We start from the raw sequence: 57671 nt of genomic DNA, 5'->3' as shown, positions 1-57671 counted from the left end.
CTTTAAGATCACTTCAACATCATATTGTTCATTAGCCAGTACATATCCAAAAGCTGGTATGAAACCAACCTGCACCTGATTAGCCCCCATTGCTTCAACCAGTGCATTATAGCTTGTTAATACTCTGCCTTCCACCTCAACGCCAAGTTCTTCGCCAAGTCGGTCTGCTAATGGTTCAACTGTATCAGCAATTGTGTCAGAATCCTGGGAAGGAACAAAACCTATAACAAGCTTATCAGGATCTCCCCCATCGGGACTTTCAGAACCTGATGTCTCTTCGTCACCGCAAGCTGCTAGTGACATACCAAGAACTAGTACAAGCATAAAACTATAAAGCTTTTTCATTCGTGTTTTCCTCCTAAAATAAGTGTTATTAACTTGCAACACCAAATATACAGGAGGAATCGACATAATTCTATTAGTTTTTTAACGTGATTGTAATATTATTCAGATAATTTACAATCAACTCTTAATGCATCCCTTTTGTAAGCGATATCACTATTTAAGAGTTTACATACTCTTTACAACAATTTACATACTTTTCTAAAGCATTATCATTTTATAGGCATATATTCCCCTAGATTTAGCTTATATATGATAAAGTAGTGGATAGTTATTTATCCTTCGTTATTATATTAAGAAAGTTGGTCAGTTATGGATAATGTATTTGTAGGCAGTACTCTTTCGGCGATGTCAACTGGCTTAGGCGCATTGCTTGTATTATTTTTACAGGGCAGCCTCACCCACAAATGGAGAGATATGCTGCTTGCTTTCACAGCTGGAATCATGATGGCAGCTGCAATGCTCAGTTTGATACCGGAAGCCCTTAACAGCGGAGGTCTTTTTCCGGTTGCTGCCGGACTTTTTATTGGTGTCGTTACACTGACTTCAATGGAAAAAGCCATCCCTCATATGGACTTGGATCATAATCAAAGGAATATAGAAATAGATCCAAAAGCAATGCTGGTGGTTGCCGCCATCACTCTTCACAATATTCCTGAAGGTTTATCAGTCGGAGTGAGCTATGCTTTAGGTGAAACTGGTGACACCGGCAACTTAATTGCTTTTGCCATTGGTTTGCAAAATGCACCTGAAGGATTCTTAGTTGCTTTATTTTTAATGAATCAGAATATAAATAAATGGAAGGCCTTTATTATCGCTACGCTGACAGGTGCGATTGAAATCGTATCCGGTCTTCTTGGCTATTATCTGACCTCTTATGTAGAGTTTTTAGTTCCTTATGGATTGGCATTTGCTGCAGGAGCCATGTTATTTATCATTTATAAAGAGTTAATTCCGGAAAGCCATGGTGATGGATATGAAAGGCCGTCTACCTACTCATTTATTATAGGAATACTATTTATGGTTGCTTTAATCGAATTAGTTTAAAAAAAGGCTGACCAACAGGTAACATTACGTTCCTGCTGGCCAGCCTTTTGCTATTGATTGAATAATTTAAGTTTATCTATTCTTTTTGCAGCTTCCCTGATCCGGTCTTCTGTCGCAAGCATACCAACTCGCACATACCCTTCACCATACTCGCCAAAGCCAATTCCTGGTGCCATGACAACATCTGCCTCTTTTAAAAGATAATCTGAAAATGAGGAAGACGTAAATCCTTTCGGCACTTTGAACCAGGCAAAAAAAGAACCTTTTGGCGCCTGTACATCCCAGCCGATTGCTCGCAGCTCCTGTACGAGGACATTCCTTCTTCTTTCATATGTAAGGCTTAATTCAAGGGCAGCGTCATAAGAAGCAGTCAGTGCTTCTTCAGCAGCTTCCTGAACTGCGCCAAAAACGCTGACATGCAAGTGATCCTGAAGGAGATCTAAGCTTTCAATCACAGAAGCATTGCCGACAGCGAATCCAATCCGCCAGCCTGCCATATTAAATGTTTTGGAAAGTGTGTAAATCTCCAATCCATTTTCAATTGCTCCTTTGGTCTGTAAGAAACTGGGAGGTCTTACCCCATCAAAACCGATTGAACCATATGCAAAATCATGTACAATGCAAATGTTGTTGGCTTCTGCAAATTGTATAGCTTCTTCAAAAAACGCTTCATCAGCTACGCCGCCAGTCGGATTATTGGGATAGTTTAAAAACATCAGCTTTGCATTTTGAGCTGCGTTTGCAGGAATATCCGTAAAATCTGGTTTAAAGCCATTCTCTTCAAGAAGCGGCATCTTGTACATGACGGCTTCTGCAAGAGAAACTCCCGACCAATAATCCGGATAACCGGGGTCTGGAACTAAAACAGTATCTCCGGGATTTGTTAAGCACTGAGGAAGTTCCACAAGACCAGCTTTGCCGCCAAGCAAAATCGTTACTTCTGAATGTGGATCAATCTCCACACCATATTCCCTTTTATAAAAATCGGCAACAGCCTCTTTTAAATAGTCCATCCCTCTAAATGGTGAATACTTATGATTAATTGGATTTTCGGCTGCCTTTTGAAGTCGCTCGACAATATGTACAGGTGTTGGAAGATCGGGGTTGCCCTGACCAAGATTAATGACATCATACCCTTCTGAAACTCTTTTCGTTACTTTTTCTGCAAGCGAGGCAAAAAATTGATCGGGCAATTGATTTAAACGAACTGATTTTTCAAACTTTTTCATGCAATCACCATCACTTTCCTTTTAAATCATTGTAACAAATGGTATAACGAATAAAACTGTATGTAAAGAATCTTTCTAATCGATGGAGGTTATTCTATGAAAATTGGATTATTGCAAATGGATGTTGCTTTTGGGCAGCCCGAAAAAAACAGACAGCACGTGGAAAAACAGTTTAAACAGTTGAAAGATCAACAATATGATTTGATTATTCTTCCCGAACTTTGGACAACCGGATATGATTTAACACGCCTAGATGAAATAGGAGAGATAGAAGCAGAGGAATCTATTGAATTCCTCAAGCGTCTTGCAGTACTTTACCGTGTTCATATTATAGGGGGGTCAGTTGCCAACAAAAAGAAAGATTCCGTATTCAACACAATGATCGTTGTCAATGACCAGGGGGAACTCATACATCTTTACGATAAGCTGCATTTATTTAAATTAATGGATGAACATAAATTTCTATCAGCTGGTGAAGACAGCCCCTCTTTTGACTTGGCCAGTATTCAGTTTGCAGGATTTATCTGTTACGATATACGTTTTCCTGAATGGATTCGAAAACCCGTCTTAGAAGGTGCCGAGGTCATCGTAGTAGTTGCACAGTGGCCGCAACCAAGAACAGTTCATTGGATTACTCTGCTTCGAGCACGGGCAATTGAAAACCAGAGTTATGTTTTCGCCTGCAATCGTGTGGGAGAGGACCCCAAAAACGTGTTTGGAGGGAACTCATTAATAATTGATCCCTGGGGAGAAATTATTGTCCAAGGATCAACTGATGAAAAGCTGTTAACCGCTCATATCGACATGTCACTGGTTAAAAAAACAAGATCAAAAATACCGGTATTTGATGATCGCAGGGAACAATTTTATTAAAACAGGATATATCGTGATATTTTCTGAACGGGAAGTGAACAACATGAAGTAAAAATACATGTGGTTTACTTCCCTCAATCCCTAAAATTTTATTAATGAATTTTAAACACTGGAGAGTACGAGCTTAATTTAGCCACATCTCTCTGGGATTCACTTCATAAACCCCGTTATCACGGAACATAAACTGATGGTTAATAAATTCCCTTCTCAAAGTTGCATAGTCTTCATGATATTGCCTGATAAATGTATTAATTTCTTTTTCAGGATATTTTCTTCCTAATTCTAATTTTTCTACAAGATATTCTAATATAATCAGTTTTTTCTTCCTTTGAGCAGGTATTGTTTTTAATCTGCCTTCGTTGTCTAAAAAGTTTATAAGAATTTTTTCTTTTTCTTCCACTTCCGGCACATCTCCTTTTTGGTCCATAATCGTTAATATGCTATTTAAATGCTGGGTCATCATTTTTTTATTCAACTCAAAATAAATAGTGTTTTTGTCTCTTCTTGAAATAACCACTCCGCTTTCTTTTAATTTATTTAAGTGATGCGTGATAGTAGGTGGTGTAAGGCCAAGCTTCCCTGCAATAGCCTGTCCGTGAAGAGGCCTGACAGCTAGCAGATGGAGAATCTTTATTCGTGTTGGATCACCAATTGATTTTAAAAAGAGCACTTGCTTTTCAAGCTGCATAACAATCTCCTTTCATGCTTATCTAATTAGATTTATATCAAACTACTTTAATTTTGTCAATTTTTACATAGTTAGAACGAAGCGATTACATGACAAGTCCCCAAATGATTGTTTCATTTTCCCCATAGTGGAGAGCAACGGTTTGAAGATATTTACTAGAAACATTTAAAGAAATCCTACAACCTAAAAAAAAGAATACCGTCCCGAAATTAAGTGATTTTCGGGACGGTATTCTTGAAATCATCTGCCTATGGTTCAGCGTTCCAAATGATCCTCACTAAGCAATGGAACTCCCTTTTCCAATTGAAGCAGTATTTCTTTTTTATCTATTTCACTTCCTGCATAACCAGTCAAAGAACCATTCTTTCCTACAACACGATGGCAGGGAATGACAATTGGCAGTGGATTTCTTCGATTTGCCTGACCCACAGCTCTAACGGCTTTTACTCTGCCGATTTGTCTGGCGAGATCCTGATATGAACAAGTGGTGCCATATGTGATATTTTTCAAACCCGACCAGACATCCTTTTGAAATGAAGTTCCTTCAAATTGAAGCGGCAGATCGAACGTTTTCCGCTGTCCGTTAAAGTATTCAGAGAGCTGCTTTTCTGCTTCATCCAAAATAATGTGAGAAGCTTGTTCGTCATTTGAATCATCAAATGTCAAAAACTCGATCTTAGTTAACGCTTCTTCAGTCGCAGTTAATTTTAAATAATGGATTGGACTTTTAATGACGCGCTGATTCATTTCACTCATCCTTTTTAAACGGGAATATGACTGTAAAGGTGGATCCTTCCCCTTTGCAGCTGCTCACTTCAATTTTGCCTCCATGCTCTTCTACAATCTTAAAACTCACGACTAAGCCCAGCCCTGTCCCATTTTCTTTCGTCGTATAAAAGGGCTGATTTAACTTTTTCAAGTGGTCTGCCGGTATTCCACACCCCGAATCCTTAACGGTCACATACTGTGCACGCTCGTCACTATGATAATATAAAGATATATGTCCGCCGTCTGAGATGGCTTCAATGCTATTTTTCACTAGATTGATAAACACTTGCTTTAACCGATTTCGGTCACCAAATAGCTCCAGCTCTTTTCCAGATGACAGAACAGAGAGCTCGATATCATATAGAGTGGCTTGCGCTTGCATTAAGTCTGCGGTTTCTCTTATAATATTCGCCAGATTTACATTTTGCAAAGAACTGACTTTAGGCTTTGCCAGCATTAAAAACTCAGTCATAATGGTCTCGATTCTTTGCAATTCTGACATGATCACACCAAAATACATGCTGTGATCTTCTTTCACGCTTGACTCAAGCAACTGGATAAACCCTTTTAAAGCAGTCATTGGATTCCTGATTTCATGAGCAATTCCAGCAGCAAGCTGGCCGACAATCTTTAATGTGTCGTGTTTATTCATCTGTTCCATCATCTGCACCATTTGCGTCACATCTCTCAAGACGGTCAGCGTATAGTCTTCAGTGATGCCGGGTTCTATAATTACCTCCAAAAAACGATCATCAAATTGATTAATTGATGTTTGAACATTGTCGGAATAAAGATAAGGCGATAACTTTTTCTGAAATTCATTGTTTAAAGACAAAGTAATCTCGCTTTCTTTAAACAGATCAATTGTCAAGTCTGCGCATGAGTCGGGGTCCAGAGATAGTAGAGCAGCGGCCTGCTTATTAAGTGTTATAATTTTGCCATTCTCATCTGAAAGAAGAAGGCCATGCAATGCTTTTAAAAAGACTTGCTGATAAACTTTTTCACTTACCGGAGCTGCTTCAATTTCTTTAAAATCCCGGATAATTAGCAAAACAACTGAATCCCGCTCAATTAAAATCAGATCACATTTGCACTTGAGATCTGTACGGTCAGTCCTGAACACAAAATAATCCGTCATTCTTTTTTCTTTGATTAGTGATAGCAGAAGCCGGTAAAAGCCGGCATGGTCTTCTTGAGGCATTAAGTCGGTTATGCTTTCAATAAGACGGGAAGATGATTCAAGCTTCAGAAATTGACTTGCTGTAGAATTGTAAAGCAGGATTTTTCCTTTATCATTAAATAACAGAACACCTTCGCTCATGTTCATTAAAACTTGCAAAGCAACTTCTTCCATTACCACAGGTTGAAGAGTATCTTTAATGGACCAGTTTTCTTGTAACTTTCCAAATTTTTGCAAAGTCATCACCTCAACTCCCATGTGTATACATCTTGTAAAAACTACCCGTAAACGCAACCATTTCACTAGGTTCCACATATGACTAACCGGGTAAACTGTTAAAAGACCTTTTAGAAAAGTTGGTGCCTTTATGACAAAACGAGATTATTATTTTGATAATGCTAAGTTCCTTCTTATATTTCTTGTTGTTTTTGGCCATGCAATTCAGCCATTAATTGAGTCAGACCCTTTGCTGCTATCGCTATATAAAACTATCTATTTTTTTCACATGCCAGCCTTTATTCTTGCAGCGGGCTATTTTGCTAAAGGGTTTTATAAAAAAGGACATATTAGAAAACTTATGATAAAGCTGCTCGTACCGTATTTAATATTTCAGTTGATTTATACTTTGTATTATTATTTTCTCAGAAATGAGCAATCATTATCGATAGATCCGTTTTATCCACAATGGTCATTATGGTTTTTAGTGAGCATGTTTTTTTGGAGTCTGCTGTTAATACTGTTTGTTCAAGTATTTAAACTGACAATAAAAACGGCGCTCCCAATAAGTGTATTATTAGGATTGCTTGTGGGATTTGCAGGAGACTATTCTACTATTCTGAGCATTTCCAGGACTTTTGTATTTTTTCCATTTTTTCTTTTAGGTTACTATGCAGATCGAAGCTGGTTTTATGCATTAAAGAAAAAGCCATTGCGCCTTGCGTCCATATTCTCATTAACAAGTGCATTTCTTTTTATGATTCTTGTTCCCGAATGGAGCAACAGTTGGCTGCTGGGATCTCATTCCTACGAAAATTCAGGTGTGCAAACTGAAATCAGTCCGCTTATCAGACTGCTTGTTTATACTATAAACATATGGCTTGTTGCTTCATTCTTTTCTTTAACTCCTGAAGATAACTATTTTTATACGAAATGGGGAAAAAATACTCTATATGTCTATTTATTGCATGGCTTTATTATTCAATTCTACAGAGAAGCTGATTTTGGACTGATTATTAATCCGTATGTATCATTGCTTTTAATTATGATTAGTTCATGGCTGCTGACTATTATGTTATCCACAAACTGGGTGACAGCATTTACGCAGCCTTTAATCGAATTGAAAGCCAGCCGCTTAAAAAAACGCTGATTTTATTAGTAAAGTATGCTGGTCTCAATCATTAGTTATTACAGGCGGGAATCGAGGAATGTGTTCTTAATCGTCTAAGACTGCTGACCTTAGGCACTTCCTACTAAACGTTCGGAAAAGGATTGAGCAGAATGACATTACACCAGCGAACTGGTTTCATACAGAATTATCTAGCAAACAGTCCTAAACGGGCTGTTTTTCTTTTCCCAATTTTAGCATTTAATAAATAATAAAGAAACTGTTTTTGTGCTTTTATTGAGAACAACAACTTCGAAGTATAGCGGGGTCATTTATCCTAATAACGAGTTAGAGATAACTAAAAGCAGACACTAAAGCAACTCAATCCATGAGCTGTTATTGTGTCTGCTCACCACCTCATGTAAAATAAGTGAAGGTAAGATATGAAGAAGGAGTTTTAAAAATGAATATCGTTTTATCAACACTGAATGCAAAGTTTATCCATACAAATTTAGCTTTGCGATGCTTAAAGGCATATGCAGAACCTGATTTTTCAATTCAACTGAAAGAATTTACAATTAAAGACCCTGAAATGAATATAGTGGCTGAGCTTTATTCACAAAAGCCCGATGTACTTGGTTTCAGCTGCTATATATGGAATATCGAAGAAACAATAAATGTGATTAATTTATTTAAAAAGATTTCACCACAAACCAAGATTATTCTTGGCGGACCTGAAGTTTCTTACGATGTGCCTTATTGGCTTGATCGTCTTGAGAACATTGACTATATTGTGGTTGGAGAAGGTGAACAGACGTTTAAACAGCTTCTTCGAGCGTTAAACGGAGAAATCCGGGTGGAAGAGGTAAACGGAATTGCTTACCAGAAGAATTCAAAAGCTGTCATTCATCCGCAGACGAATAAGTTGGATTTAAAGACGCTTCCCTCCCCTTTTCGATTCGAGGAGGACAGAGAAGATCTTTCAAAGCGGATTGTGTATATTGAGACAAGCAGAGGCTGTCCATTCCGCTGCCAATTTTGTTTATCATCAATCGAAGTGGGCGTGCGCTACTTTGATCGCGAGTCAATAAAAGATGAAATCCGTTATCTAATGGCGAACGGGGCAAGAATTATAAAATTTGTTGACCGCACTTTTAATATCAGCAGAAGCTATGCGATGGACATGTTTGAATTTCTTATTCAAGAACACGTGCCAGGATCTGTGTTTCAGTTTGAGATTACGGGAGATATTATGCGCCCTGAAGTGATTCAATATCTAAACGACCATGCCCCTGCAGGCTTATTCCGCTTTGAGATAGGCGTGCAGTCTACTAACGATGAAACGAACGAGTTAGTTATGAGAAAGCAGAATTGGGAAAAATTAAAAAGAACCGTAACGATGGTTAAAGACGGAAATAAAATAGATCAGCATCTTGATTTAATTGCCGGCTTGCCGGAAGAAGATTATGACTCTTTTCGGAATACCTTTAATGATGTATTTGAGATGCGGCCAGAAGAGCTTCAGCTTGGCTTTTTAAAAATGCTGCGCGGTACAGGGCTCAGAATAAATGCTGACCGTCATCAATATATTTATATGGACCATGCTCCATATGAAATTTTAAGCAACAATGTTCTTACATTTGATGAAATTATCCGCATTAAGCAGGTTGAGGATGTACTTGAAAAATACTGGAATGATCATCGAATGGATTTAACAGTCAACTATACAACCGAGAATTGCTTTGAATCACCCTATGAATTTTTCCAAGCATTTGGTACCTATTGGGATGATCAGGGCTGGTCAAGGATTGGCCATCAACTGGAAGATCTTTTTAAACGGCTTTATCAATTTTTACAAGTACAGAATATCTCAGAGCTGAATGTAGTAGAATCGCTTATGAAAAAAGATTATTTGCTTAACCAGAAATTCAAACCGCGCAAGCCCTGGTGGGAACATGAAGATAATTCAGAAAAGAAAAAAGAAATTCTCCAAAAACTACTGCACGACCCTGCCCTTGCAGGTGAAGAATTCGCAGCACTAAACTTAAAACAAAAAGATCTTTATAAACACACTTTCATAGAACAAGGTGTAATGAAAAATAAAGATGGCACCTACACTGAGACGTTTATTATGGCGTATTACGATCCTAAAGACGGAAAGTCATCCCTTTTTGAATTTACCGCATAATATGCAGAGTTGTTTACAGTACTACTAAGAAAAAGCTAAAAAGATTGCCTCACGACTAAGCTAATATCGTGAAGCAATCTTTTTTATTTAGAAATTTATTAACTATCCAATATGAAATTTAGTGCTTCGTTGTGCTGCAGCGATGTGTTCTCTTTTCCAAGTGTTGAGAACTTCATCCACTTTGATGAACACTCTGTTTTAAAACACAGGGACCCGGTGCGCTTATTCCCCACTCCTAATAATTAGCCAATAATTACTCTTTCTTTTGGATAGTGGTATTTTGCTTTTTTGTTGTTCCCGCCGATCATAAACAAAAATGATATGAGTCCTACTCTACCAATAAACATTAGAACCATAATTATAAATTTACTTGGTGTGGATAAGTCAGGTGTAATACCCATAGACATACCTGATGTTCCGAATGCAGACGTTACTTCAAACACAACTGAAATAAAGTCATGAGCATCAAATACCATGATCAAAAGAACTGAAACGATCGCCATGAAAGAAGCAAGTATGATGACGGCATAAGAGCGGTATACATCAATTAAATGGACCTCGCGTCCAAATACTTGTATTTGATTATTTCCTCTTGAAAAATGAATCAAAAATAAAATCGCAATAGCAAGCGTCGTCGTTCTGATTCCTCCTCCTACGGAACTTGGAGAAGCACCAATAAACATTAATAAGCTTAAAAGAATTTGTGTAGGCTCTGTAAAGGTGCTGACATCAATTGTTACAAGCCCTCCTGACCTTGTGGATGCAGATTGAAAGAAAGAATAGAAAAAGGCTTTATGCCAGCTAATGCCTTCAAAACGCTGATTAAATTCTATTAAAAAAATAAATAATGTACCCAGCACCAATAAAATACCGTATGTAATCGTGGTTAATTTAGTAAACAGAGAAAAACGAAAATTGCCTGTTTTATTTGATAGAAATTGCTTCAACTCGATTAATACAGGGAACCCGATCGCGCCGAGTATAATTAATAAAATCGTTACCGTTTGAACAAAATAATCATCGGCATAAGGCAGCAGGGATTGTCCCGTAATGTCGAAGCCTCCATTAGTTGTAGCTGAAACTGATGCAAATACCCCCTGGAGCAAAGCTTCCTGGATGGAATCGTAAAATTGCGTGAAGTAGACAGCAAGCAGCAGTGCACCCGCAGCTTCGATCAGAAGAAGAATTTTTATGATTTCAATAATCAGTTTAACTACACCTGATAAGTTGTATTGATTATGGTCAATCATAATTAATTGTCTTTCTCTTAAACCAATACGCTTACCTACTAACAGCCAGACAAACGTTCCTAATGACATAATCCCAATTCCGCCCAACTGTAGAATTAAGATCATCATTAAAAAACCGAACGTCGTGTATGTTTCGGATATGTTAACTACCGTTAAGCCGGTTACACTTACTGCACTGACTGCTGTAAAAAGTGAATCAATTAAAGAAATATATTCGCCATTTTGATGGACGCCCGGAAGCCGCAGCAAAACAAAAGAAAGACTAATGGCAATAAAATAATACAAAACAATTAATTGAAACGGCTTTAATTTTCTAATTTTGATTTTTATTTTTGACCACATAGATTAAATCCTTTCACATACAATAGTCTATTGATAGCTTAGCTGATTTTTGACATAAAAGGAATGAATAAATGAAAAAGCTTAAGAAAACAACATCTTTTTATTATTATGCCCCTTTTTCAGCCAAATCCCCAGTCATGTCTGTTTAAAACCTAGCGGGGACTTCGGCTTGTGTGACTTCCCTTCTATTCCATACTGCTTCACCACTTGTTCAATTTTAAAATAATCTTTCCAGATATCAAATCGATAATAAAAGTCAAAATGAAAAAGAGCTCGGGACAAAATGTCTCTCAAGCTCTTTGACCGGTTCACTTCGCTTCAGGTGGACGCTTTCCCCAAAGGACGGCTGCTTTGTCCCTCCTCAGGCTACACCTTAGGGGTCTCAAGCAAGCGTCAAATCCTGCTGGGCCGCCACCTTCCGCTCTGATCACCTCATACGTATGATCTATACTTCCTCTTTATTATCCTTGTGTTCAGTTATGTCCCACCCTCAATGTCCATACATCATTTTATTCAGACAGAAAGGTCTTCTACATTCTCCTGACTGCCTTTTTTCTTTGCAAGAATATATCCGCCAACTGCAATGACTACTAATACGCTCCAGAAAATGATTTTCCACGGAGTCGAATGTGGGAAATGCGTATCGATAATGGCAAGTTCTGGATGCCCCAGCGTTAGAACGGCAAGCTTAACTCCAACCCATCCGACGATTAAAAATGCGGTTGTTTCAAGTAAAGGATACTTGCCAAGCAGACGAACAAACCAATGCGCAGCAAACCGCATAATAATTAAACCGATCAATCCGCCTAGAAAAATTACAATAAATTGTGCTCCATCTATTCCGCCTATTTCAAATGCTCCTACTGCAGGCAGGGTCAATGCCAGTGCAACTGCAGCAAGCATTGAATCGATGGCGAAGGCAATGTCTGCAATTTCAACCTTCAAAACAGTCATCCAGAAGCCTGAGCCTTTTGTTTCTTTTTTTGCTTTCTCAACATCCGTAAGTTCCACTTTAGAAGAACGCACCTGTTTCACAATATGGCTTATTGAAATATATAACAGATAAATCGCACCTAGTGCTTGAACCTGCCAAACATCAATTAAAATGGCAATTAAGAACAGAGACGCAAATCTAAAAATAAATGCCCCAAATAACCCATAAAACAATGCTTTCTTTCTTTGTTCAGGAGGTAAGTGCTTAACCATCACTGCCATAACAACTGCATTATCTGCAGCAAGTATTCCCTCTAAACCAACTAAAATCAGTAAAACCCATCCATACTCTAATAATAAAGCTGCATCCATTGTTTTTCCTCCTTTATTTCATTGTCACCAATTACATGGGGGGGATATGCAGAAACATACAAAAAAGACCTTTGCCTAATAAAAGGCAAAGGTCTCGCTAAGCATAAATATGCCATTAGGGCCGATGGTTTCTAACGCCATGTAATGACGGCCTGTAATTAGTCATTGTAAACAATGACCATAGCTACTCCCCCTTGACTGAATGTCAAAGAAATATTTGATTTAATTCATTATATCATCATATGGAAAATTGTATACATCTGTTTGAAACATTCTTTATTTTATAGGAGGATGCAATTCCTTATCCTGCTTATGTTGTTCATAATACTTTACCATCGCATCCAGTGTTTCAATGAAATCCGGGCATTCAATCAAAGAGCCGGCCAGATCCTGTTCCGTTTCATCCTGAACAAATCTTCCCATATATTGAAAATAGTCCAGCGCCTGTCTTTCTACCCCTAAGTATTTTCTTACGATAGAAAGGCTCAAAAGTTTATCTGTCAACGAAAATGGGATCGTATACGAAGGTTTTTGAGCTGTTTGAGCGAGCATCATAAACCTGAAGATTTCTCTTGCCGGATAAGCGTGAGGGTCCGTAAGATGGTAGGTCTTTCCTGCACCTGCAGTTGAACGACCAAGCCAGTCCGCAGCCTTTGCTACATAATCTACCGGCACAACATTCAGTTCTGCACTGCTTTTTCCAATATAGGGAATAGGTCCAAATTTCTTCAATCGGTCAATCATATTCATTAAATAATAAGGACCATCAAATTTAGTCGTTGCTCCCTCGCTGTCTCCTCTTACAATAGAAGGCCGTAAAGTTGTGATAGGGATCTCCTTTTTGTAGTTTTGAACTAATACTTCCGCTTCGTACTTTGTTTCTTCATAGTAGTTCCTGAATTGATAAGGACGCAGTAACTCATCAGACCTGATTGCTCCTTCTCTTTTCCCTGCAATATAAGCTGTGCTGAAATAGACATAGCGCTTCAAGCCAGTGATATTTCTAACCCATTCGGTCACATGATATGTACCCGTTACATTTACTTTATAAGCCAGTGCCTTGTCAACAGCCAGATCATAGACCGCTGCTAAATGCCAGACGTATTGTATCTGATCCTGAAGATGCAATTTCATTGGCAATGGCAATCCCAAATCGGTTTTTGTTATGTCTCCTTCAACAACATGAATAGTCGATTTGTTACTTGCTTCCCGAAGTAATTTTTCAATTTTTTCGTTTGCTTTCTTTAACATTGAAGGAAGCACCAGTACATAGATTCGTTTTTCCTCGCTATCTGATAGCCATAACTTTAATAGTTTTTCACTTATAAAACCAGGAAATCCAGTTACAAAATATCCATTTTTCATCGCATTAATCCCCCCTTCTTTTAATAGTAAAGATAATAAATGAGGGGTTCAACCATTTTGGTTGAACCCCTTTCATTTAATTCTCTTTCACTGGCGAATTTTTTCTTCTTTTTTTACGATTCATCTTTCTTGTTTCAGGATCTAAGAAGCTGTAGACAATTGGAACAATGTAGAGCGTAAGGAAGGTAGAGCTTATAAGCCCGCCGATCACAGTAATCGCCATCGGCTGGTTAATTTCCGTTCCTTCTCCAATTCCAAGTGCCAGCGGCAGAAGCCCTAGAATCGTTGTCAGTGCAGTCATTAAGATTGGCCGCACCCGGTCCCGAACAGACGTGACAATAGAATCGTAACTTGACATACCTTCAGCTTTCCTTTGATTAATATAATCCACTAATACTATCCCATTGTTCACCACAATCCCTGACAGAACTAACAAGCCAATGATTGCCGTTACACTTACCGGTGTTTGAGTCACGATAAGTGAGATTGCTACACCAATAACCATTAGGGGAACTGTAAACATGATAACAAACGGATATTTAAAGGACTCAAATTGTGCAGCCATTACAAAATAGACTAAAATGATCGCAAGCACTATGGCTAAAAGCATATCATTTAATGAATCATCTAATAGTTCTCTGTCTCCACCGAACACAACGTCTGTTTCATCTGCAAGTTCAATATCAGCTATAATTTCATCTACTTCGCTTGAGATTTCCCCCAGGTTCGTTCCGGATGAATAAGTAACTGTAAATCCTACAGCAGCCTGCTGATCAATACGCTGAATAGATACAGGGCCCTCTGCTATTTCAATGTCAGCAAGCTCCTGTAATTCAACAAACTGTCCGCTTGGTGCACGTAAAGAGAGTGTTCTTAACCCCTCAAGTGTATTTGCTACTTCTTCTTCATACTGCACGAAAACACTATAGACTTGAGAGTTTTCAGAGATAATTTGTGTTGCTAATGCACCTCTGGTTACATTGTTTACGGACTGAGCGATTTGAGCAGGGGCAAAACCATATTCCTGCGCGCTTTCCCGATCAATCGTTAACTGAACTTCCTCTACTGTATCTTCCAAATCAGTCTCAACTTCTGTGATGGACTCCGATTGGAGCAGTGCCGTTTCAATTTCATCAACTGCCTCTTCCAAACGTGGTTCACTTGTATCTCTTACTGAGAAGGATAGCGTCTGCGGTGAAGAACCTGTCGCTGTTTGCAGATCGGCTGATACCTCTGCTGTTTCATTGACTTCAAGCGCTGCATCTTCAATTCTTGGTGAAATGTCCTCGATAAACTCGAAAACTGATACGTCGCGATCATCAAGTGGAATCATTTTTACAGATATATCGGCAATACTGCCATCCGAACCTCCATCAAAGGATCCTTGCTGCAATGCACCTACCTGACTAACGTACACCTCAACTGCTTCTTCTTTTTTCAGTTCATCTTCGATCGCTTCTACGACTCGGTCTGTTTCATCTAGTGCTGTACCATTTTCAAGTGACACACGGATGCTAAAGAACCCTTCATCAGTAGCGGGTAAAAACTGTGTTCCAACGGTTGTGATACCCACTCCGCCTCCAACTAAGAGAAGCAAAGTCAGCAGAATTGGCGCCCAGCGTCTACGAAGTGCCCATTTAATTGTCTTTTCAAAGCCTCTCATAAATGAAGTCTGTTTACGTTCCGCTTCAAAGTTTTTAGGCGGCTTTTTAAGCATTCTGCTCGCAAGCATTGGAACGACCGTAAGAGCAACTACTAGTGAAGCGAATAAACTGAACGAAATCGTTAAAGCAAATTCAGTAAACAGGTCTCCAATTAATCCTTCAATGAAGATTACGGGTATAAACACCGCAACGGTGGTTAGAGTTGAGGCCGTGATGGCTCCAGCTACTTCCTTCGCTCCATCTTTTGCAGCCGTCTTAGGATCTTTTTTCATAGACAAATGCCTGAAAATATTTTCAAGAACTACTATGGCATTATCCACAAGCATACCAATTCCAAGCGCAAGTGCACCAAGAGTAAAAATGTTTAATGAGAAATCAGAGAAAAACATTAAAACAAATGTAACGATAACCGAATAAGGAATCGCTACTCCTATAATGATCGGACTTTTTACGTTTCTTAAAAACAGGAATAAGACAATCATGGCAAATAGTCCACCAATAATCAGTGAATTCCCTATGTTTCCGATTGCCAGCTGAATATAATCCCCCTGGTCAAATAAAACATCAGCGGTAATTGATTCATATCGATCTTCTTCCAGTAAGCGGTTAAGTTCGTCCTGGAATGCAGTGGATACATCTGCTGTGTTTGCGTCTGACTCTTGTAAAACACTTATCAGGACCGCTTGTTCATCATTTGCCCGCGTAATAACATCAGAATCTTCCTCGCCTAAGTTTACCTCTGCAAGATCACTGACTAGTATATTTTCTCCGTCCGCGGGATTCACGGTAACTACAAGATTTTCTATGTCTTCTACTGAAGTAAGCGTGCTTAAAATTCTGGTGGTTAGATCTTTCCCTTCTGTTTGGACCGTATCACCAGGAAACGAAATATTATTGGACTGAATCGCATTTAAAATGTCCGATTGCGTAAGTCCATACTCTTCAAGCTTTTCCTGGTCCAATAAAATACGGACTTCTTCTGACAATGAGTTGGATACATCCACGCTCGCGACACCGTCAGTACGAGTTAATTCCAACTCCAGTTCTTCAGCCAGTTCTCTTATGTCAGCCGAATCATCTGAAGATCTTAGACTAAGCTGAATAACAGGGAATTGAGATGGATCAAATTTCAATACACGTGGTTCATTCGCCCCTTCAGGCACTTCCACCTGCTGAACTGCCTGCTGAATATCACCTTCTACCTCATCTATATCTGTGGCAAATGTGAATTCAAGAAAAACCAGGTTTGATCCTTCTTCTGACGTTGACTGGACATTTTTTAATCCCGGCAGCAACGCTAACTGTGATTCAATCGGTTTGGTTACTTTTTCAAGAACTTCTGTGGGGCTTGCACCCGGATAAGAAGTAACGACAACTGCAACCGGAGGGTTTATATCCGGAATAAGTTTGATTGGGATTCTTGTTAAAGAAATAGTCCCAAGTAAAATTACTAGCAGCATGGTGACAATAGTAAAAACTGGTCTTCTTACCGAAAAATTACTGATATTCAACCGAAACGCTCCCTCCGCTGGACTGCATAAGATATGTCCAACTATCATACTATGTCTATTTACTATACTGACTACTGTGTCGTTATTCAATATTTAAAGCGGTCGTTCACAATATAAACAAAATTACAAACCCGGTTTTTAATAACAAAACCAGGATCATGGAACCGATCTTTAAGGACTTATTGAACGAACCCCACTTACTGCCTAAAAACGGGAAATTTAAAGTGAGGATGAATCACCACTTTAAGATAAAAAAATCCCCAAAGGACTCTTTGCCTTTGGGGTATTTCACTAAACTGTTAAGTAGACTCCACTTTATGTTAGGGAGCTTTTTTCTTTTGTCCGGTACGTAATGGTCCAACCTGTCAGACAAAAAATAATCGTTAGTATAGGGCAAAGCAGACAGAACAACGCAAAAGGCAAGTACTCAAGGGTTGGAACACCAAGAACGCTTGTAATAAAAACTCCGCACACTCCCCAAGGCACCAGCGGGTTAATGACTGTCCCCGCGTCTTCCAGTACTCTCGATAAATTCTTTCTTTCAAGACCTAAGTTATCGATGGGTCGTTTAAATGATTCTCCTGCTAAAAGGATAGATAAATATTGTTCTCCCACGGCTACATTTATGCCAAATGCTGTGCCTGCAGCGGATAGAAGCGTAGTAGAAGACTTTTTTAATGTATTTTCCATTAAAGAGAGTAATGTATTTATAATGCCCAGTTTAAATAGCAGTCCTCCAAGTCCCAGTGCGAGTAAAACTAGTGAGACGGTAAAGAGCATGGATTGCAGCCCTCCCCTTGTGAGCAGCGCGTCGATTTCGTCTATTCCTGTGCTGGCAATATATCCTTCCATTAAAATAGCTGCCAAGTTTTGATACGAAGTGTATGTGTGAATGTAAGACAAACATATACTGAAAAGAATGGTCAAAGCCAGTGACACCATTGCAGGCACTCTTTTTATCGCCATAACAAGCAGCCCTGCGATTGGCAGCAGGGAATACCAGTGAATAAGACCGGTATCTCTGAGTCCGTTTTTAAGCAGTGCCAATTTCTCTCCCGATATTAATTCCTCAGTTGCCGGAGAAAGAAATCCGAAAGCAATCAGGGAGAGGATAAATGCCGGGACTGTTGTCCAGGCCATGTTTTTTATATGGTCAAATAAATCCACTCCTACGACTGTTGAAGCCAAATTGGTTGTGTCAGACAGAGGAGACATCTTATCTCCAAAAAATGCGCCTGAAACGATAGCCCCTGCTGTAATAGGCAGAGAATAGTCTAATGAAGAAGACATCCCAATGAACGCTACGCCCAATGTAGCAGTGGTTGTTAAGGAGCTCCCGACTGAAACACCAATCAGAGCTGTCACAATAAAAACAATCGAGAAATAAAAAGGCCAGTCCGCCATCATCAGCCCGCTGTACATTAATGTAGGGATGGTTCCCGAGATGATAAATGCACTGATAAGCATTCCTATAAAGAAGAATAAGAATACCGCACTTAACCCTGATGCAGCACCGGATGTCATTCCTTGCTGCAGTTCTTTGAAGGAAATATTCTTCCATATTCCAAATCCAAACAAGAGAAGAATGCTGATGACGATTGGAATATGCGGCACAGTTTGAAAGTAAATCATACTTAAACTTATGCTTGTAATAATAGTGAGAATAATGGCAGCCGCTTCACTTTTTGAAGCTTTCATAATTGATTCCTGATTCATACTCCAACCCCCTAAATTAAGCGTTCTAATTCCTTAATCTACTAACAAATACGCTGCCCAAAGCGAGAGCATCATTCCTTTTAAAAATCAGTGTTCAGCATCCGGCACTGATCTTTAATATAACCAAAATAAAAAGAAGAACTTCTTTATCCCTGTTTAAGGAAGAAAGATGTTCTCCGTGGTATCACCCCGGCTGCAATTTATTTAAAACCAAAATCAATAATTGGCCTTAAATATGAAGCACCTAAGCTTTCACCATAAGCATTATTTACACTCGAAAACTCTCTGAAAAAAAAGCTTTTCACTAATTCACTTAAACGCTTTTAAGTGCTAAAGCACTCATTTTATAATAGCATACATACTAATGCAGTCAACCGTTGTTTGTTCATTTACATGGCATAATGTAATTTAAGAAACAAATGAACGCTCATTTATAAGGATCTGAGGCGTTTCAGATGGTTTACCGAAAAGGTAGCCTTGACACAGATCAAGTCCTAATTGCTGACAAACTGCTAATTCTTCTTGACGCTCAATTCCTTCTGCGAGCACCTTTATCCCCAAGTTATGAGATGTCTCGTTAACCTCTTTTAAGAATGCTTGTTTCTCTTCACTTGTATCACAAAAAGAAACAAATGAACGGTCAATTTTTACGTAGTCAGGTTCTAGAAGCTTTAACATCTCGATTGTTGAAAATCCGGCGCCTACATCATCGAGTGCCACTTTAATTCCTTCTCTTTTATAAGTGCTAAACACTGATTTAAGATGGTCTACATCATTGATTTTTTCCGTTTCCACCACTTCAAATACCAGATCTTGCGGATCTATATCGTATTTTTTCACAATATTAAACGTATGTCTTAAACAAAATTCCGGATTATAAATAGTTGAAGGTAGAAAATTAATAAAACTTTTTATGCCCTTTTGAATATATTGCTTCTTCGCTTTAATCGCTTCTTCTCTAGCCCGCTGATCCAATAGTGAATGAAAACCTGTGGAATTTGCTACTTTAAACAGTTCATAGGGAGAAATATTCTCTGAGGGATCTTTAGACCGCAGCAGAGATTCATAAGCATATACCTCTCCTGATTTAACCATTAATATAGGCTGCAGATGACTGACTAAGCTGCCGTTTTGAATAAATTCAATGGTTTCACGATTTTTAATTCGTTTTAAAAATAATGAAAGGTCCATAAATGCTGTTAAATCAGATTTTTGTGCTACACCGCACTGCGCTTCCATAAAACCCATTTTGAACAGTTTTTCTGCAGTCTCTTCCACATCTTTTAAATTTATGTAATCCATCGCAATATAAAAACCCGATTGATAAAATGAATTTGATAGAGACTGAACCTCATTCAGTGAAATGTTCTTCATAAAAAAGGTTCCTTTTTCTTCAAAGTCAACCGACATCCCACATTGAGTACAAAGATAATCCATCCTTTCGACCTACCTTCATATATAGTTAAATAGTATTAATTATTATTCTATACCTTTATAATCTTCTTGAACACCTTTTCGTTGAAAATTTTACAAAATTCAGCGCAAGAAGATTCTATGAAGGCAGGTTCAGGACGAGAACTGCCCACATTTACTCGATTAGGCTCCTTGAAGTGGGAGTTTTCTCCCAAGTTTTAGATAAAAGAAGCCGATTGTCGTTTTATAGACAATCGGCCTTTTATTCGTTGTTGTTGTGGTTTTAACCCAATCCCATGCTCGGTCAGCAGATACACAGCTCAAACTGAACTTAAAGCAGACTATAAAGCTTTATATCCGGATGTTTATCGGAAAACCAGCGCATAGCAAAGTCATTTTCAAATAAAAATACTAAACGGTCATGCCGGTCTTTAACGAGCATGCTTCTGCTTGATGACATAGAATCTTTTACTTCATTTTCATTTTCTATCCATCGGGCAATCTTTGAACCGATATTTTCCATTACAACGTCTACATTATACTCATTTTTCATTCGGTGTTCGAAAACTTCAAATTGAAGCTGACCAACTGCTCCTAAAATAATATCTTCTGTTCTCAGCGTTTTATAAAGCTGAATCGCACCTTCTTGAACGAGCTGATTAATCCCTTTATGGAAATGTTTTTGCTTCATTACATTTTTTGCGGTCACTCTCATAAATAATTCAGGCGTGAACTGGGGGAGTTTCTCAAACTGAAAGCTTTTCTTGCTTTCAGTAATGGTGTCTCCGATCTGATAATTCCCTGTGTCATAAATTCCAATTATGTCACCGCTAACTGCTACATCCACAGTATTTCGATCATCTGCTAGAAAGGATGTAGAAGAAGAAAGCTTAATTGTTTTTCCTGTTCTTGATAATTGAACTGACATCCCTCTTTCGAATTTACCAGAACAAATACGTAAAAAGGCGATTCGGTCTCTGTGAGCAGGGTTCATATTCGCTTGAATTTTAAAGACAAATCCTGAAAATTCTTCCCCTGCAGGTTCAATCGCACCGATATCAGATTTTCTTGGCTGTGGTGATGGGGCAAATTCAAGATACGTTTCTAAAAATGTCTGCACACCAAAATTTGTCAGAGCACTGCCGAAAAAGACTGGAGTAATATCCCCATTTGCCAAACGTTCTTCTGTAAATTCATTTCCTGCTTCCTCAAGCAGCATTACATCTTCAAGTGCCTGGTCGTATAATCCGGATCGCTTAATGGCATGATCACCCTCGAGCTCTCCTTCTTTATTCAACGGCAGAAATCTTTCATGATCCTCTACTCTGAACTGTTCGATTCTTTTGTGGTGCCTGTCATAAATTCCGAGAAATTCCTTCCCCATACCGATTGGCCAGTTCATAGCATAGGATTCGATACCAAGAACCTCTTCAAGCTCCTCCATGATCTCAAGGGGCTCTCTTCCCTGACGGTCAAGTTTATTTACAAATGTAAAAATTGGAATTCCTCTCATTTTACACACTTTAAACAGCTTTAACGTTTGAGCTTCAATTCCTTTAGCAGCATCAATGATCATAACTGCACTGTCTACTGCCATTAATGTACGGTAGGTATCTTCACTGAAGTCCTGGTGACCAGGTGTATCAAGTATATTTACACGCTTATTATCGTAATCAAATTGCATGACAGACGACGTGACGGATATTCCCCGCTGCTTTTCAATTTCCATCCAGTCGGATGTAGCATACTTTCCTGTTTTTTTCCCTTTTACAGTCCCGGCAGCACGAATGGCGCCTCCAAATAGCAGCAGCTGCTCAGTTAAGGTTGTTTTCCCGGCATCCGGGTGGGATATAATGGCAAAAGTTCGCCTTGATAATACTTCATTTTGTAATGTAGTCATTTTATTGTCCTCTCGATCTTTAAACTATACCTCTTAAATGATAGTTGTTCGTTCAGTGGAATGCAAATGTGTATTTTTCTCTGAAGAAGTTTTCATGTTTTTTAGCTGAATGGAGCGATTACTGCTGCGCTTTAATTAATTATATTCCGCAAAGACAGCCTCTGCTTTATTATACCTTACTAATTTCAGCAGACTTCTATAAGATGGTATAAATTATTGGATATTTAAAAAACTAAATTTTCAGCATATTATAAGTTGATGCAAGTGTGTACATGGGTTATAAATAGATTGTACACATCTTGTACAACTACATTAAACGAGGAGAGTGGATGGATTTGAAAAAGTTATTTACTTCACTGTTAGCGGCTGTCATGATGCTTGCGCTTATGGGAGGTGCTGCCCTTGCTGATGATCACAAAGGAGAAGGCTGGGTAAGAGTTTTACACGCTTCACCTGATGCACCTGCTGTTGATGTTTATGTCAATGGGGAAGCTGTTGTTGAAGGAGCAGATTTTAAAGCTTATACCGATTATTTAGCTTTACCTGCAGGAGAACACGAAGTTGAAATTTATCCTGCCGGAGATCAGGAAACTGCTGTCATTTCAGAAACATTAACCGTGGAAGCAGGAAGCTATTATACTGCTTCAGCCATCAACTTTTTAGATTCAATCGAGCTTAATGTCACACAAGATGATCTTATGATAGAAGAAGGAATGGTAAAGGTCCGGGCTGGACATTTTTCTCCAGACGCCCCAACAGTTGATGTTGGTCTTGTAGGAGGAGATGCGGTATTCAGTGGAGCCTCTTTCCCTGCAGTGACAGATTTTGCAGAACTTCCAGCTGATACTTATGACCTTGAGGTACGTACACCAGAAGGAGATCAAGTAATTGATCTTTCCGGAACAGCACTTGAAGAAGGAATGGCATACAGCGTTTATGCAGTTAACACACTTGACAGTATCGAAGCATTGGTACTGACAGCTCCTGCTTCTGAAGCAATGCCGAGTAAAATGCCTGAAGCAGGATTTGGCGGAGCAGCTGAACAAACTAATTCTGTTCTCCCTTACGCTATGACACTTGCTCTTCTTAGCGGTGTGATCGCATTTGCGGTACTTCGTAAGAGAGTATTAAACTAAATGTATAACAAAAACCTTCTTCTGATATTACAGAAGAAGGTTTTTTTTATGGCATTGTTTTTGTTTAAAACCAGATTGCATAGTTAATAAGCCCGTTGTACAAAATATAACGTAAAGCATCTATCTTACATCTCGTTTGTCCACTGAGATATTCGCTGGGCAATATCGCCTGCTTCTTGGGCGTCTGTTGTTTTTTGCAGTGTCTTTTCAAGTTTATTCGTTAACTCCTTACCCAAATCATCATATGTAAATTCAGCCGACCAGAATAAAGCTGGAATAGCTACTAAGATTGATTCTTCTTTTTTATTTTCATGAATAAAAACCTTTCTCTCGGTAGACCCTGATATACTTTTTCTTATTTTCATGGTAAGTTTTCCTCCAGTTGTCAGACATCTGACATTAGTTTGACACTTTTGTGACTATTATTGAAACGCTTGCAATTGCATTGTAAAATGAGTGAAGTGTTTTGACAAGCATGACTAATAGAATGGAGTTGTACAAAGTGATAAATATTCTTTGGGGATTAGCAGGCATTATCGTCGTTTTGGGGATTGCCTTTGCACTTTCATCAAACCGGCGCTCGATTAATTGGCGGCCTGTATTAGTAGGGTTGGCCCTTCAATTAACATTTGCGTTTCTCGTACTTAAAACAAGTCCCGGTAAGTGGGCGCTTGAAAAACTGACATTTGGCGTCAATAATATCATCACATATGCCAATGAAGGAATTGAATTCGTCTTGGGCGGATTCATGTACCAGGATGACAGGATTGTTTTTGCCATAAACGTATTATGCATAATTATCTTTTTCTCGGCACTCATATCCGTTTTATACCACCTGAAAATCATGCAGGTTATCATTAAATTTCTTGGCGGTGGTCTCTCACGGCTGCTTGGTACACGAAAAGCGGAATCCATGTCTGCTGCTGCAAATATTTTCGTTGGACAAACGGAAGCTCCTTTAGTTGTTAAGCCATATATCGCTAAAATGACGAATTCAGAGTTATTTGCTGTCATGACAGGAGGACTTGCCTCTGTTGCAGGTTCCGTTCTAATCGGGTATTCACAGCTTGGTGTACCGCTCGAATATTTATTAGCTGCTAGCTTTATGGCTGCACCGGCTGGATTAGTTATGGCTAAACTGTTTGTTCCAGAAACAGACGACAGACCCGATCCAAAAGATTTGGAAATGGAGGCAGATGCTGAAGCAGCAAACGTGGTGGATGCTGCTGCAAAAGGTGCGAGCACCGGGCTCCAGCTTGTATTAAATGTAGGAGCTATGCTCATTGCGTTTATCGCATTAATCGCATTGTTAAATGGGATTTTAGGCGGTATTGGAGGATTATTCGGCTACGAAAATCTAACCATTGAATTAGTACTGGGCTACGTATTTGCCCCTCTTGCCTTCGCCATTGGAATTCCTTGGAGTGAAGCAATACAAGCAGGAAACTTTATCGGACAAAAACTCGTGTTAAATGAATTTGTAGCTTATGCTAATTTCGCTCCAATGATTGATCAATTTTCAGAAAAAACTGTTGCGGTTATCACTTTTGCTCTTTGCGGTTTTGCAAATGTCTCCTCTCTTGCTATTCTACTTGGCGGCCTGGGAAATCTGGCGCCTGAACGCAGGCCCGACATTGCCCGTCTTGGAGTTCGTGCTGTTATAGCCGGAGCATTAGCGTCATTGCTTTCTGCTTCTATTGCAGGAATGTTTTTCTAAGAAGATCTTCTATTCCATCTAACAAAAAGGCTGTCCCAAGTTCACACATGGGACAGCCTTTTCTAATTTAAAACCGTTCTGATATCACTTCGAGAGCAATTTCTCTATCACTATGTGGGTATTTTGTGTTTTCGATAATCTGGTAATTTTCATGGCCTTTGCCTGCAAAAATGATAATATCATCCGGTTCCGCGATTTCCATTAGATGCCTCACAGCTTCCTCACGATCGCCAATCAAAGCATACTGATCATGCGTCATCCCTTGTCCGAGATCATTCACGATGCTGTCATAGCTTTCAAATCTGGGATCATCTGTCGTAAGAACCACATAATCTGCGAGGGATGCTTTTTCTGCCATCGCTGGACGTTTTGATTTGTCCCTGTTCCCTCCTGTTCCGACCAGAAAAAGAACACGATTCTTTTTAAATGGCATGACGGATTGGATCGCTTTTTCAATTGCATCCGGAGTGTGGGCATAGTCTACATAAATGGATAAAGGTGCCTCCGTATGAACTCTTTCCATTCTTCCTGAGATTGGAGGAACCTCTTTTAAAATCTCAACCAGTTTTTCCACCCGCTCTCCTTTTGCGTAAAGAGTAGCAAGAGCGGCTAATATATTGGACACATTAAAAGTTCCCAACAGCTGTGTTTCAACTGTATAATTACCCTCTGGAGATTCCAGTTCAAATCGAGTTAAATCGTCCATGTAATGAATATTTTTCGCCCAAAAATCCGCTCTTTCTTTCATGCTGTATGAAATAACTTCAAATGGCGTCATCTGCGAATACGTGTCATACCACTCATCATCCTGGTTAATGACTGCGTACTTTGGTTTTTGCAGGTTTTGACCGAGCTGAGAAAACAGCAGTCCTTTCGCATAACCATAATGTTCCATCGTTCCATGAAAGTCGAGATGATCGTGACTTAAGTTTGTAAACGTTACGACATCGAAGTCTACGCCTGATAATCTTCCTTCCACCAGGCCATGGGATGAAACTTCAAATATCATATTAGGTATGCCAAGATCCATTGCCTGAACCATCATGCGCTGAGTTGTAATAATATCACTCGTCGTGTTGGCACTTTCATGCAGAGTTCCATCGAGATCAAATCCGATCGTTCCGGACAATGCAGATCTTTCTCCCCCTCGTTTAATGAGCTGATGAATCAGGTTCGTAACGGATGTTTTGCCATTCGTTCCTGTTACACCCAGCACATTCATCTTGTAAGAGGGGTATGAATAAAAATGGTTTGCTATAAAAGCAAGCGCTCGTGAAGTGCTTTTAACGATTACCTGCGCCGCCTGGTCAGTCCCCAAATCAAGCTCCTTTTCGGTAACAACCACAGTCGCTCCATTTTCAACAGCCAATTGCGCGTAATCATGTCCGTCAGATGTGTGGCCTTTTATGCAGACAAAAACGGAATCAGGCTTGACCTCTCGAGAGTCTGCCTCAATATAAACTACTTCCTCAGGAAGTTTTCCAATGATTGTTTTAAGTTTTAATTTATCGAATAGGTCATTAGTCTTCATTATAATTCCTCGCATTTTTCTTAGAATCTATTTTTATGAATTTACCTAAAAAACACTGATAATGTTTTTTATTCATCAGGCATTGACGCGGTGATGTAACGGTAAATAAGTGCTTCTGTGTGATAAATTGATTTAACATGTGTTCTTTCATTCGCATGAGAAGCATCAATTCCTGCCCCTATCAGCGCGTGCTTGACATCATGGCCGGCTTTCATTGCGGCAGATGCGTCAGATCCATAATAAGGATAAATATCTACCTTATAAGCAATATCATGTTCTTTTGCCAGTTCAATCAGCTGTTTTCTCAAACCGTAATGGTAAGGTCCGGAGCTGTCTTTGGCACAAATTGAAACTGTGTATTCATCTGAAGCCTGCCCATCACCTAAAGCTCCCATATCCACCGCAATATATTCTGTTGTTTCCTTTGGAATATTTGAATTTCCGCCATAGCCGATTTCTTCATTATTGGCAATAATAAAGTGGGTGGTATAAGGAAGCTCTTCTCTGTCGGAGCTAATTCGATCCAGTACACTCATCAGCATGCCAACGCTTGCTTTGTCATCAAGATGTCTTGATTTTATAAAACCGCTCTCAGTGACCTCGACTCTGGGATCGAATGATACAAAATCCCCCACTTCAATGCCCAGCGCCTTTGTATCTTGCGCGTTATGTACAACCTCATCGAGCCGGACTTCAATATTTTGTTCATCTCTCGCAGCAGAACCTGCATCCTTATAGACATGAACTGATGCCTGATGCATCAAAATCGTACCAGCTATTTCTTTGCCTTCAGATGTTTCTACCTTGCAGTACTCTCCTTCGGCTGCATTCCATCTAAAACCGCCGATCATGGAAAGCTTTAATCTGCCATCACTTTTTATTTCTTTCACCATTGCCCCTAATGTATCTACATGAGCAGTCAAAACACGATGCTTAGACTTGTTTTTCCCCTCCATTGTTACAATCAAACTGCCTTTATTATTTATTGCGGAAGGAATATTTTTTTCTTTCAGCCATTTCTGTACAAATTGTATGACCCGGTCTGTATTGCCAGAGGGGCTCGGAATTTGAACAAGCTGTTCAATAATATCAATTGTTTTTTTCGTATCAAGTACTTCCATTGAATAAACGCTCCTTTGTAACACACTGTCGTTTTATTTATCTCATTATACAGTGTACTATAAAATTCTCGATTTGGATGGATTGGAAAAACAATTACATAATTTAATATCTTACCACATGAACCTGTTGAAAAATCCCAAACTTTAGACAAAGACTATTAAACGTTTTAAGATAGCATAAAGAAACCCATCCTCAATAATGAAAGGACGATCAATTTGACGCTTCATACATTTATTTTAAACGCAAAATGGCCAGGCGGCAGAAACAGTGTAGGAACGATTGAAACTAAAAATCTGCAGACAAACATATCTATTCCTGAAGACATGGACGGCCCCGGAGTCGGTACAAACCCCGATGAAATGCTTTTGGGCGCTGCTTCAACCTGTTACATAATTACTCTTGCAGCGATGCTCGAACGTGCAAATGTTGATGTTGAGGAATTGTCGCTGCAATCTGAAGGTCAGGTGGAAGTATTAAATGGGGTTTTCACTTATAAAACGATTACTCATCGTCCATACATTAAGATGAAAAATCCAGAAGACCTAAAGAAAGTTGAGAGACTTGCATTTAAAGCTGATGAAAGCTGTATGATTTCAAGAGCGGTTCAAGGAAACATATCACTAAAGGTCATACCAACAATTCTTTAATTCAGAAAACGTATTGCCTTTTATTCATCGGGGGCGAATGGGCTTGTTGATGTTTTACTTTTCTATGTTGTGGAAGACAAGAAGTATTCAGTACTTTAGAGGAGGATTAATCATGAATGAACATAAATTGTTTATAAATGGATCGTATACAGACTCTATGTCTAATGAATGGATTGATATTATCAACCCTGCAACAGAAGAGGTTATATCAAGAACACCGAAAGCCACTGAAGAAGATGTCAATAAAGCCGTTAATGCTGCTTTCGAAGCTCAAAAAGAATGGGAAAAGGTTCCTTCTAATGAGCGTGGAAAGATTGTTCGAAAGCTGGGTGACGGAATAAAGGAAAATCGAGAAACCTTTATCAAACTGCTTATTGAAGAACAAGGCAAGCCTCAGGATCAGGCAGCTGATGAGGTCGATACTGCAATTGAATACTTCTACTACATGTCCGAATGGGGCCGACGAATTACAGGTGAAGTTTTACCAAGTGATCGCCCTAATGAAAATATACTGATGTATAGAAAGCCAATTGGTGTTGTAGCGGGTATTGTACCCTGGAACTTCCCGGTGTTTATTTTAGCCAGAAAAGTCGCTACAGCGCTTATAGCCGGATGCTCCATTGTGCTGAAACCAAGTCAGCAAACGCCTAATACGGCAGTTGAATTTACAAAACTGATTGAGAAAACAGATGGTCTTCCTAAAGGAGTCTATAATTTAATTACAGGTACGGGCTCCACTATAGGAAATGCATTGGCTTCTCACCCTAAAGTATCAATTATCACGATGACTGGAAGCGTTGGTGCCGGTACAAAAGTGATGCAGGCAGCTGCAGAAAACATTACTAAAGTAAATCTTGAACTTGGCGGAAAAGCGCCGGCAATTGTTACTGAAAATGCAGATTTGGATCTTGCTGTGAAACATATCATGACGTCCCGTTTAACCAACTCAGGACAGGCCTGTACAAATGCAGAAAGAGTGTATGTTCAGGAAAAGGTAGCTGAATCCTTTATATCAAAATTAAAAGAAGCAATGCAGCAAGCTAAAGCGGGGAATCCCAATGAAGAAAACAAGCTTGACCTTGGGCCTTTGGTAAGTCAGGACCGCGTGGACGAAGTTCATTCAATGGTACAACAGGCCGAAAAAGAAGGTGCAACGATCTTGGTTGGCGGTAAGCCAATTGACCGGAAAGGTTATTTTTATGAACCGACTTTAATTACAGATGCTAAACACGATATGACGATTATTAAAGAAGAGATTTTTGGTCCCGTTCTGCCTATCGTAACTTATCAAACGCTCGATGAAGCAATCGAAATGAGCAATGATACAGAATACGGCCTTTCATCATCCGTTTACTCAGAAGATTATCATGAAGTCATGAGAGTCGTGAACGGCTTAAAATTCGGTGAAACGTTTGTAAACCGTGAAAACTTTGAGGCTCTGCAGGGCTATCATGCAGGAGTTAGAAAGTCCGGTCTCGGAGGAGCAGACGGCAAGCATGGTTTGGAAGACTTTTTAGTTACACATGCTGTATATATGCAATATAAGCAAGAATAATGACTAAAACCCCCGCTTAAATCCCTTAAGCGGGGGTTTTACTCTTATAAATGAAAAAAGCTTGGTGCAAAATGTTACGATGCACCAAGCTTCTCTTTATTTGTCTTTTAAATTTCCAATGCCGCGCTGAATATCGCCTTGTGTTTTATCTTTCTTGCCATCACGCTGCATGCTGCGATCGTTTTTCGCATTGCCTACCTGATCTTTCGCTTCTCCGGCAGCTTTGCTGACTGCACCTTTAACTTTGTCTGATAGTCCTTTTTTATCACTCATGTTAAATTCCTCCTCCTATATAATTACTCTTTTTCTGTTTACCCAATTCTATCTATATGAAACGGGCAAGGCAATTAAAAAATGAGAGAAATGGATAGTGAGAAAGCTCTTTACAAATTTAAAAAAGTATTTAAAATCCGTTTATTTTTATGTGAAAAAGGTAAAGAGTACTATATAACTAAGGAGGATGATTGACATGTTTGAAGAAAATATAAAGTATAATCGTACAGATATTTTAACAGGCCTTGCTGGGACAGGAATCTTAACTTCTATATTATTGCTTGTTACAAGCCTATGAACAATAAAATGAATAAGCTAAGAGGCCATACATAAAAAAGACAGTTCTCTTCCATTAATTGGATGGGCTGTCTTTTTTTTTGACTACATTTGCTTTAAGCAGGTTAAGTGTCTTCTAATAGACAAGTAATATAGAGTGTGGTAAATTTAAAACCGATTAAATCAATAGGAAATGAGGGACATCTATGACGCAGCATAGTTCAGAGGCACCTGATCTTTTGAGGAAAAATTCTACTACAATTGTTTCATCACTTCCTCCCCTTCAAAAGCCTTTGGCCGTTCTGGGGATAGCAGCAGCAATTACATTGTTTTTGATTATTACCTTAACAACGAATGGGATTCAAGGGATCTTATTTTTAATTGGAATGGCGTTAGGCCTGACTTTACTATACGCAAGATTTGGCTTCACCTCTGTTTTCAGACGATTGGCAGCAGTTGGCAACGTTCAGGGGCTGCAAGCACATATGGTGATGCTCGCCGTAGCTTCCACGTTATTTGCCATTATATTAAGCACAGGATTTAGTTTTACAGGGAATACACCTGCAGGATATGTTTCACCAGTTGGAATCAGTGTGATTTTTGGTGCCTTTCTATTCGGTATTGGTATGCAGCTGGGCAGCGGCTGTGCTTCAGGTACATTGTATACAGTTGGAGGCGGACAGTCCTCTATGATGTTAACCCTGATTGCCTTTATCGCCGGATCTGTTATTGGCGCTTACCATCTCCCTTTCTGGACTGAGGAAACGTGGGCCTTGCCTCCGATATCTCTGGCAGAATCAACTTCACTCGGTTTTTTTGGAGCCTGGGCAGTACAAATGATTTTATTCGCACTTATTTACTTTCTTTTATCACAGTTTGCTAAACGCAGAAATCCACCGCCAATGAAACCACTGCCAACGACAACAGGTTGGAAAAAAGTTTTTAGAGGATCATGGCCGCTTTTAACTGCAGCCATTGTTCTGGCGCTGCTTAATGCGTTAACGTTAACTGTGCGCGGAAATCCATGGGGAATTACTTCTGCTTTTGCGCTTTGGGGATCAAAAGCACTTGAACATGTCGGAGTTGATGTTTCTACTTGGGGATACTGGCAAGGTGCAAACGCAGTTCAATTATCCCAGTCAATTTTGGCAGACTCTACGAGCGTAATGAACTTTGGCATTATTTTAGGTGCATTTATCGCGGCTGCTGCGACAGGCACTTTCAATCCTAAAAAGATCAAACCAGGGATTGCAGCCGGGTCTATTATCGGTGGGCTTTTGATGGGTTATGGGGCCAGACTTGCTTTTGGCTGCAACATCGGAGCTTATTTTGGAGGGATTGCATCATTCAGTCTTCATGGCTGGGTATGGGCAGTGATGGCACTTCTTGGAACTGCGCTCGCCCTATTCATACGGCCGCTGTTTGGTTTAAAAAATCCCAAACCGAAAGATTCTATGTGCTAAGACAAAAAAACTGCAGTCCACAAAGGGCTGCAGTTTTTGAATTATTGTATTTTTCGAAGCTCTTCTTCAAAGTAAAAAGTAGCTGAATCTTCCTGGATTATATAAGAATACCTTTTCATGTTCGCCACGTAAGACCACTGCTTTATTGTAACCACTTTTTCATTCAGCAGGACTTGTTCTCCGTCCATGAATTTGTTTTTGTAAGTTTTCATCGTTCATCCTCCAATTTTTAATAAGATTTGCCGGGCAATTGAACGATTAGGCTGACCATTAATAATCGTGATGAGCCGTTCTGTCTAATTAGGCAGGATGAGATTCATTGAAATCTCTTACCCTCTTTTAATTAATTATAGCACATTTTCTCAACATTTTTTGTGTTCTTTTCTATTCGCCTTAAATAAAAGTCTATAGACCTATCCTTTTCACAAAAAAAATAGAGCTTTTCAGCTCCATCTCGTTTACTCTATCCAAGTGTACATATAGTTTGTATCTTCTAATTTTTTCGCTTGTTTCACGACCTTTAATGGCTTGAATGTATCAATCATTACAGCTAACTCCATCGTTTCTTTTTTTCCAATGCTTGCTTCCGTTTTGCCTGGATGAGGCCCATGAGGAATACCGCTGGGATGAAGAGTAACTGAGCCTTCTTCAATCCCTTTTCTGCTCATAAAATTTCCTTCAACATAATAGAGCAATTCATCGCTATTTACATTGCTATGATAATAAGGAGCAGGTATGGCCTCCGGATGGTAGTCATAAAGTCTGGGCACAAAAGAGCATACCACGAAGTTATGTCCTTCAAATGTCTGATGAACTGGGGGCGGCTGATGAACCCTTCCAGTAATAGGTTCGAAATCTTTTACATTAAACACCCATGGATACAAATAGCCATCCCACCCGACTACATCCAGTGGATGATGGTTTAATAGATGCTTATGCAAATACCCTCTTGACTTCGTCATGACTTCATAGTGCCCTTTTTTTTCAAATGTCAGCAGCTCTTCAGGCCCCCGTATGTCTCTTTCACAAAACGGACTATGCTCGAGTAATTGACCGTATTCATTTCGATATCTTTTAGGCGTTGTAAGCTGGCTGAATGATTCAATCAGCAAGAATTTCGACTCTTCCTTCTCAGTTGGCAGGATCCGATAAATCGTTCCAATAGGGATCATAATATAATCCCCTTTTCGATAGGAGATTGTTCCAAATATTGTCTCAACTTTTCCTGAACCATAATGGACAAACAGCATTTCATCTCCATCACCGTTTCTGTAATAAGACTCCATCGCTTGAGCTGTCTGTATGATGCCAATCAGCAGATCATCATTCCCCAATAGATAGTCTCTTGTAAGTGCATCTCCTTTTTGTTTAAGCTTAGAAGTCAAAAAATGACGATGTTTTAACTCCTCCGTTTCTTCAAATTCAGGGAGATAAGATCTCATCAATTCAGATTTCACGACTTCCGTAGGCATAAAATGATGATAAAGAATAGACTGTGTGCCGGAGAATCCTTTCGTTCCCATCACCTGCTCTCGAAAAAGCGAACCATCTTCTTTTTTGAATTGTGTATGACGTTTATGCGGGATTTTTCCTAATTGGCGATAAAACATATGATCCCCCTTATCCTGTTCCAATTTTATTAGTCAATGTTCCAAGTTTTTCAATGGAAAAAGATACTTCATCGCCGCAAGCAAGCCAGGGATGTACCTCTTCCCCGAGCTCGAGCAGACAGCCCGTACCAACCGTTCCTGATCCAATAATTTCTCCTGGATATAGCGTTACACCTGCAGATGCCCGTTCAATCATTTTTCCAAAGGAATAATACAAATCACCTGTATTACCGTATGATAGTCTTTTCCCATTTACAAAAGCCTCCATCTTCAATTTGAGTTGACCTATTTCTGCAGACTGGAGCTCATCTTTCGTGACGATATAAGGACCTATTGACGCAGCAAAGTCTTTACCTTTTGCAGGACCTAGCCCAACTTTCATTTCTTTTCGCTGAAGATCTCTGGCACTCCAGTCATTAAGGATACAGAAACCGAAAATATATTCTTCTGCTTGATCTGCTAAGATATTTGATCCCATTTTCCCCATCACACACGCAATTTCAAGCTCATAGTCTCTCTCCATGCTCTCAGCGGGAAAGACAATTACTTCATTCGGGCCTTTGATCGCTAAATGATTCGAGAAATAAAATACAGGAAACTCATACCACTCAGGAATCATGTCAAGTCCTCTTCTGGCACGGGAGTTTTTCACATGCTGTTCAAAAGAATAAAAATCTCTTACACTCAAAGGATTCGGCAGCGGTGCCAGGAGTATCACCTTTTCTAATGGATAAACGCCCGCGTCTTCAATCGAAACATCTCTCCACCTTTTCACCGCTTCCATATACTGTTCCTGATTTTGAAGAAACTCCAACATCGTCGACGGAAGAGTTCCTTGAGATCGTTCATTCATATCTACTGCGTAGTTTTCTTTATGAAGCCAACCTGCTTTTACAAGGCCATTCGGGAGGCGAAAACTTATAAATTTCACTTAATCACCTCTTTCGATCTTTTCGCGAATTAATTCAAACGTATCAGTCATTGGTTTTGTATAAAGCTGACCTGCTAATCTGCCAATTGGCTCGAGAAGCTGAGCATTTATCCTTCCCTCGTTCAGCAGTGAATCATCTATATGAATCGTTTTTACTTCCCCAATCACAAGACTCCCTGCCCCCGGATGGTCCCCGAAGTGAAGAATTTGGTTGACGGTGCATTCCATATGAATAAGACTTTCTTTTACTCGTGGAGGATGAACAGATTTACTTGACACTTTTGTCAGACCTGCTTTTTCAAATTCATCTTCATCCGGTAAGTAATTTATTGCGCATTGATTCATTTTTTTTGCAAAACCTTCGCTGACGATATTTATGACAAACTCTCCTGTTTCTTCAATGTTGATGAGTGTGTCCTTTTTTGTTCCGTCCTCCCCGCTTCGCATAGGAGAAAAACAGACCATCATGGGGTCGGCGGAAATTGCCGTAAAAAAACTAAATGGTGCAAGGTTTGCAATTCCTTTAGAGTCGATGGTAGAAACAAACGCGATCGGGCGTGGCAGGATGGAGCCAATCATTAATTTGTATGCATCCTTCCACTGCATTTCATCCGGCAGAAAATCCATCCGGTTTTCCTCCTTTCTTTTAAAGGGAAATAAAAAGACTGAGCCTGGGACATATATGTCTCAAGCTCTTTGACCGGTTCACTTCGTTTCAGGTAGACGCTACTCGCTGGGAACGGCGCTCTGAGCCCTCATCAGGCCTTGCTTTGCGGTGTCTAAAGCTTCGTTATATTCTGCTGGAGTCGCCGCCTTCCGCTCCGCTAAACTCATACTAGTGATAGATACTGCTTTTTTTTAAGATTCTTTTCAGTTATGTTTCATTCTGAATGCTTATTTACTTACAAATTTCCTCTTCTTTCTTGTTCACGTTCAATGGATTCAAATAAAGCTTTAAAGTTTCCTTCACCGAATCCTCTTGCCCCTTTTCGCTGAATAACTTCGATGAAGACAGTCGGCCGGTCGACAATTGGCTTAGTAAAAATCTGAAGAAGATAGCCTTCATCATCACCATCCACTAATATATTTAACTCCTTTAATTTTTCAATTTCTTCATCGATGTCTTTGACTCGTTCACTTAATGTTTCATAATACGATGAAGGTGTATTGAGAAATTCCACTCCATTTTGTTTCAGTATGGCAACAGTGGTGACAATATCTTCAGTTAAAATAGCCAGATGCTGCACCCCTGGTCCATTGAAAAATTCAAGGTATTCCTGAATTTGCGATTTTCGTTTTCCCTCTGCCGGTTCATTTATAGGAAATTTAATTCGTCCGCCGTTGTGCATCACCTTTGACATGAGTGATGAGTACTCTGTGCTTATGTCTGCATCTGTGAAGTGACGCATTTCTTTAAATCCCATTACTTTTTCATAATATGAAGTCCATTCCTGCATACGTTCTACGTTTCCGACAACATGGTCTACTGCTACAATCCCTGCGTCTTTAACTGGAACTGAAGATTCATAAGGTTCAAATCCAGGTAAGAAAATTCCTTTATAGCCGGTCCGTTCAACCATCGTATGAATCGTATCGCCGTATGTCCCGATAATTGCTTTTTTTACGATCCCATACTGGTCTTCAACTTCAAAAGGCTTTTTAATTTCAATGGCTCCTCTTGATACAGCTTCTTTGTATGCGCTTTCAACATTATCCATTGTTAACGCAATATCCCGTACGCCGTCTCCGTGTTTTTTTACAAAGGCCGCAACATCAGAAGAGTCGGTTAAGGAGCCGGTTATCACAAGACGCACCTTGTTTTGCTGCAAAACGTAGGATACTGTTTCACGGTTGCCAGTTTCTAAACCGGAATAGGCCACCATTTTAAATCCGAATGCCGTACAAAAAAAGTGCGCAGACTGCTTGGCATTTCCAGTATAGATCTCCAGATAGTCGACCTCTTTAACCGGGAAAAAATCATTAACCTGCTGATCCATTGAGATTGATTCTTTTTTCATTAAAATTCCCTCCATATGTTTAGTTTAAAAATAATAGATTAATTTTCTGCAACAGCTATTCGTTCACTTTCATTTTCGTGGTGCAAGATGGATTGCTTTGTCAGCCAATGCCTCAATTGCTTCCAATAACCCTTCATTGACGCTGGGATGAGAATAGAATCCAAACGTTAAATCTTCCGTCCGGCCTGCCATTTCAAGTGCAAGAACACTTGAAGTTGAGAGTTCCACTGCTCCTTCTCCGATCATATGGATCCCTAGCAGCAGATCTGATCCTTCTTCTTTAAGTACGGTTACGAAACCCTCTTTACGTCCTGTGACAGCAGAAATCCCGAGAGCTGACATTGGAAACGTTGCAGTTTTGATATTTTCATACGTTTTTTCTGCCTCCGCCTGCGTTAAACCCACACTTGATATTGGGGGATTGGTATGTACGATAACCGGCATAAACGTGTCATCATATTCACTACTCACACCTGCAATCCCCTCAGCCGCAACTTTACCTTGCTTCACCGCTTTTACAGCGAGCGGAGGTCCTTCTGTTATATCTCCCACTGCATAAATTCCATTAATGGACGTTTGACAGGCATGGTCAACGACGATATGACCGTTATATTCTGTTTTCATTCCTAATCGGTCTACACCAAGAGCAGAACTATTCGGTTTGCGAAGTGCTGCCTTTACCATGTGTGAGGCTGTTAAGGTGGATGTTTCTCCGCTTTCGTCTTCCATCACAATTTCAATTTTCTTGTTCGCATGAACCTCTTTTACTTTTTGATCAAAATAAATACTTATTTTTCTTTTTTTAAAAATTCGTTTTACCTCTTTATTAATTGAAACGTCAAAGGGAAAGTCACCCTTTAGCCATATTAGACTGACTTTTGATCCAAGCTGCTGAAAGGTAGAGGCCGTTTCTAATGCAAGATAATCATCTCCAATAACTGCAAGATGTTCCGGTATTTCCTGAATGGCAAAAATGGATTCATAATCGAGCAAACGCTGATCCGAATTTTCTCTTGAACTTACTTTTGTACAGCCAGCTGCAATAATAGCCGATGTGTACCGATAAATGGTAAAGTTGTGACCGTGTTCAACACCGATCCTGTCACTCGATAAAAAATAAGCAGATCCCTTAATCAGCTCGATCTTATTTTCTTTGATTAGTTTACCGATGCCTTTTTGAAGCTGCTCTATAATTTTCTGCTTCGTCTTTTGCAAAACAGTTAAATCAAACTTCGCTTCATTGACCTCGATTCCTAATCTTGAAAGGGACTGAAGTGAATCTCTTTTTTTTCCTGCTTCAGCAAATAATTTAGAAGGGATACAGCCTGTCGACAGGCATATGCCTCCAATGCTTTCTTTTTCAATCAGCGTTACTTTCTTCCCCAACTGTGCTGCCCTTATAGCTGCCTGGTATCCTCCGGGACCTCCCCCAATAACCACTACATCTCTTTCTTCTGCAATTTCACCTACAACCATTACAGCTCCACCATCATGGATAGAGGCTGCTCGATCAGCTCCGCAAAATGGTTTGTAAATGCAATAGCACTTCCTCCATCGATAATCCGATGATCGTATGTCATTGAGATATTCATCATGGAACGAATGACGATTTCATCATTTTCATTGACCATCGGCCTTTTCTTAATTTTGTGAAACGCCATCAGTGCCGATTCCGGAGCATTGAGAATGGGGGTTGCTCCTGTACTTCCTCCAAGCGGTCCTGCATTGCTGATTGTAAATGTACTTCCTTTTAATTCAGCCATTGAAAGTGTGCGGTTTTCAGCTTTTTGATGAAGGTCCTTCATTTCTGTTTGCAGCGTGCGGAATGATTTTTCTGGTACATTTTTTAAAACAGGAACAAGTAAACCATCTGATGTATTCACAGCTAGTCCCATATGAATCTGGTTATGAAGAAGGATCTGCCCGTTTTGTTCATCAAGTGAGGAATTAAAAACCGGGAATTCCTTCAAACAAATACTTAATGCCTTAATAAAAAAGATCGTTGCGGATATAGATTGTCCTTCCCTCTTTACCTGATCTTTTAGCTGCAGGATTTCGGTTACATCAATTTCTTCAAAATGAGTGCAATGGGGTACGGTGAAAAGGGTTTGAGCTACTTTTTTTCCGATTTGTTTTCGTATTCCGGTGTAAGGAAGTGTATTCTTAAGTTTTTGTGTATTCTCTTCAATCGGTTGCGAAGCCTGATTGATTTCACTTTTCTCATTTTCTATGACTGAATAAACGTCTGCATCCGTTATTCTTCCTGCAGGGCCCGAGCCCTTGATTGTTTGAATTAGGATCTGGTGATCACGCGCTATTTTCCTTGTATAGGGTGAAGCCAGAATACGCTTTTGATCCGTATTTTTTTTGTGTGTTTCAACTCTATTTTCTTCACTTGGATTTACAGAAGCCTGATCCATCGAACGAGTATTCAGCTGCTTTTGATTAGTAGAATGAGGTGAATCTAGAAGCATAATGGTTGTTCCCACCGGTATAGTCGATCCCGGTTCAATGATCAGTTCTTTTACAATCCCAGATGCAGGTGAAGGAATTTCTGCTGTCATTTTATCTGTTTGAACTTCCACTAAAGGGTCATCTGCATTGACTTTGTCACCTGGTTTTACAAAATAGTGATTTAGTTCAGCCTGCGTCATTCCTTCCCCGATATCATGAAGCTTGATTTCCACCAAGCTATCTCCCCCTTTGATTAAAAATCGACTGCTTTCATAACCGCCTGCATCACCCGTTCAGGTGTAGGAAGATAGAAATCCTCATACCCAAAGTAAGGAACAGGCGTATCAAACCCGGACACTTTTGCAACAGGGGCCTTTTGATAAAGAAAGGAGGTTTCGTTAATAATTGATAGCACATCGTTAGCGACGCTGCTTTGGGGATGCGCCTCCTGAACAATGACAGTCCTTCCCGTTTTTTGAACAGATGAAGCGATCAGGTCTTCATCAATTGGAGATAGAGTTCTCAAATCAATGACCTCACACGAGATGTTCTGTTTAGACAATGCTTCAGCAGCTTTCATAGAAACTGCTGTCATTGCACCCCACGTAATAATCGTTACATCCTGACCTTCAAGCAGCCTTTTTCCTTTACCAATCTCAACAGTGTATAGTCCTTCTGGCACTTCTTCTGAAATGGACCTGTAATTACGCATAGGTTCAAGAAATAAAACCGGATCAGGATCTTCTATCGCTGCTATCATAAGTCCTTTAGCATCGTAGGGATTGGACGGACAAACAACTTTCATGCCAGGCATATGGGTGAAAATCGATTCTGTACTATCACAATGAATTTCAGGAGCTCGCACACCCGCTCCATATGGTGCCCGAATGACAATTGGAACACTAAAATGGCCCATGGTTCTTGATCGCAATCTTACTGCATGCGTCATTAATTGCTCGTATGCAGGGTAAATAAAACCCAGAAACTGAATTTCCACTACCGGCTTTAACCCATTGGCTGCCATTCCAATTGCAGCTCCTACAAAACCCGCTTCACTTAAGGGAGTATCAATTACACGTTCTTCCCCATACGTCTCCATAAGTCCCTCAGTCACCCTGAACACACCGCCATTTTGACCGATATCCTCTCCGAGTAAAATGACTCTTTCGTCTTCTCTAAGCATATCTGAAAGGGCTTCATTTATTGCACCGGCTACCGTTAGCGGTTTTCTTTCGACAGAACTTGTCACGAGTTATCCGCCCCCAGTACATCCAGTAAATACTCTTTTTGTCTCACAAGAGATGGAACTGGATTTTTATAAACATGATCAAATAACACAGCAGGATTGGGAGGCGGAAAGCGTTCCATTTCTTCAACAGCCTGATCAATCTCTTCAACAGCTTTTTGTTTTATGCCGAACATCCAGTTTTCTTCATCCCATCCGTTAGCCTTAAGACAGTTTTCTATGCGCGTAATAGGGTCAAATCGATCCCTTCTTACCTGGCTTTCCTGCTGATTTCGATACTTTGACGGATCGTCAGCTGTTGTATGGGCACCGTAACGCCAAGTAACAGCTTCTATTAGTGTAGGTCCATTCCCTGAGCGAGCACGTTCTAAAGCCTCTGTGACATGGTGATAAACAGCGAATACATCGTTTCCATCTACTCTCACACTTGGAATATCATACGCAAGTCCTTTTTGAGCAATCGTCTTCGTCTTCATTTGCTTATTTTGAGGAACGGAAATGGCGTACTGATTATTTTGACAGAAAAAGATAACAGGCGACTGGAAAACCGAGGCGAAGTTTAGCCCTTCATGAAAATCTCCCTCGGACGTTGCACCATCTCCAAAAAAAGCAATGGCAGCGTTTTTTGTCCCTTTTTTCTTTTCTGCAAAAGCTGCGCCTGCAGCATGAGGTATCTGAGTTGCAATCGGGATTCCAGGTGGAAATATTTTTAATCCCTCAGGTGGAATATTTCCTTCGTTTCTTCCGTTCCAAAATAATAGGACATTACATAATGAATGGCCGAAAGTCATTGTTGCTCCATGGTCACGATAAGTAGGGAACAACCAGTCCTCTTTTGACAAGGACATCGCACTGCCAACCTGAGAAGCTTCCTGACCTTCAAATGGTGCGTACGTGCCAATTCTGCCCTGACGCTGAAGAGAAATCGCTTTGCGGTCGAATGTTCTGATTCTGACCATATTTTCAAAAAAGCTTTTCGTTCGCTCCTCCGTTAAAAGAGGTTTTAATTCTTCATTGGCCCATTTTCCTTCAGGATCAAGCAGCTGTTGAATCGGATATGCTTCTTCCATTGTTCTTCCCCTCTCAGCCCCAAGAATCATTGTCATATCCTGACCGCCCATTTCGGCCGCTTCATAGGAGAGAAAAAACTGTTTCTTCGAGCTCGTGATTTCATTCGCTGCTCACAAAAAAGATTCGAGGCTTCTATTGTTGTCATGCCATCTTCTGCAGCAGTTTTATAAATATTAATCAGTGATGTATAGATTCCTTTTGTTTGCCTAAGGACCCGCTCTTTATTCGGTTCATAAAGTTCATCGGCTACCTGAATTAATCCGCCTGCATTGACAATATAATCCGGTGCATAGAGGATTCCTTTTTCCTTTAAGGCATTAGCATGTTCTTCTTCAAGCAGCTGGTTATTTGCTGAACCCACAACAGCTTTGACATTTAGCTTAGCTATGGTTTGATCGTTTAAAATTCCGCCCATTGCACAAGGGATGAATATATCGCCTTGCGCTTCATAAATCGCCTCTCCATCTGCAACCTCGACTTCAACGTTCATCTTTTCACCGAGCGATTGAATTTGCAGCAATGATAGCGGATTTAAATCCGATACAATCAGCTTTTTTGCTCCGCCTGTAAGCAGCTGTTCTGCTACTTTTGCACCTACCTTGCCAAGTCCTTGAATAAGATACGTTTTGTCGCTCAGTCCATCCGTTCCATATAGTACTTGATTAGTAGCTTGTAAGCCGTAGATCACCCCATGTGCTGTTGGAATGGAAGAATCTCCGCTGCCCCCATACACCTCATCCACTCCAACAATACAGTTTGTTTCCTTTAAAGCGTGTACAAAGTCTTCTGGTGTTGTTCCCATGTCAGTCCCTGTATAAAAGCGCCCATTCAGCGATTCTACAAATTGGCCGAATGACCTGAAAAGTTCAGGACTTTTGTCTTTCTTTGGATCCCCGATAATAACGGCTTTTCCCCCGCCAAAATCAACATCCGCTGCAGCACATTTATACGTCATTCCTCTCGAAAGGCGCAGGACATCTTCAAGTGCATCGTCCACACTCGCGTAAGGCTGCATTCGGCAGCCTCCTAGTGCAGGGCCCAGGGAGGTATTATGAACGGCAATGATTGCCTTTAATCCCGTTTCTTCATCATTGCAAAATACAACTTGTTCATGTCCTTTAATTTTTTCAAACATATGCACGTAAAACTCCTCCTCGTCAAAGAAAACGCTTACATTTTAAATCAGACAAAAAACTTCCAGTTCTTTTTTGATCCTTCATTCCTGAAAAAAGCTTTTCTCTTACTAAGAGTGTCTATTTTAATTGGCTCTCACAGACCTTGCCTTAAAATTATATGACGTTATTTTAACGATATAATAACATTTTGTATTGCGAATAGTCAATATATTGAAAAAACAACTTTCCCAGCTTAAGAGATAAAGAGGGTGATTGCTGAATGGATTATTTTCTTACTAGATTTGACTCTTACCTGTTTATGTTTAAATAACTTAGTGCCGCTCTTAAGCTGACTTCAGCTTCTGTCATCATGGTTAGAATCAAATCTTCTACTAAAGGAATATCTTTAATAAGCCCCGCAATTTGTCCCCCATTTATAAAACCTTCTTCGAGCTGACCATCCACTGCGCCTTTCACGTGATGAGCTTCAGAAGTTGCAGCTAGATATTCACTTACCGTCATTCCTTTTTCTTCTGCTTTGAGTACATTTTCTATATAGGGTGTGGGCAGTACTCTTCTTCTTTTATTGACTGTTTTCCCTGCGATCAATGTGCTGTCATCTTTACTTGCAAGAATTGCAGACAGATAGTTAGCATGCATTCCAGACTCTTTGGTCGCGATAAACCGGGTTCCCATTTGCACGCCGCAAGCTCCGAGTGCAAAAGCAGCTGCGAGACCCTTGCCATCTCCAATTCCCCCTGCCGCTATAATAGGCAGCTTGATGGCCGTTTTAAGCTGTGGAATGAAAGCCATCGTTGTCGTTTCGGCTAAAGAGTTAATTCCTGCTGCCTCATACCCTTCCCCGATGACGATATGTGCTCCTGCTTTTTCTGCTTTTACTGCCTGTGCGACTGTGCCGGCAACCGTCATGACTATGCAGTGATGTTCCCTTAAATTAGAAATATAAGGAGCCGGATTGCCAGCAGATAACGAGACATTTTTAATCTGATGTTTAATCACAAGCCTCAATAACTCTTCAGCATGTTCACTGACTGAAAGAGCAATATTAACGCCAAATGGCTTTTTCGTTTTTCGTTTTGTTTCCAGAATAATATCTTCTACTTGATCAGGTGTCATGGTACCGGCACCGATCATTCCTAATGCGCCTGCGTTAGACACAGCTGCTGCAAGAGTCGCGTTTGAGACATTTCCCATACCGCCTTGAATGACAGGATAAGTAATCCCCAGAAGTTCAGTCAGTTTATTTATTTTTTTCACCCTCTTTCCTTAACCGTTGAAATATGGGGCGGATCAAACGGTTTGACCTATTTGAACAAGCATGACTATGAATGAGCAATCAAGTGCCCCGCTGTAAGCTTCTGGAACTTTTAAATTTGCATGGAAAAGTTACGTGATAATAAAGGGATGTTCCATCGCATTATAAGAGCTGTTTTTCAGCGTCAGTTCATTTCCTTCTTCAAAAACTGATTCAAAAAACGTAAGTGCAGGCTGCGCAAGTTCTTTATAATAGTTGCTGAATAAAGAGGCCGCCTCATCTCCAAGCCATTTTTCGGGCAGGAGCTCTTCCGGAAGACCCGGGTCTACGAATAAAAACTTCCGGTATTCATGTACAAGTTTCGTCCGCTCTACAAAGCACTCTGCATCTGATAAATTCCCCTGCTGGATTTTCTTTTTGTCATTTATGTATTTTTGATTATATACTTCAATAAATTCTTTATATTTTGAGTTAATTTCGTCTAAATTCCAGCTTTTATGAACAAGCCTCTGATTAGTATGAGGTCCATCGTATTCAGCAATGAAAAAATCAACGTAATCGGAGATTTCATACTTATCCATTAAATCTTTCACCTGAGATTCAAGATTATTAGGTGAGATCCAGCAGCTGTTCGACAATGACCCGAAGCCGCTCCAAACGAGTTCCTTTCGAAGTTCATCCCGAATCGATCGGATTTCTTCCGGGATCGTATACATAAGCATTCTCCACTTTCCGTCCCATTCTTCAGGCTTAAGCTTGAATATCCGATTGGCGGCTTCCTCCATTCGGTTGGATCCCCGTTGTGTAAGAGAATAAAAGCTTTTATTTCCCTTCTTTTCTCCTTGAACCCATCCTTGTTTGTTCATTCGTGAAATGGCTGCGCGCACTGCCTGATCGTTATGACCGAATTCATTCAACAGACGAATTAAGCTGCCCACCCAAATTTTATTGCCGTAATGCCTGATATAATCTCCATAAAGAGTAAAAATCATTGAACGTGTATTCATCCTTGTTTCATCCTTTTCTTAAATCGTTCTGTTTCATGTGCAAATATAGCTTTATCTTACCATGATTTCACTTTAAATTCTTTTTAAGTCAGGCTGTCCGGATGAATTATTCGCCTTCGATCCATCGTTCTATTATGGTTGTAATTCCCTGGCCAACTCCAACGCACATAGTGGCCGCACCAAATCGTTTATTTTGTTTATTCAGCTCGTGCACAAGCGTGGTAAGAATTCGAGCCCCGCTTGCACCTAGTGGATGTCCAAAAGCAATAGCTCCCCCATTTACATTCACCTTCTCTGCCTCAATATTCAATTCCTGCATACAAGCAAGCGTCTGTGCAGCAAATGCTTCATTGATTTCAAATAAATCGATATCCCCAATGGTAAGATTTGCTCTTTTTAATGCTTTTCTTGTAGAGTACACAGGACCAATACCCATCAAAGAAGGTTCGACACCCGCTGTTGCTGATGAAACATAGCGCGCTAGCGGTTTCAAATTAAGTGCTGATGCCTTTTGTTTTGACATTAAAAGAAGTGCAGCTGCCCCATCATTAATCCCTGAAGAATTTCCCGCAGTTACCGTTCCTTGATCAAATAAGGGTTTGAGCTTCTGCAGCTTTTCCATTGAACTATTTTTCCTTGGGTGTTCATCGCGCTCCACCACTGTTTCAATTCCATTCTCATTTTTAACCTTCAGAGGAATTATTTCATTTATAAATCGATTTTCTTCAATCGCTGTCTGTGCTTTTTGCTGACTTGAAAGAGCAAACAGATCTTGTGCCTGCCTCGATAGTTTATATTTCGCTGCTACATTTTCTGCCGTTTGAGGCATGCTTTCGGTACCATATCTAGATTCTATAATTGGGTTGCAAAAACGCCAGCCAATTGTTGTATCCACCAATTGCTTATTTCCTCTTGCGTACGGACCGTCTTCCTTTAGCATGACATATGGCGCCCTTGTCATGCTTTCGGTTCCACCTGCTATAAACACATCTCCTTCACCTGATGCGATCGCCCGGGCAGCATAATTCACAGCATCAAGACCTGAACCGCAAAGACGGTTGAGTGTAACGGCTGATGCATGAATGGGTAAATCAGCAAGAAGAGCCGACATTCTCGCTACATTTCGATTATCTTCCCCCGCTCCATTTGCATTGCCAAATACAACTTCCTCAACCATCGACGGGTCGAGTGAAGGATTTCGCTCAAGCAGACTTTTGATAACGACTGCTCCTAAGTCATCCGGCCTGATGTTTTTTAGCATTCCATTATACTTTCCAAATGGCGTCCGGACTGCATCAACAATGACTGTCTCAATCATCTTTGCTTCGCTCCCCCCAACTCCGCGGTATAATCAAATACACCCCGTCCTGACTTTCTTCCGAGTCTTCCCGCTTTGACATACTGTACAAGCAGAGGTGCAGGCCTGTACTTTTCTCCAAGTGTTGAATGAAGATAATTTAAATTATTTAATCTTGTGTCTAATCCTACTAAATCTCCAAGTTCAAAAGGACCCATTGGATAATTAAGGCCCAGCTTAATCGCTTTATCAATGTCCTCAGGTGATCCAAGCCCTTCTTGCAGCATATGAAATGCCTCATTCCCCACTAATGCAGATATCCGGCTTGTCACGAATCCCGGAAATTCCTTGATCACAACCGTTTCCTTTCCTAAAAGGCTTGCCAGATGAAGAGTTCTTTTAACTGTATCCTCACTGGTTTCAAGTCCCCGTACCACTTCAATTAAAGGCATTTTATGAACGGGGTTAAAAAAATGCATGGCCACAACTTTATGCGGTCTGCTTGTACATGAACCTAGTTCTGTCGGGCTCATTGTCGATGTGTTGGTTGCCAGGATCGTATCAGCAGGACAATAAAGATCCATCTGCTTAAAAACCTGTCTTTTAATGTCAATTTTTTCGGTTACCGCTTCAATGACAAAATCTGCCTGAGAAAAACCTGCAGGAAGGTCAGTAGAATAATCGATGTTTGAGCGTACTTTTTCCGCTGCTTCAGAAGTGATTTTGTTTCTTTCCAGCCCTTTCTTAATGATCATATCTACATTTAGTTGGGCTGTATTCAGCTGTTCTTCACTTACATCAACAAGCGTAACATTCAGTGTCTGCATGGCAGCAATGTAAGCAATTTCTCTTCCCATTACACCAGCACCTGCTACTGTAATTCTCTCCATTTGCACTCCTCCTTTCCTGCCGTTTAAATCATAGTGAAATTCACTCACAGGACAAAGCCTGTCCTATGAATGAATGGTTATTTATACACCAAGTGGATTTAGCGGCTTATTGCCGTAATAAGAAACGATACTTTTTGTTTCACAATAAAGGTCCAGCGTTTCAACACATAGCTCCCGTCCAAAGCCTGACTGCTTGTATCCTCCGAAAGGTGTACCTGGGAAGGCAGAAAATGGACAGTTAACCATAACTATTCCAGCTTGGATTTGCTTTGACACCCTGGTCGCCCGGGCATGATCTTTTGTCCAAATGGCTGATCCAAGGCCATATTCACTGTCATTGGCAAGACGTACGGCTTCTTTTTCGTCTTGAAACTTCATGACCGTAACAACTGGACCGAAAATTTCTTCTTTTACTGCTTCCATGTTTTGCGTCACATTTGTAAGAATAGTAGGCTCATACCAGTACCCTTTTTCAAAACCTTGTACATTGGCTGCCTTTCCGCCTGTTTCAACAACAGCTCCTTCTCTTGTAGCTGACTGAACGAAACCATCTATCACATTGAGCTGGTCCTGATTAATAATGGCCCCAATATGCGTTTCTTTTTGAAATGGATCGCCAAGCGTTAACTTTTTCGTTTTCTCTATAAATAACTTCATAAATTCATCATAAATCGTATCCTGAATATATAATCTAGATCTGGCTTCACATGATTGTCCTGAATTATAAAAAATTCCAAATAAAGAGCCATCTACAGCCGCTTCAATATCTGCATCCTCAAATATAAGACTTGGTGATTTGCCGCCAAGCTCTAATGTCACTCTCTTTAGTGTACTTGAGGCTTTCTCCATAATTTTTCTGCCAACCGGTGTAGAACCGGTAAAAGCGACTTTATCTACTTTTTTATGCTCCACTAAAAAGTTTCCGATCTCCTGACCAGAGCCTGGTACAATATTTACCACACCGGCCGGAACTCCTGCCTCCAGGCAAATCTCCCCTAATACAATAGCTGTCAGCGGAGTCAACGAAGCCGGCTTCACAACGATGGAACAGCCGACCGCGATTGCCGGCGCCACCTTCCACGCAGCCATCATCAGTGGATAATTCCAAGGGATAATCTGGGCGCATACCCCGATCGGCTCATGTTCTGTGTGATTTTGAAAAGCACCGGGCATCGAGTTTACACTTCCCCGATGACTGACGATCGCGCCTGCGTAAAATTCAAAATCCTCAATCGCCTGCATCACCTGGCCCTGAGCCGCAGCCAATGATTTACCAGTGTCCAGAATTTCAAGTTCAACAAGTTCGTTGTATCTTGACCTCATGATTGCAGCGATTTTGTTAAGGATCCTTGAACGCTTATTTACGGGGAAATGTCTCCATTTACCATGATCAAAAGCATTCCTTGCAGCTTCTACTGCCAGTTCTGCATCTTCTATGCTTCCTTTGGCTACTTGGGCAACTTCTTCACCTGAAGCAGGATTAATCGTTGTGAACGTTTCACCATTTAACGCCTCTCTGCGCTCCCCATTAATGATCAGGTGATAATGACTTCTCTTCATGTCGAGCTGCCCCATAGGCTGTTCTTTCATTGTAGACATAGTTATCATCCTTTCTTATTCACCTTTAAAAGAAGGTGTCCTCTTTTCTTTAAACGCTAAAAGGCCTTCCTGATGATCCGTTGACAGTCCTGCTATTCTCTGACTATAGCTTTCTTCAAGTAAAAACTGAGGCAGATCGTTTTCCCAGCTCTTTTGGAGAAGCTGTTTAATAAGACCTATCGCCTTTGTGGGCTTGTTAGAAAGTTTTGCAGCGAAATCTGCAACTTCCTGCTCCCAGTTCCCGTCTTCAATGACACGATTAACTAGACCAAACTCCTTAGCTTCTTGAGCGGTTATTTTTTCTCCTAAAACAGCAAGCTCCATCGCCCTTGCATGTCCAATCAACTTTGGAAGATAAAACAGGTTCGCAGAATCTGGTATTAAGCCTACATGAATAAATGCTTGTACAAATTTTGCTTTTTCGTGCATCAGCCGAAAATCACACGCCAGAGCCAGACTAAAACCGGACCCTGCTGCTGCACCGTTTATAGCTGCAATGACAGGTTTTTTAAAAGACGCCAGCTCGAGCATAATGGGCATATACCGACTTCTTATAACTTCGCCGTGATCCATTTCCTCTGTTACTCCATCCAGATCTTCTCCGGCAGAAAAAGCCTTCCCGCTTCCTGTGATAATGAGGCAGCGCACTGCTTGATCTTTTGCCGCTTCTTTTAACGCAATCATCAGCTCTTTGTGCATGGATTCAGTAAATGCATTTAGTTTATCTTTGCGATTCAATGTGATTTTTGCCACGCCTTCCCTAACTTCATAGAAGATCGTTTCAAACATATTGAATTCCTCCTGCTTATCTGCCTTTAAAATCAGCTTTTCGCCTTTCCTTGAACGCCCGCATTCCCTCTTTTTGATCCTCTGAAGAAAACAGCAAATAAAAATTTTTCCTTTCCTGCTGCATCCCCTCAAAAAGCGATAATTCATTTGCTTTATGTACGGATTCTTTAATGAGTCTGACGGAAAGTGCAGGCTTTTCTGCAATGGCTCTTGCCATCTTTTTCGTCTCCTCTTTAAGCAGCTCATCAGGAAAGACACTTGATACAATACCGCAGTTCATCGCTTCAGCTGCCGAGAATCGCGCTCCCGTCAAAAGCCACTTCATTGCTCTTTGGTGCCCAATTAATTTTGTCAGGCGCTGAGTTCCCCCGGCACCCGGCATAATGCCAAGCCCTACTTCCGGAAAACCAAACTCAGTATTTTGACCAGCGAGTAAAATATCACAGCTTAAAGCTAATTCAAATCCTCCCCCAAGTACAAATCCATGAAGTGCTCCAATAATCGGTTTTTTAATCTTTGCTATACGGTCCCAATCCGTAAACTGATTATGCAGTTCCAAATCGATTGACCCTTTATCCAGCATTTCATCAATATCAGCCCCTGCGGCAAAGGCCCTGCCTGCGCCTTGAATCACCATTACCTTAACCGTTTCATCCCGATCAAAGCGCTCCAATGCAAAAACAATTTCCGCCACCATTTTTATGTTTAATGCATTCAGTACTTCCGGACGGTTTAAAGTAATGATCCCCACGGCATTGTCACGAGCAGTCTTGATCATGGTCTCGTTATTAACCATGTACCTCTTCGCCGATCATTAACGTGACCAGATCTCCCGCAAAGGACATTAAGTCTTTTCCAGAGGCTCTGGCTTCGTCTGTTTTCATTGCCATTTTAAATGATTCATGGCTTTCGTAGACCATTTCACACATCAGATAATAAGCAGCCTCTCCTCCCATAGGGCTCCCCGTCATTTTTGTTACTGTCATTTTCTGCAGTCCCGGAATAGAAGCAGTAATGGGGCCATGTGTACCAAAGTAGTGGTCATCAAATTCTTTCAAATTTTCCGGCTGCTTGTATAGTGCGATCAGTTTTATCATATTGATCCATCTCCTTTTATCTATTCATAGAAAATTTCTTTTCTTATTACATCCAAGTGGAAACTGGCTTCATGGCCTCGAAAGGGTTTTTACAGCTTTTGCAGTATAGAATACTTCGGCAGGCTGTCGGTCCAAATAAATTATCAAGCGTCGTATAAAAAGAATCACAATAGGGGCAGGCTGCTTGCCATTCACCTGTTTGATCATTTTTTTGCATAGGCGGCGCTATACCAAACTCCTTTAATTTGCCTTTTCCCTTTTCACTAATCCTGTCAGAGGTCCAGGGAGGGTGATGAATAAAAAGTACGTTTGTCTCTTTGACTCCCTCAATATTTGTAAACGCTTTCAAAATAGTGGACTTTATAATATCAAGTGCTGGGCACCCCATAAAGGTAGGCAGCAGGAATAGAGTTAAATTCCCATTACATAACTCTGCCCGTTCCACCATTCCAAGTTCAAGAACACTGATTGAATCAATCTCAGGGTCTTTTACTGACTGAAGTGCTTTTTCAATTCTTTCTTTCTCCTCAAAACTTAAACCCGCATACCATGTCAAGGATCCCTGCCTCCTTTATCCTTCACCAAGCGGCTGCTGGATCCGTTCGGTACACTTCTGTCAATGTTGCAAGTGCCTGATGAAGTTCTTGTGTATGTTCGCCATATCTTCCTTTGCCAGAATGCTGTTGAAATTCTCCTTTATACGGAATAAATAAAGCGTCAAATACAGGTTTCATATTTTCATGGAAAGCTTGCATTAATGCATCATCACCATCTATTAATTTTAATGACGCCATTTCAGCAGATAAAGGACCTAAAGAGCAAACATCCAAAAAATCCTGTTCTACGCGACTGATTGCTTCAAGCATTTTTCGCTTTGCCTCACCTCCTGCATTCATTAATTGATTAAACCAAACCGTCCAATGCATAAGGTGGTAATACAATTCCATGCTTATTTTTACAGCTGCATGTGCAAGAGGTTCATAGGAAGAATGTTTTAGAGACTCCAGTTTTACTTTTTTGGCGTGAGAATAATAAAAATGTCTGACGACTGTAAATGCCCAATCATACCTTGGTTCTTTTAAATAATGTCCAGATCCATTGGGAAGTTCAAGAAGGACCGCATTTTTCCGCTCACTGATTCCTCTCGCGTGAGAAAGAGTATCCATGTCTCCCTCCCCCAGCTGTTCAAGCAGTCCGTAATACATCGCTGCATGTCCCATCGTATCTTGATTTATAGAAGAAAATGCAACGTCCTCCTCTATATGCGGGGCCAGACCCAGCCATTCTGAACCGCGGTAGGCCAAAATAAAATCATCATCAGCAAGCTGATACAGCAATTCAACAACCGCTTTTTTAAAAAGTGGTTCGGTCAGCTCTGTCATTTCTTACTTTCACCTCCCCACGAAAAAATTTCTTTTTCATCGAGCATTTCCTGTTCGTACTTTCGCCACTTCTTTTTCAGGTAGCCATAGCCTTTTGTATTTCTATAATCTTTATTATCAAGCCTTGGAAGCGACTGCCTTTCATCGGGTGTCATTTTTTTTATAGCAGACTGCTTCATCACCCAAATATCTGCAACCGGCTCACGTCTCATAAAGTTTTCCTGTGCCAGAATCAGCGCCATTTCCTCATTAGGAGCGAGCAGACTGAATTGATACTGCATTGGAGAGGCAGCCGTTCGTTTACTGAACACCTCATATTCTTGAAAAAATCCAGCTGTCTTTGAATTCATTCAGGACACACCTTTCTATCTAGCATCATTTGGTCGAGCCAGTGCCTCTCTTACCCATTCGTTATTTTCATACGACAGCTTTCTCAATCTTAAGCGTTCTTGAGATTTCGGCCCTTTATTTCTTACTATTTCTTTAAATTTTTCCCAGTCTGGCTGCTGATATATCCACTTTTCCTGTTCTTGGTCATAGTGCATAGAAGGGTCTGGAATTGTAAGACCGATCGAAAGAATCCTCGGAACATATTTTGTAAAGAAGTCCTGACGCAGTTCCTCATTTGACTTTGAACGAATCCGATACTTGGCGGTTATATCCTGTTTTGACGTACCTACAGCTTTTGCATCTCCAGGTCCAAAAAACATCAGCAGCGGTTCCCACCAGCGTTCGACTGCCTGCTGCACCATCCTTTTTTGTTCATCCGTTCCTTCTGCCAAAGCTAAAATAATCGCCTCACCGTGCTGTGCATGAAAGACCTCTTCTGCACAAATTCGCTTTAACGCACGGGCATAGGGTCCGTATGATGCATTCAGCATATTCGTTTGAGTAATAATCGCAGCACCGTCGATGAGCCATCCGATTAATCCGGCATCTCCCCAGGTTGGCGCCTCCATATGAAAAACGTTGTGAAATTTTAACTTGCCGTTAAATAGGTCTTCCATTATATCTTCCCTTGTTTTCCCGAGTGGTTTAATCAGATCCTCTGTGACTCTCAATAATAGCTGACCATGCCCCATTTCATCCTGTACCTTTGCCATGATACCCAGCTTTCTTTTAAGCGTAGGTGCTTTGGGAACCCACTCTTTTTCAGGCAGTGCACCCATAATTTCACTGATTCCATGCATAGAAATAAGCTTTATTAAAACATTGCGGTATTCATCAGGCATCCAATCATCAGCCTCAATTTTCTCACCGGCATAAATGCGTTCCATAAAGTTGATGTGTTTCTCCTCATCTGTTTCCAAACGAATCATGCTATCACCTTTTCATATAACGTTATTTTAACGTAATTATAATATATCGTTATACTTTGTCAATAGAATATTCAGAATTTAATCTTTTTCTATTTTCACAAAATGGCTAAAAGCATATAGATCCTTTTTAAATTACAAGCAATAAACATTTTCCACGTTTTTTGTTGTCGAAGCCTTTTAAAGCAAAGAACACCATTTACATGACATAAAAAAACACCCAAAACATCTTCTTTCCTGATGTTTTAGGTATACATTTAGCTAAAGTAAAATTATTCTACTTATAAATCTTTTAAAAAGATGAAGAAATTGAACATTTATGAATATCTATTAAAGTAGGTACTTTAGGAAAGAGGGATGAAGATGAGGAATAGTAAATTACCTTTTATTCTGGTGCTGCTTCTTTTTATTGCGGGAATTATCACTTTTATCGTCCTGTTGTTTCCGTCTGAAAAAGAACAAGTGATAGATGCTGCAGAGGAATTTTATAAACTGGAACAGCAGGGTGAAGCTTCCTCCTCCTGGGATTTCCTTCACCCTGATCTGCAAAAAAGATTTTCTAAAGATCAATACATTATTGGGCGTTCCGCTTTATTTAAAGACCATCTCCAATCTGAGTCATTTACCTATACATTAGGCGCACCTAATAAGATTGACAGCTGGCAAATGACACATGACACAACTCCGATTCCTGTTTATGAAGTAGAAGCGCGTATTGGTCTAGATAGTGCTTACGGCAAGATGGAACTCGTGCAATATTTATATGTGACTGAGCTTGATGATGAGTGGAAAATACTTTGGGACTACAATTTTTAAACAACTGCTACTTGGTTTGTTTGTGCAGATGCGGCAGCACCGATTGTTCTTTAAGTTTAGCTTCGAACATAATATCTGCATCCATGTCACCTAACAATTCTAAAAACACATCCAGGTCTTTTTCCAGGATTAAATCATGATGACTTCGATCAGTAGAATGAGATTTCCCGCTGCTTATATGACATTTTGGTTTTTTGTCTCCCCAGCTTTTCCATACCTCGGGAAGCATGGATGTTAAATCTGCTTCACCTGGGTTGCAATTGTGGTGATGGATATCAAAGCAGATAGGCGCATGGGTTTTTCGACTTACTTTCACTACATCTTCCAATGTAAAGGATTTGTCATCATTTTCAATTCTTAAAAGAGATTTGATCCCGGCAGGCAGCAATTCATAGTTTTGCGCAAATCGTTCAATAGCCTCCTCCTTATCTCCATATACTCCGCCAATATGCAAAATCATATCTTGTCCGTTTACTGCGTTCATCATTCTTTCATGGTAAGTTAAATCTTTGATTGTATTCGTCACCACAGCTGAAGTTTTCGAGTTTAAAACATTGTATTGACCGGGATGACAGCTAAATCGCATGGAGTATTTTAACTGCAGTGCTTTAATTTCATTTGTTATCTCCAAAACATCTTGATCATCCCACCATTCCCAATCATTGATCGGATGGGTGGCAAACGGGACCAGATCACTGCTGAAGCGATAAAAGTATATATCATTTTGAAGATTCCATTTCACCGCTTCTAACGTTTGATTAAAGTTACTAAGCGTGAGCTCCTTTATGTACTCAAGTCCTTTTTCCTCTGCCGTTTTAAGGCGGCAGGTTCTGAACTTAGTCGGGATTGATAAATTAATACATGCATAACCAAATCTCATTATTCCACCTCTTTTTAATGTCTCGCTGCTTATTGCATTCAAGCCGGATTGTGTTGTTTTACTTCTGTTTATCACGTTACAATAAGGGATAAACGGGGATGTGACAAATTTTGATGTGTAATAAAGGGGGATCATATGACTAAAGGAGAAAGCTGCGATCAGGATTTAACAGAAAAAATTGAAAAAGACATTCGTACTGACTTTAAAAACTCCATGACCTACGGGGAATATTTAAATCTAGATGAGTTACTTGGCGCACAGAATCGCTTATCTGCCCATCACGATGAAATGTTATTTATCGTTATTCATCAAGTGAGTGAATTATGGATGAAGTTGATTTTACATGAATTAATAGCTGCAATAAAAGCGGTAGAGGCCGATGAGCTGGATACTTCTTTTAAGCTGCTGGCCCGTGTTTCTAAAATTCAGGCGCAAATCATACAAGCATGGGATGTGCTCTCTACTCTTACACCATCCGAATATAGTGAGTTTAGAGACTCGCTGGGTAATGCCAGCGGATTTCAGTCATTTCAACACAGGATGATTGAGTTTGCTCTAGGGTACAAAACAACACATATTCTTAAAATTTACGAGAAAAATGACAAGCTGCACCAGACATTAACCCACGCGCTGCATGCACCCGGTCTTTACGATGCCGCTATTCATGCTCTCAGCCGGGGAGGACTGCCAATTGATCAAGAGGTGTTAAGCCGTGACTTGACGAAACCCTATAATCGGCATGACTCTGTAATGCAGGCCTGGCTTGATGTTTACATGAATAAGGATCAGCATTGGAAGTTGTATCAGCTGGCAGAAAAGCTGGTGGACATTGAAGATGCCATGCAGCAATGGCGATTCCGACATATGAAGACAGTAGAAAGGATTATAGGTTTTAAAAAAGGTACTGGGGGTTCATCTGGAGTTCACTATTTAAAAAAAGTCCTGGATCATCAATTTTTTCCTGAATTATGGGAGCTTAGGACAAGAATTTAAATGCAGAGAATACTTTTCTAGCATAGAAAAAAAGCCGACCCCTAAAAGGAATCGGCTTTTTTACTTTAAGCGGCCGCCTTTGCCGTATGGATTAAGAAAGTTTTAAACCACCACTCCTCAAAGTGGGTGTTCGCAAAAACATTCATGTATGTCCTCCTTGTCTTATAGACGGAGGCTTGCCAATTCCGTTTTTATTTAAAACTCCCTATTACAGCTTAAAGGTTAAAACTTACTTAGTTAGTACGAACAACGCAGCCTGTTGATAAATCATACAATATCCATTTTAGGATTGCAATAAAAAAGATCATCGAAATAACGACAGGTTATTTGTAAAATACTTTTTCAACATTGTATTTTGACTGAAATTCGTTGATGATGTAGGTTTCGTATATATCTCTATCCATAGGATGGTCGACGATACTAACATCAATCCGGTATACTTCATCACGATGGTTTTTAACAGGTGAAACAGAATCTTCAAAGTGTTTTTTTACACGCTGACGAAGCTTTCTTGCTTTTCCTACAAATAAAAGTTCATCGTTCACATTATAAAACATAAAAATACCGCCTTTATCACGGGGGATCTCATGGAAATCAATAAATCCGTAGATGGATTTAATGGCGGCTTCTCCTTCAGAAAATGATTGCTTTCTTTCAGTAATGCTCACATCAATATTTGGCAGTTCAATGTTAATCATAATTTCACGTCCTCATCTAATATAAGAATTTATCGTATCACATTCCTGTGCAATAGGCTATAGGCACCGTCAAATGAATTATGTAGAAAACCAAAAGAAAGCCTGATGACACGGCCTTCTCTTGGTTTGTTTAAAGGGATTCTTCCAGATGACTGATCTGTTCCTGCATCCCTCTAAGCTGTTCTTGTTCAGCCAATGTGGAATTCGCAAAAGCAGAGGAAAGGCTATTTTTAGCCTTTGAAATATCCTCTGCTTTTTTTGAAAACTGAGCCTGACTAACAAATTCTCTGGCTTGCTGATAAAGTTGGTTTTTCATCTTTAAAATCCGCCCAATGTCGGATCTTTAATTGCGTCAGGACCTATGTCTGAACGGCTTTTGGCAGATTCAGCATACGTCGAGTGGTAAGGGATGCGCTGATCATGCTGAGCTACGGCATTTTTACCTTGCTGAGTAAATCGCTTTGATTTGCTTCCTTTTCCCATTCCGCATTCCCCCATCAACTATTTGCACTACTGAGCTGTGCACTATTAGTATGAGGAAAACCAATAAATTTACTGCAGGTATTTTTTTACTTCTGGAATATATTCCCTTGAATGTTTTTAGGATTTAAGCGCATCATAACTAAGGCAAGGAACGAAAAACTCCAAACGGGGTGAGGGCTTTGGACGTTGATAAGACTATTTTTTGTCAATTCATTTTCATGTAAATGAGGTGTTTGTCAAAGACCAGGATTATGACGTATAAACCATTCGTTATTTGCTTAAAAACGGTATAACAATGGGATACTGTTTTAAACTGCCGGATTTTCCGGCAGTTTTTTTATATTGAGGAGATGGGTGCCCTCATCCTGTTGTGTCTAACTTCGATCTGCTTAGTTGATAATTGCTCCTGAAACAGGATAGCGCGTTAAATCAATATCTGTTTTTTCACCGCAAACCAACTTCGATAGCTGGTAGCCGAGGTAAGGGCCGGAAGTTAATCCTGAAGCGCCTAATCCATTTGCGAGGTAAAGACCTGTAACATCCGGAACTGCTCCTATTACAGGGAGAAAACCTGGCGTAAAGGGGCGATAGCCCACTCTCGTCTCAGTCACTTCACTAGTTGAAAGGCCTGGCGCTGCTGTCAGTGCTTTGTTTAATAGTTCTGCCATTCCGCCAGCAGTAACACGATAGTCAAAACCTGCATTGTTTTCATGCGTCGCCCCTATTATTACCTTGTTGGCCGCAACCGGTACAATATATTGATCATTCGGCGGCATAATAACGGGCTGATGTTCATTTGTATTCTCACTGTCCCTTTCAAGATGAATAATTTGTGCTTTTTGCGAGCTGATTGCCAAATTTATTCCAAGGGGCTTTAA

The 57671-nt window shown here is 40.2% G+C and carries 54 protein-coding genes and 1 other RNA gene (2 of these 55 running past the window's edge); 11 read left to right on the top strand and 44 right to left on the bottom strand.

Annotated elements, in window-relative coordinates; genetic code table 11:
• Positions 1–345: the start of a phosphate/phosphite/phosphonate ABC transporter substrate-binding protein gene (locus KR50_RS07960; protein ID WP_041057103.1), read on the bottom strand. 576 nt of this gene lie to the left of the window's left edge; the window shows 345 of its 921 coding nt (coding positions 1–345); the start codon lies at positions 343–345; its stop codon lies beyond the left edge, outside the window.
• A 309-nt stretch (positions 346–654) separates the two neighbouring features.
• Between KR50_RS07960 and KR50_RS07955 the strand changes: the two genes are divergently transcribed.
• Positions 655–1389 (top strand): ZIP family metal transporter, encoded by a 735-nt coding sequence (locus KR50_RS07955; RefSeq protein WP_041057102.1) that lies wholly within the window; start codon positions 655–657, stop codon positions 1387–1389.
• 50 nt (positions 1390–1439) lie between these two features.
• On the opposite strand, the gene KR50_RS07950 is transcribed toward KR50_RS07955, so the two are convergent.
• Positions 1440–2618: a pyridoxal phosphate-dependent aminotransferase gene (locus KR50_RS07950; RefSeq protein ID WP_041057101.1), complete on the bottom strand. Its 1179-nt coding sequence runs from the start codon at positions 2616–2618 to the stop codon at positions 1440–1442.
• A 96-nt stretch (positions 2619–2714) separates the two neighbouring features.
• Here KR50_RS07950 and KR50_RS07945 point away from each other — a divergent pair, with 96 nt between their 5' ends.
• The gene (locus tag KR50_RS07945; RefSeq protein ID WP_041057100.1) at positions 2715–3491 is read left to right on the top strand and encodes a carbon-nitrogen family hydrolase; all 777 of its coding nucleotides are present in this window, start codon (positions 2715–2717) and stop codon (positions 3489–3491) included.
• Positions 3492–3615: 124 nt separating this feature from the next.
• Here KR50_RS07945 and KR50_RS07940 read toward each other — a convergent pair whose 3' ends face one another.
• The 3 genes from KR50_RS07940 to KR50_RS07930 all read right to left on the bottom strand — a co-directional run bounded on the left by KR50_RS07940 (position 3616) and on the right by KR50_RS07930 (position 6370).
• Positions 3616–4179, bottom strand: a complete 564-nt coding sequence (locus KR50_RS07940; protein ID WP_041057099.1) for a DUF2087 domain-containing protein — start codon at positions 4177–4179, stop codon at positions 3616–3618.
• Positions 4180–4434: 255 nt separating this feature from the next.
• Positions 4435–4926 carry a methylated-DNA--[protein]-cysteine S-methyltransferase gene (locus tag KR50_RS07935; protein ID WP_084215529.1) on the bottom strand — a complete coding sequence of 164 codons (492 nt, stop codon included), beginning with the start codon at positions 4924–4926 and terminating at the stop codon, positions 4435–4437.
• A gap of 1 nt (position 4927) precedes the next feature.
• Positions 4928–6370, bottom strand: coding sequence for an ATP-binding protein (locus KR50_RS07930; RefSeq protein ID WP_198134239.1), 1443 nt, complete (start codon positions 6368–6370; stop codon positions 4928–4930).
• 124 nt (positions 6371–6494) lie between these two features.
• On the opposite strand from KR50_RS07930, the gene KR50_RS07925 reads away from it, so the two are divergent.
• Together KR50_RS07925 and KR50_RS07920 are read left to right on the top strand one after the other, a co-directional pair.
• Positions 6495–7493 (top strand): acyltransferase family protein, encoded by a 999-nt coding sequence (locus KR50_RS07925; protein WP_041057098.1) that lies wholly within the window; start codon positions 6495–6497, stop codon positions 7491–7493.
• Positions 7494–7914: 421 nt separating this feature from the next.
• Positions 7915–9639, top strand: a complete 1725-nt coding sequence (locus tag KR50_RS07920) for a B12-binding domain-containing radical SAM protein (protein WP_041057096.1) — start codon at positions 7915–7917, stop codon at positions 9637–9639.
• Positions 9640–9881: 242 nt separating this feature from the next.
• Here the strand turns inward: KR50_RS07920 and KR50_RS07915 are convergent, their stop codons facing one another.
• The 7 genes from KR50_RS07915 to KR50_RS07885 form a co-directional block, all read right to left on the bottom strand.
• Positions 9882–11231, bottom strand: a complete 1350-nt coding sequence (locus KR50_RS07915; RefSeq protein ID WP_041057095.1) for a TrkH family potassium uptake protein — start codon at positions 11229–11231, stop codon at positions 9882–9884.
• Between the two features lie 513 nt (positions 11232–11744).
• Positions 11745–12536 carry a TerC family protein gene (locus KR50_RS07910; RefSeq protein WP_041057094.1) on the bottom strand — a complete coding sequence of 264 codons (792 nt, stop codon included), beginning with the start codon at positions 12534–12536 and terminating at the stop codon, positions 11745–11747.
• Positions 12537–12812: 276 nt separating this feature from the next.
• On the bottom strand, positions 12813–13901 hold the full coding sequence (locus tag KR50_RS07905) for an SDR family oxidoreductase (RefSeq protein ID WP_041057093.1): 1089 nt from the start codon (positions 13899–13901) through the stop codon (positions 12813–12815).
• A gap of 76 nt (positions 13902–13977) precedes the next feature.
• Entirely contained in the window at positions 13978–17076 is a 3099-nt protein-coding gene (locus tag KR50_RS07900; protein ID WP_041057092.1) for an efflux RND transporter permease subunit, read from the bottom strand.
• A 315-nt stretch (positions 17077–17391) separates the two neighbouring features.
• Positions 17392–18792, bottom strand: a complete 1401-nt coding sequence (gene nhaC / locus KR50_RS07895) for a Na+/H+ antiporter NhaC (RefSeq protein ID WP_052476890.1) — start codon at positions 18790–18792, stop codon at positions 17392–17394.
• A 408-nt stretch (positions 18793–19200) separates the two neighbouring features.
• Positions 19201–20166 carry an EAL domain-containing protein gene (locus KR50_RS07890; RefSeq protein ID WP_156969489.1) on the bottom strand — a complete coding sequence of 322 codons (966 nt, stop codon included), beginning with the start codon at positions 20164–20166 and terminating at the stop codon, positions 19201–19203.
• A 370-nt stretch (positions 20167–20536) separates the two neighbouring features.
• Entirely contained in the window at positions 20537–22105 is a 1569-nt protein-coding gene (locus tag KR50_RS07885) for a peptide chain release factor 3 (RefSeq protein WP_041057089.1), read from the bottom strand.
• A 329-nt stretch (positions 22106–22434) separates the two neighbouring features.
• Here KR50_RS07885 and KR50_RS07880 point away from each other — a divergent pair, with 329 nt between their 5' ends.
• Positions 22435–23241 carry a DUF4397 domain-containing protein gene (locus tag KR50_RS07880; RefSeq protein ID WP_041057088.1) on the top strand — a complete coding sequence of 269 codons (807 nt, stop codon included), beginning with the start codon at positions 22435–22437 and terminating at the stop codon, positions 23239–23241.
• Between the two features lie 125 nt (positions 23242–23366).
• Here KR50_RS07880 and KR50_RS07875 read toward each other — a convergent pair whose 3' ends face one another.
• Positions 23367–23606, bottom strand: coding sequence for a YueH family protein (locus KR50_RS07875; RefSeq protein WP_041057085.1), 240 nt, complete (start codon positions 23604–23606; stop codon positions 23367–23369).
• Positions 23607–23746: 140 nt separating this feature from the next.
• Between KR50_RS07875 and KR50_RS07870 the strand changes: the two genes are divergently transcribed.
• Positions 23747–24958 carry a NupC/NupG family nucleoside CNT transporter gene (locus tag KR50_RS07870; protein ID WP_041058136.1) on the top strand — a complete coding sequence of 404 codons (1212 nt, stop codon included), beginning with the start codon at positions 23747–23749 and terminating at the stop codon, positions 24956–24958.
• A 67-nt stretch (positions 24959–25025) separates the two neighbouring features.
• Here the strand turns inward: KR50_RS07870 and KR50_RS07865 are convergent, their stop codons facing one another.
• Positions 25026–26489 carry a UDP-N-acetylmuramoyl-L-alanyl-D-glutamate--2,6-diaminopimelate ligase gene (locus KR50_RS07865; protein ID WP_041057084.1) on the bottom strand — a complete coding sequence of 488 codons (1464 nt, stop codon included), beginning with the start codon at positions 26487–26489 and terminating at the stop codon, positions 25026–25028.
• Positions 26490–26557: 68 nt separating this feature from the next.
• Complete coding sequence (locus tag KR50_RS07860; protein WP_041057081.1) at positions 26558–27610, bottom strand: M42 family metallopeptidase; 1053 nt, start codon at positions 27608–27610, stop codon at positions 26558–26560.
• Positions 27611–27826: 216 nt separating this feature from the next.
• On the opposite strand from KR50_RS07860, the gene KR50_RS07855 reads away from it, so the two are divergent.
• Together KR50_RS07855 and aldA are read left to right on the top strand one after the other, a co-directional pair.
• Positions 27827–28258, top strand: coding sequence for an OsmC family protein (locus tag KR50_RS07855; RefSeq protein ID WP_041057079.1), 432 nt, complete (start codon positions 27827–27829; stop codon positions 28256–28258).
• A gap of 112 nt (positions 28259–28370) precedes the next feature.
• The gene (gene aldA / locus KR50_RS07850; RefSeq protein WP_041057076.1) at positions 28371–29813 is read left to right on the top strand and encodes an aldehyde dehydrogenase; all 1443 of its coding nucleotides are present in this window, start codon (positions 28371–28373) and stop codon (positions 29811–29813) included.
• Positions 29814–29909: 96 nt separating this feature from the next.
• On the opposite strand, the gene KR50_RS18245 is transcribed toward aldA, so the two are convergent.
• Positions 29910–30086 (bottom strand): CsbD family protein, encoded by a 177-nt coding sequence (locus KR50_RS18245; protein WP_084215527.1) that lies wholly within the window; start codon positions 30084–30086, stop codon positions 29910–29912.
• 482 nt (positions 30087–30568) lie between these two features.
• Between KR50_RS18245 and KR50_RS07845 the strand changes: the two genes are divergently transcribed.
• Complete coding sequence (locus KR50_RS07845) at positions 30569–31825, top strand: YeeE/YedE family protein (protein ID WP_041057074.1); 1257 nt, start codon at positions 30569–30571, stop codon at positions 31823–31825.
• A 41-nt stretch (positions 31826–31866) separates the two neighbouring features.
• Here the strand turns inward: KR50_RS07845 and KR50_RS18640 are convergent, their stop codons facing one another.
• From KR50_RS18640 to paaA, 22 genes are all read right to left on the bottom strand, one after another.
• Entirely contained in the window at positions 31867–32037 is a 171-nt protein-coding gene (locus KR50_RS18640) for a hypothetical protein (protein WP_198134238.1), read from the bottom strand.
• A gap of 246 nt (positions 32038–32283) precedes the next feature.
• On the bottom strand, positions 32284–33435 hold the full coding sequence (locus KR50_RS07840; protein WP_041057071.1) for a homogentisate 1,2-dioxygenase: 1152 nt from the start codon (positions 33433–33435) through the stop codon (positions 32284–32286).
• Between the two features lie 10 nt (positions 33436–33445).
• Positions 33446–34366: a fumarylacetoacetate hydrolase family protein gene (locus tag KR50_RS07835; RefSeq protein WP_041057068.1), complete on the bottom strand. Its 921-nt coding sequence runs from the start codon at positions 34364–34366 to the stop codon at positions 33446–33448.
• Positions 34367–34993, bottom strand: coding sequence for a flavin reductase family protein (locus tag KR50_RS07830; protein ID WP_041057064.1), 627 nt, complete (start codon positions 34991–34993; stop codon positions 34367–34369).
• A 275-nt stretch (positions 34994–35268) separates the two neighbouring features.
• Complete coding sequence (gene hppD, locus KR50_RS07825) at positions 35269–36384, bottom strand: 4-hydroxyphenylpyruvate dioxygenase (protein ID WP_041057061.1); 1116 nt, start codon at positions 36382–36384, stop codon at positions 35269–35271.
• 69 nt (positions 36385–36453) lie between these two features.
• On the bottom strand, positions 36454–37860 hold the full coding sequence (locus KR50_RS07820) for a dihydrolipoyl dehydrogenase family protein (RefSeq protein ID WP_041057058.1): 1407 nt from the start codon (positions 37858–37860) through the stop codon (positions 36454–36456).
• Entirely contained in the window at positions 37860–39071 is a 1212-nt protein-coding gene (locus KR50_RS07815; RefSeq protein ID WP_041058134.1) for a dihydrolipoamide acetyltransferase family protein, read from the bottom strand. Before KR50_RS07815 ends, KR50_RS07820 begins: the two co-directional genes overlap by 1 nt.
• 20 nt (positions 39072–39091) lie before the next feature.
• Positions 39092–40087, bottom strand: coding sequence for an alpha-ketoacid dehydrogenase subunit beta (locus KR50_RS07810; RefSeq protein WP_041057056.1), 996 nt, complete (start codon positions 40085–40087; stop codon positions 39092–39094).
• Positions 40084–41154, bottom strand: a complete 1071-nt coding sequence (gene pdhA / locus KR50_RS07805; RefSeq protein WP_041058132.1) for a pyruvate dehydrogenase (acetyl-transferring) E1 component subunit alpha — start codon at positions 41152–41154, stop codon at positions 40084–40086. Before pdhA ends, KR50_RS07810 begins: the two co-directional genes overlap by 4 nt.
• 32 nt (positions 41155–41186) lie before the next feature.
• Positions 41187–42290, bottom strand: coding sequence for a Leu/Phe/Val dehydrogenase (locus KR50_RS07800; RefSeq protein ID WP_041058130.1), 1104 nt, complete (start codon positions 42288–42290; stop codon positions 41187–41189).
• Positions 42291–42579: 289 nt separating this feature from the next.
• A complete protein-coding gene (locus KR50_RS07795) occupies positions 42580–43539 on the bottom strand; it encodes an NAD(P)H-dependent flavin oxidoreductase (protein WP_041058128.1) in 960 nt (319 codons plus the stop codon).
• A gap of 138 nt (positions 43540–43677) precedes the next feature.
• Positions 43678–44553, bottom strand: a complete 876-nt coding sequence (gene paaX, locus KR50_RS07790; RefSeq protein ID WP_041057054.1) for a phenylacetic acid degradation operon negative regulatory protein PaaX — start codon at positions 44551–44553, stop codon at positions 43678–43680.
• A gap of 106 nt (positions 44554–44659) precedes the next feature.
• A complete protein-coding gene (locus tag KR50_RS07785) occupies positions 44660–45871 on the bottom strand; it encodes a thiolase family protein (RefSeq protein WP_041057051.1) in 1212 nt (403 codons plus the stop codon).
• The gene (locus tag KR50_RS07780) at positions 45868–46740 is read right to left on the bottom strand and encodes a 3-hydroxyacyl-CoA dehydrogenase (protein WP_041057048.1); all 873 of its coding nucleotides are present in this window, start codon (positions 46738–46740) and stop codon (positions 45868–45870) included. The genes KR50_RS07785 and KR50_RS07780 overlap by 4 nt, the downstream gene beginning before the upstream one ends.
• An 81-nt stretch (positions 46741–46821) precedes the next feature.
• Positions 46822–48339, bottom strand: a complete 1518-nt coding sequence (locus tag KR50_RS07775) for an aldehyde dehydrogenase family protein (RefSeq protein ID WP_041057045.1) — start codon at positions 48337–48339, stop codon at positions 46822–46824.
• A 15-nt stretch (positions 48340–48354) separates the two neighbouring features.
• Complete coding sequence (locus KR50_RS07770; protein ID WP_041057040.1) at positions 48355–49128, bottom strand: enoyl-CoA hydratase-related protein; 774 nt, start codon at positions 49126–49128, stop codon at positions 48355–48357.
• A 16-nt stretch (positions 49129–49144) separates the two neighbouring features.
• Positions 49145–49924 (bottom strand): enoyl-CoA hydratase-related protein, encoded by a 780-nt coding sequence (locus KR50_RS07765; protein WP_041057036.1) that lies wholly within the window; start codon positions 49922–49924, stop codon positions 49145–49147.
• A complete protein-coding gene (locus tag KR50_RS07760; protein ID WP_041057033.1) occupies positions 49917–50225 on the bottom strand; it encodes an EthD family reductase in 309 nt (102 codons plus the stop codon). The genes KR50_RS07765 and KR50_RS07760 overlap by 8 nt, the downstream gene beginning before the upstream one ends.
• Before the next feature lie 46 nt (positions 50226–50271).
• On the bottom strand, positions 50272–50781 hold the full coding sequence (paaD, locus tag KR50_RS07755; RefSeq protein WP_052476888.1) for a 1,2-phenylacetyl-CoA epoxidase subunit PaaD: 510 nt from the start codon (positions 50779–50781) through the stop codon (positions 50272–50274).
• 22 nt (positions 50782–50803) lie between these two features.
• On the bottom strand, positions 50804–51607 hold the full coding sequence (gene paaC, locus KR50_RS07750) for a 1,2-phenylacetyl-CoA epoxidase subunit PaaC (protein ID WP_041057031.1): 804 nt from the start codon (positions 51605–51607) through the stop codon (positions 50804–50806).
• Positions 51604–51957, bottom strand: coding sequence for a 1,2-phenylacetyl-CoA epoxidase subunit PaaB (gene paaB / locus KR50_RS07745; RefSeq protein WP_041057028.1), 354 nt, complete (start codon positions 51955–51957; stop codon positions 51604–51606). The genes paaC and paaB overlap by 4 nt, the downstream gene beginning before the upstream one ends.
• A gap of 15 nt (positions 51958–51972) precedes the next feature.
• Positions 51973–52926 carry a 1,2-phenylacetyl-CoA epoxidase subunit PaaA gene (paaA, locus tag KR50_RS07740; RefSeq protein WP_041057025.1) on the bottom strand — a complete coding sequence of 318 codons (954 nt, stop codon included), beginning with the start codon at positions 52924–52926 and terminating at the stop codon, positions 51973–51975.
• A 360-nt stretch (positions 52927–53286) separates the two neighbouring features.
• On the opposite strand from paaA, the gene KR50_RS07735 reads away from it, so the two are divergent.
• Entirely contained in the window at positions 53287–53739 is a 453-nt protein-coding gene (locus KR50_RS07735) for a hypothetical protein (RefSeq protein WP_041057022.1), read from the top strand.
• 7 nt (positions 53740–53746) lie between these two features.
• On the opposite strand, the gene uvsE is transcribed toward KR50_RS07735, so the two are convergent.
• Complete coding sequence (gene uvsE / locus KR50_RS07730; RefSeq protein ID WP_041057019.1) at positions 53747–54619, bottom strand: UV DNA damage repair endonuclease UvsE; 873 nt, start codon at positions 54617–54619, stop codon at positions 53747–53749.
• Positions 54620–54754: 135 nt separating this feature from the next.
• Here uvsE and kynA point away from each other — a divergent pair, with 135 nt between their 5' ends.
• Positions 54755–55612, top strand: coding sequence for a tryptophan 2,3-dioxygenase (gene kynA / locus KR50_RS07725; protein WP_041057016.1), 858 nt, complete (start codon positions 54755–54757; stop codon positions 55610–55612).
• A 66-nt stretch (positions 55613–55678) separates the two neighbouring features.
• On the opposite strand, the gene ssrS is transcribed toward kynA, so the two are convergent.
• The 5 genes from ssrS to KR50_RS07710 all read right to left on the bottom strand — a co-directional run.
• A non-coding RNA gene (ssrS, locus tag KR50_RS18240) (6S RNA) lies at positions 55679–55873 on the bottom strand.
• Positions 55874–55935: 62 nt separating this feature from the next.
• Positions 55936–56310, bottom strand: coding sequence for a nucleotide excision repair endonuclease (locus tag KR50_RS07720; RefSeq protein ID WP_041057013.1), 375 nt, complete (start codon positions 56308–56310; stop codon positions 55936–55938).
• Positions 56311–56440: 130 nt separating this feature from the next.
• A complete protein-coding gene (locus KR50_RS07715; RefSeq protein WP_041057010.1) occupies positions 56441–56626 on the bottom strand; it encodes a DUF3813 domain-containing protein in 186 nt (61 codons plus the stop codon).
• 2 nt (positions 56627–56628) lie between these two features.
• Complete coding sequence (locus KR50_RS18635; RefSeq protein ID WP_198134237.1) at positions 56629–56793, bottom strand: hypothetical protein; 165 nt, start codon at positions 56791–56793, stop codon at positions 56629–56631.
• 389 nt (positions 56794–57182) lie between these two features.
• Positions 57183–57671, bottom strand: the 3' end of a protein-coding gene (locus KR50_RS07710) for an NAD(P)/FAD-dependent oxidoreductase (RefSeq protein ID WP_041057008.1). 633 nt of this gene lie beyond the right edge of the window; the window shows 489 of its 1122 coding nt (coding positions 634–1122); the start codon falls outside the window, past its right edge; the stop codon is at positions 57183–57185.

The sequence above is a fragment of the Jeotgalibacillus campisalis genome (genome assembly GCF_000829515.1).
In the GTDB taxonomy this organism is placed as follows: domain Bacteria; phylum Bacillota; class Bacilli; order Bacillales; family Jeotgalibacillaceae; genus Jeotgalibacillus; species Jeotgalibacillus campisalis.
The sequence above is the reverse complement of the archived record's forward strand: the minus strand, read 5'-3'. Positions and strand labels throughout refer to the sequence as shown.

Excerpts from the sequence above, each read along its gene's own strand:
- KR50_RS07800 (WP_041058130.1), bottom strand. The coding sequence starts at position 42,290 with ATGTTTGAAAAAATTAAAGGACATGAACAAGTTGTATTTTGCAATGAT.
- KR50_RS07865 (WP_041057084.1), bottom strand. The coding sequence starts at position 26,489 with ATGAAGACTAATGACCTATTCGATAAATTAAAACTTAAAACAATCATT.
- KR50_RS07860 (WP_041057081.1), bottom strand. The coding sequence starts at position 27,610 with ATGGAAGTACTTGATACGAAAAAAACAATTGATATTATTGAACAGCTT.
- KR50_RS07940 (WP_041057099.1), bottom strand. The coding sequence starts at position 4,179 with ATGCAGCTTGAAAAGCAAGTGCTCTTTTTAAAATCAATTGGTGATCCA.
- KR50_RS07735 (WP_041057022.1), top strand. The coding sequence starts at position 53,287 with ATGAGGAATAGTAAATTACCTTTTATTCTGGTGCTGCTTCTTTTTATT.
- KR50_RS07770 (WP_041057040.1), bottom strand. The coding sequence starts at position 49,128 with ATGTTTGAAACGATCTTCTATGAAGTTAGGGAAGGCGTGGCAAAAATC.
- pdhA (WP_041058132.1), bottom strand. The coding sequence starts at position 41,154 with ATGGAAGAAGCATATCCGATTCAACAGCTGCTTGATCCTGAAGGAAAA.
- KR50_RS07845 (WP_041057074.1), top strand. The coding sequence starts at position 30,569 with ATGACGCAGCATAGTTCAGAGGCACCTGATCTTTTGAGGAAAAATTCT.
- paaA (WP_041057025.1), bottom strand. The coding sequence starts at position 52,926 with ATGATTCGTTTGGAAACAGATGAGGAGAAACACATCAACTTTATGGAA.
- KR50_RS07935 (WP_084215529.1), bottom strand. The coding sequence starts at position 4,926 with ATGAATCAGCGCGTCATTAAAAGTCCAATCCATTATTTAAAATTAACT.
- KR50_RS07830 (WP_041057064.1), bottom strand. The coding sequence starts at position 34,993 with ATGGATTTTCTGCCGGATGAAATGCAGTGGAAGGATGCATACAAATTA.
- KR50_RS07775 (WP_041057045.1), bottom strand. The coding sequence starts at position 48,339 with ATGTCTACAATGAAAGAACAGCCTATGGGGCAGCTCGACATGAAGAGA.
- KR50_RS07785 (WP_041057051.1), bottom strand. The coding sequence starts at position 45,871 with ATGATTGAGACAGTCATTGTTGATGCAGTCCGGACGCCATTTGGAAAG.
- nhaC (WP_052476890.1), bottom strand. The coding sequence starts at position 18,792 with ATGAATCAGGAATCAATTATGAAAGCTTCAAAAAGTGAAGCGGCTGCC.
- paaX (WP_041057054.1), bottom strand. The coding sequence starts at position 44,553 with ATGAATACACGTTCAATGATTTTTACTCTTTATGGAGATTATATCAGG.
- paaC (WP_041057031.1), bottom strand. The coding sequence starts at position 51,607 with ATGACAGAGCTGACCGAACCACTTTTTAAAAAAGCGGTTGTTGAATTG.
- KR50_RS18245 (WP_084215527.1), bottom strand. The coding sequence starts at position 30,086 with ATGAGTGATAAAAAAGGACTATCAGACAAAGTTAAAGGTGCAGTCAGC.
- KR50_RS07780 (WP_041057048.1), bottom strand. The coding sequence starts at position 46,740 with ATGGAGAGAATTACAGTAGCAGGTGCTGGTGTAATGGGAAGAGAAATT.
- KR50_RS07875 (WP_041057085.1), bottom strand. The coding sequence starts at position 23,606 with ATGAAAATAAGAAAAAGTATATCAGGGTCTACCGAGAGAAAGGTTTTT.
- KR50_RS18640 (WP_198134238.1), bottom strand. The coding sequence starts at position 32,037 with ATGAAAACTTACAAAAACAAATTCATGGACGGAGAACAAGTCCTGCTG.
- KR50_RS07760 (WP_041057033.1), bottom strand. The coding sequence starts at position 50,225 with ATGATAAAACTGATCGCACTATACAAGCAGCCGGAAAATTTGAAAGAA.
- KR50_RS07765 (WP_041057036.1), bottom strand. The coding sequence starts at position 49,924 with ATGGTTAATAACGAGACCATGATCAAGACTGCTCGTGACAATGCCGTG.
- KR50_RS07915 (WP_041057095.1), bottom strand. The coding sequence starts at position 11,231 with ATGTGGTCAAAAATAAAAATCAAAATTAGAAAATTAAAGCCGTTTCAA.
- hppD (WP_041057061.1), bottom strand. The coding sequence starts at position 36,384 with ATGAAAAAAGAATCAATCTCAATGGATCAGCAGGTTAATGATTTTTTC.
- uvsE (WP_041057019.1), bottom strand. The coding sequence starts at position 54,619 with ATGAGATTTGGTTATGCATGTATTAATTTATCAATCCCGACTAAGTTC.
- KR50_RS07945 (WP_041057100.1), top strand. The coding sequence starts at position 2,715 with ATGAAAATTGGATTATTGCAAATGGATGTTGCTTTTGGGCAGCCCGAA.
- KR50_RS07890 (WP_156969489.1), bottom strand. The coding sequence starts at position 20,166 with ATGAAGAACATTTCACTGAATGAGGTTCAGTCTCTATCAAATTCATTT.
- KR50_RS07720 (WP_041057013.1), bottom strand. The coding sequence starts at position 56,310 with ATGATTAACATTGAACTGCCAAATATTGATGTGAGCATTACTGAAAGA.
- KR50_RS07955 (WP_041057102.1), top strand. The coding sequence starts at position 655 with ATGGATAATGTATTTGTAGGCAGTACTCTTTCGGCGATGTCAACTGGC.
- KR50_RS07920 (WP_041057096.1), top strand. The coding sequence starts at position 7,915 with ATGAATATCGTTTTATCAACACTGAATGCAAAGTTTATCCATACAAAT.
- paaB (WP_041057028.1), bottom strand. The coding sequence starts at position 51,957 with ATGAATTCAAAGACAGCTGGATTTTTTCAAGAATATGAGGTGTTCAGT.
- KR50_RS07930 (WP_198134239.1), bottom strand. The coding sequence starts at position 6,370 with ATGACTTTGCAAAAATTTGGAAAGTTACAAGAAAACTGGTCCATTAAA.
- KR50_RS18635 (WP_198134237.1), bottom strand. The coding sequence starts at position 56,793 with ATGGGAAAAGGAAGCAAATCAAAGCGATTTACTCAGCAAGGTAAAAAT.
- KR50_RS07820 (WP_041057058.1), bottom strand. The coding sequence starts at position 37,860 with ATGGTTGTAGGTGAAATTGCAGAAGAAAGAGATGTAGTGGTTATTGGG.
- aldA (WP_041057076.1), top strand. The coding sequence starts at position 28,371 with ATGAATGAACATAAATTGTTTATAAATGGATCGTATACAGACTCTATG.
- KR50_RS07840 (WP_041057071.1), bottom strand. The coding sequence starts at position 33,435 with ATGTTTTATCGCCAATTAGGAAAAATCCCGCATAAACGTCATACACAA.
- KR50_RS07905 (WP_041057093.1), bottom strand. The coding sequence starts at position 13,901 with ATGAAAAATGGATATTTTGTAACTGGATTTCCTGGTTTTATAAGTGAA.
- KR50_RS07910 (WP_041057094.1), bottom strand. The coding sequence starts at position 12,536 with ATGGATGCAGCTTTATTATTAGAGTATGGATGGGTTTTACTGATTTTA.
- kynA (WP_041057016.1), top strand. The coding sequence starts at position 54,755 with ATGACTAAAGGAGAAAGCTGCGATCAGGATTTAACAGAAAAAATTGAA.
- KR50_RS07880 (WP_041057088.1), top strand. The coding sequence starts at position 22,435 with ATGGATTTGAAAAAGTTATTTACTTCACTGTTAGCGGCTGTCATGATG.
- KR50_RS07925 (WP_041057098.1), top strand. The coding sequence starts at position 6,495 with ATGACAAAACGAGATTATTATTTTGATAATGCTAAGTTCCTTCTTATA.
- KR50_RS07950 (WP_041057101.1), bottom strand. The coding sequence starts at position 2,618 with ATGAAAAAGTTTGAAAAATCAGTTCGTTTAAATCAATTGCCCGATCAA.
- KR50_RS07715 (WP_041057010.1), bottom strand. The coding sequence starts at position 56,626 with ATGAAAAACCAACTTTATCAGCAAGCCAGAGAATTTGTTAGTCAGGCT.
- KR50_RS07885 (WP_041057089.1), bottom strand. The coding sequence starts at position 22,105 with ATGACTACATTACAAAATGAAGTATTATCAAGGCGAACTTTTGCCATT.